The 57,472-nt window shown below is 72.0% G+C and carries 52 protein-coding genes and 1 pseudogene (2 of these 53 only partly in view); 26 read left to right on the forward strand and 27 right to left on the reverse strand.

The annotated features are described in order from the left end of the window. On the reverse strand, window positions 1-236 hold the 5' end (the start) of the coding sequence (locus Aut01nite_RS16750) for an MDR family MFS transporter (RefSeq protein WP_052163084.1). It extends 1,762 nt beyond the left edge of the window; the window shows 236 of its 1,998 coding nt (coding positions 1-236); the start codon lies at window positions 234-236; its stop codon lies off the left edge, out of view. Window positions 237-363: 127 nt separating this feature from the next. Here Aut01nite_RS16750 and Aut01nite_RS16755 point away from each other — a divergent pair, with 127 nt between their 5' ends. Further along, on the forward strand, window positions 364-1,374 hold the full coding sequence (locus tag Aut01nite_RS16755; RefSeq protein WP_043521670.1) for an SDR family NAD(P)-dependent oxidoreductase: 1,011 nt from the start codon (window positions 364-366) through the stop codon (window positions 1,372-1,374). A 96-nt stretch (window positions 1,375-1,470) separates the two neighbouring features. Here Aut01nite_RS16755 and Aut01nite_RS16760 read toward each other — a convergent pair whose 3' ends face one another. Continuing rightward, entirely contained in the window at window positions 1,471-2,016 is a 546-nt protein-coding gene (locus Aut01nite_RS16760; RefSeq protein ID WP_043521669.1) for a TetR/AcrR family transcriptional regulator, read from the reverse strand. 163 nt (window positions 2,017-2,179) lie between these two features. On the opposite strand from Aut01nite_RS16760, the gene Aut01nite_RS16765 reads away from it, so the two are divergent. Further along, the gene (locus tag Aut01nite_RS16765; protein WP_152628444.1) at window positions 2,180-2,911 is read left to right on the forward strand and encodes a hypothetical protein; all 732 of its coding nucleotides are present in this window, start codon (window positions 2,180-2,182) and stop codon (window positions 2,909-2,911) included. A gap of 80 nt (window positions 2,912-2,991) precedes the next feature. Here the strand turns inward: Aut01nite_RS16765 and Aut01nite_RS16770 are convergent, their stop codons facing one another. The 11 genes and pseudogenes from Aut01nite_RS16770 to Aut01nite_RS16815 form a co-directional block, all read right to left on the reverse strand. Then, complete coding sequence (locus Aut01nite_RS16770; RefSeq protein WP_043521665.1) at window positions 2,992-3,288, reverse strand: MoaD/ThiS family protein; 297 nt, start codon at window positions 3,286-3,288, stop codon at window positions 2,992-2,994. Then, window positions 3,285-4,400 (reverse strand): WD40/YVTN/BNR-like repeat-containing protein, encoded by a 1,116-nt coding sequence (locus Aut01nite_RS16775; RefSeq protein WP_043521664.1) that lies wholly within the window; start codon window positions 4,398-4,400, stop codon window positions 3,285-3,287. Before Aut01nite_RS16775 ends, Aut01nite_RS16770 begins: the two co-directional genes overlap by 4 nt. Before the next feature lie 156 nt (window positions 4,401-4,556). Continuing rightward, complete coding sequence (locus Aut01nite_RS16780; RefSeq protein WP_043521662.1) at window positions 4,557-6,092, reverse strand: methyl-accepting chemotaxis protein; 1,536 nt, start codon at window positions 6,090-6,092, stop codon at window positions 4,557-4,559. A 72-nt stretch (window positions 6,093-6,164) separates the two neighbouring features. After that, window positions 6,165-7,121, reverse strand: a complete 957-nt coding sequence (locus Aut01nite_RS16785; protein WP_052163083.1) for a Ppx/GppA family phosphatase — start codon at window positions 7,119-7,121, stop codon at window positions 6,165-6,167. Window positions 7,122-7,150: 29 nt separating this feature from the next. Continuing rightward, window positions 7,151-7,819, reverse strand: coding sequence for a response regulator (locus tag Aut01nite_RS16790; protein ID WP_043521660.1), 669 nt, complete (start codon window positions 7,817-7,819; stop codon window positions 7,151-7,153). Beyond that, on the reverse strand, window positions 7,816-8,151 hold the full coding sequence (locus tag Aut01nite_RS44820; RefSeq protein ID WP_373871501.1) for a sensor histidine kinase: 336 nt from the start codon (window positions 8,149-8,151) through the stop codon (window positions 7,816-7,818). The genes Aut01nite_RS16790 and Aut01nite_RS44820 overlap by 4 nt, the downstream gene beginning before the upstream one ends. Further along, a pseudogene (locus Aut01nite_RS16795) lies at window positions 8,140-8,745 on the reverse strand (histidine kinase); the annotation flags it as partial. The pseudogene Aut01nite_RS16795 and the gene Aut01nite_RS44820, both read right to left, overlap by 12 nt. 143 nt (window positions 8,746-8,888) lie before the next feature. Continuing rightward, window positions 8,889-9,161 carry a helix-turn-helix domain-containing protein gene (locus tag Aut01nite_RS16800; protein ID WP_236642468.1) on the reverse strand — a complete coding sequence of 91 codons (273 nt, stop codon included), beginning with the start codon at window positions 9,159-9,161 and terminating at the stop codon, window positions 8,889-8,891. A gap of 275 nt (window positions 9,162-9,436) precedes the next feature. Beyond that, entirely contained in the window at window positions 9,437-10,744 is a 1,308-nt protein-coding gene (locus Aut01nite_RS16805; RefSeq protein ID WP_043521828.1) for a hemolysin family protein, read from the reverse strand. Between the two features lie 126 nt (window positions 10,745-10,870). Further along, window positions 10,871-13,738 carry a PAS domain S-box protein gene (locus Aut01nite_RS16810; RefSeq protein ID WP_052163081.1) on the reverse strand — a complete coding sequence of 956 codons (2,868 nt, stop codon included), beginning with the start codon at window positions 13,736-13,738 and terminating at the stop codon, window positions 10,871-10,873. A gap of 45 nt (window positions 13,739-13,783) precedes the next feature. Next, window positions 13,784-14,350, reverse strand: coding sequence for a TetR/AcrR family transcriptional regulator (locus Aut01nite_RS16815; protein ID WP_043521656.1), 567 nt, complete (start codon window positions 14,348-14,350; stop codon window positions 13,784-13,786). 125 nt (window positions 14,351-14,475) lie between these two features. Between Aut01nite_RS16815 and Aut01nite_RS43525 the strand changes: the two genes are divergently transcribed. The 6 genes from Aut01nite_RS43525 to Aut01nite_RS16840 all read left to right on the forward strand — a co-directional run bounded on the left by Aut01nite_RS43525 (window position 14,476) and on the right by Aut01nite_RS16840 (window position 20,693). Beyond that, window positions 14,476-14,856, forward strand: coding sequence for a CocE/NonD family hydrolase (locus Aut01nite_RS43525; RefSeq protein ID WP_043521655.1), 381 nt, complete (start codon window positions 14,476-14,478; stop codon window positions 14,854-14,856). 52 nt (window positions 14,857-14,908) lie between these two features. Next, window positions 14,909-15,214, forward strand: coding sequence for a CocE/NonD family hydrolase C-terminal non-catalytic domain-containing protein (locus tag Aut01nite_RS43530; RefSeq protein ID WP_043521654.1), 306 nt, complete (start codon window positions 14,909-14,911; stop codon window positions 15,212-15,214). Between the two features lie 140 nt (window positions 15,215-15,354). After that, window positions 15,355-15,645, forward strand: coding sequence for a hypothetical protein (locus tag Aut01nite_RS16825; RefSeq protein ID WP_043521652.1), 291 nt, complete (start codon window positions 15,355-15,357; stop codon window positions 15,643-15,645). Beyond that, complete coding sequence (locus Aut01nite_RS16830) at window positions 15,633-17,726, forward strand: glycosyltransferase family 2 protein (RefSeq protein WP_083998431.1); 2,094 nt, start codon at window positions 15,633-15,635, stop codon at window positions 17,724-17,726. Before Aut01nite_RS16825 ends, Aut01nite_RS16830 begins: the two co-directional genes overlap by 13 nt. After that, a complete protein-coding gene (locus tag Aut01nite_RS16835) occupies window positions 17,723-19,123 on the forward strand; it encodes a glycosyltransferase (RefSeq protein WP_201775411.1) in 1,401 nt (466 codons plus the stop codon). The genes Aut01nite_RS16830 and Aut01nite_RS16835 overlap by 4 nt, the downstream gene beginning before the upstream one ends. Beyond that, entirely contained in the window at window positions 19,113-20,693 is a 1,581-nt protein-coding gene (locus tag Aut01nite_RS16840; protein ID WP_152628442.1) for a glycosyltransferase family protein, read from the forward strand. The genes Aut01nite_RS16835 and Aut01nite_RS16840 overlap by 11 nt, the downstream gene beginning before the upstream one ends. 21 nt (window positions 20,694-20,714) lie before the next feature. On the opposite strand, the gene Aut01nite_RS16845 is transcribed toward Aut01nite_RS16840, so the two are convergent. Together Aut01nite_RS16845 and Aut01nite_RS16850 are read right to left on the reverse strand one after the other, a co-directional pair. Beyond that, window positions 20,715-21,044, reverse strand: a complete 330-nt coding sequence (locus tag Aut01nite_RS16845; RefSeq protein ID WP_052163078.1) for a hypothetical protein — start codon at window positions 21,042-21,044, stop codon at window positions 20,715-20,717. 19 nt (window positions 21,045-21,063) lie between these two features. Continuing rightward, on the reverse strand, window positions 21,064-22,005 hold the full coding sequence (locus Aut01nite_RS16850) for a hypothetical protein (protein WP_043521649.1): 942 nt from the start codon (window positions 22,003-22,005) through the stop codon (window positions 21,064-21,066). Window positions 22,006-22,067: 62 nt separating this feature from the next. Between Aut01nite_RS16850 and Aut01nite_RS16855 the strand changes: the two genes are divergently transcribed. From Aut01nite_RS16855 to Aut01nite_RS16865, 3 genes are all read left to right on the forward strand, one after another. Beyond that, complete coding sequence (locus Aut01nite_RS16855) at window positions 22,068-22,673, forward strand: TetR family transcriptional regulator (protein WP_043521648.1); 606 nt, start codon at window positions 22,068-22,070, stop codon at window positions 22,671-22,673. Window positions 22,674-22,991: 318 nt separating this feature from the next. After that, entirely contained in the window at window positions 22,992-24,587 is a 1,596-nt protein-coding gene (locus Aut01nite_RS16860; protein WP_043521647.1) for a serine/threonine-protein kinase, read from the forward strand. 118 nt (window positions 24,588-24,705) lie between these two features. Further along, complete coding sequence (locus Aut01nite_RS16865) at window positions 24,706-24,948, forward strand: hypothetical protein (protein WP_204037562.1); 243 nt, start codon at window positions 24,706-24,708, stop codon at window positions 24,946-24,948. 116 nt (window positions 24,949-25,064) lie between these two features. Here the strand turns inward: Aut01nite_RS16865 and Aut01nite_RS16870 are convergent, their stop codons facing one another. Next, complete coding sequence (locus Aut01nite_RS16870; RefSeq protein WP_236642467.1) at window positions 25,065-27,023, reverse strand: PAS domain S-box protein; 1,959 nt, start codon at window positions 27,021-27,023, stop codon at window positions 25,065-25,067. Window positions 27,024-27,067: 44 nt separating this feature from the next. Between Aut01nite_RS16870 and Aut01nite_RS16875 the strand changes: the two genes are divergently transcribed. The 6 genes from Aut01nite_RS16875 (at window position 27,068) to Aut01nite_RS16900 (ending at window position 33,100) form a co-directional block, all read left to right on the forward strand. Next, a complete protein-coding gene (locus Aut01nite_RS16875) occupies window positions 27,068-28,048 on the forward strand; it encodes a 3-oxoacyl-ACP synthase III family protein (protein ID WP_043521643.1) in 981 nt (326 codons plus the stop codon). After that, window positions 28,045-28,782, forward strand: a complete 738-nt coding sequence (locus tag Aut01nite_RS16880; protein ID WP_201775410.1) for a glycosyltransferase family 2 protein — start codon at window positions 28,045-28,047, stop codon at window positions 28,780-28,782. The genes Aut01nite_RS16875 and Aut01nite_RS16880 overlap by 4 nt, the downstream gene beginning before the upstream one ends. A gap of 17 nt (window positions 28,783-28,799) precedes the next feature. Beyond that, window positions 28,800-30,266, forward strand: coding sequence for an AMP-binding protein (locus Aut01nite_RS16885; RefSeq protein ID WP_052163075.1), 1,467 nt, complete (start codon window positions 28,800-28,802; stop codon window positions 30,264-30,266). Then, the gene (locus Aut01nite_RS16890) at window positions 30,263-31,021 is read left to right on the forward strand and encodes a glycosyltransferase family 2 protein (protein ID WP_043521642.1); all 759 of its coding nucleotides are present in this window, start codon (window positions 30,263-30,265) and stop codon (window positions 31,019-31,021) included. Before Aut01nite_RS16885 ends, Aut01nite_RS16890 begins: the two co-directional genes overlap by 4 nt. Before the next feature lie 61 nt (window positions 31,022-31,082). Then, on the forward strand, window positions 31,083-32,207 hold the full coding sequence (locus Aut01nite_RS16895; protein WP_239124604.1) for a cytochrome P450 family protein: 1,125 nt from the start codon (window positions 31,083-31,085) through the stop codon (window positions 32,205-32,207). Continuing rightward, a complete protein-coding gene (locus Aut01nite_RS16900) occupies window positions 32,204-33,100 on the forward strand; it encodes an NAD-dependent epimerase/dehydratase family protein (RefSeq protein WP_043521641.1) in 897 nt (298 codons plus the stop codon). Before Aut01nite_RS16895 ends, Aut01nite_RS16900 begins: the two co-directional genes overlap by 4 nt. Here Aut01nite_RS16900 and Aut01nite_RS16905 read toward each other — a convergent pair. Further along, the gene (locus Aut01nite_RS16905; RefSeq protein ID WP_043521640.1) at window positions 33,083-34,069 is read right to left on the reverse strand and encodes an ArsR/SmtB family transcription factor; all 987 of its coding nucleotides are present in this window, start codon (window positions 34,067-34,069) and stop codon (window positions 33,083-33,085) included. The genes Aut01nite_RS16900 and Aut01nite_RS16905 overlap by 18 nt on opposite strands. Before the next feature lie 81 nt (window positions 34,070-34,150). On the opposite strand from Aut01nite_RS16905, the gene Aut01nite_RS16910 reads away from it, so the two are divergent. Further along, a complete protein-coding gene (locus Aut01nite_RS16910; RefSeq protein ID WP_043521638.1) occupies window positions 34,151-34,504 on the forward strand; it encodes a YciI family protein in 354 nt (117 codons plus the stop codon). A gap of 12 nt (window positions 34,505-34,516) precedes the next feature. Here Aut01nite_RS16910 and Aut01nite_RS16915 read toward each other — a convergent pair whose 3' ends face one another. The 4 genes from Aut01nite_RS16915 to Aut01nite_RS16935 all read right to left on the reverse strand — a co-directional run bounded on the left by Aut01nite_RS16915 (window position 34,517) and on the right by Aut01nite_RS16935 (window position 41,497). Continuing rightward, window positions 34,517-35,851 (reverse strand): hypothetical protein, encoded by a 1,335-nt coding sequence (locus tag Aut01nite_RS16915; protein WP_152628440.1) that lies wholly within the window; start codon window positions 35,849-35,851, stop codon window positions 34,517-34,519. Window positions 35,852-36,036: 185 nt separating this feature from the next. Then, window positions 36,037-37,785 carry an aa3-type cytochrome oxidase subunit I gene (gene ctaD, locus Aut01nite_RS16920; RefSeq protein ID WP_043521636.1) on the reverse strand — a complete coding sequence of 583 codons (1,749 nt, stop codon included), beginning with the start codon at window positions 37,783-37,785 and terminating at the stop codon, window positions 36,037-36,039. Between the two features lie 432 nt (window positions 37,786-38,217). Further along, window positions 38,218-39,975, reverse strand: coding sequence for a DNA polymerase IV (locus Aut01nite_RS16930; protein ID WP_043521634.1), 1,758 nt, complete (start codon window positions 39,973-39,975; stop codon window positions 38,218-38,220). A 97-nt stretch (window positions 39,976-40,072) separates the two neighbouring features. Next, window positions 40,073-41,497 (reverse strand): pectinesterase family protein, encoded by a 1,425-nt coding sequence (locus Aut01nite_RS16935; RefSeq protein WP_043521633.1) that lies wholly within the window; start codon window positions 41,495-41,497, stop codon window positions 40,073-40,075. A 245-nt stretch (window positions 41,498-41,742) separates the two neighbouring features. Between Aut01nite_RS16935 and Aut01nite_RS16940 the strand changes: the two genes are divergently transcribed. The 3 genes from Aut01nite_RS16940 (at window position 41,743) to Aut01nite_RS16950 (ending at window position 46,878) form a co-directional block, all read left to right on the forward strand. Beyond that, on the forward strand, window positions 41,743-43,866 hold the full coding sequence (locus Aut01nite_RS16940) for a sigma-70 family RNA polymerase sigma factor (RefSeq protein ID WP_052163074.1): 2,124 nt from the start codon (window positions 41,743-41,745) through the stop codon (window positions 43,864-43,866). Window positions 43,867-44,057: 191 nt separating this feature from the next. Next, window positions 44,058-45,101 (forward strand): ATP-binding protein, encoded by a 1,044-nt coding sequence (locus Aut01nite_RS16945; RefSeq protein WP_201775417.1) that lies wholly within the window; start codon window positions 44,058-44,060, stop codon window positions 45,099-45,101. Beyond that, window positions 45,067-46,878 (forward strand): vWA domain-containing protein, encoded by a 1,812-nt coding sequence (locus Aut01nite_RS16950; RefSeq protein WP_412768203.1) that lies wholly within the window; start codon window positions 45,067-45,069, stop codon window positions 46,876-46,878. The genes Aut01nite_RS16945 and Aut01nite_RS16950 overlap by 35 nt, the downstream gene beginning before the upstream one ends. On the opposite strand, the gene Aut01nite_RS16955 is transcribed toward Aut01nite_RS16950, so the two are convergent. Next, window positions 46,865-47,356 carry a hypothetical protein gene (locus tag Aut01nite_RS16955; protein WP_043521631.1) on the reverse strand — a complete coding sequence of 164 codons (492 nt, stop codon included), beginning with the start codon at window positions 47,354-47,356 and terminating at the stop codon, window positions 46,865-46,867. The genes Aut01nite_RS16950 and Aut01nite_RS16955 overlap by 14 nt on opposite strands. Window positions 47,357-47,452: 96 nt before the next feature. Between Aut01nite_RS16955 and Aut01nite_RS16960 the strand changes: the two genes are divergently transcribed. Continuing rightward, window positions 47,453-48,694, forward strand: coding sequence for an NYN domain-containing protein (locus Aut01nite_RS16960; protein WP_043521630.1), 1,242 nt, complete (start codon window positions 47,453-47,455; stop codon window positions 48,692-48,694). Window positions 48,695-48,751: 57 nt separating this feature from the next. On the opposite strand, the gene Aut01nite_RS16965 is transcribed toward Aut01nite_RS16960, so the two are convergent. Further along, the gene (locus Aut01nite_RS16965; protein ID WP_043521629.1) at window positions 48,752-49,357 is read right to left on the reverse strand and encodes a TetR/AcrR family transcriptional regulator; all 606 of its coding nucleotides are present in this window, start codon (window positions 49,355-49,357) and stop codon (window positions 48,752-48,754) included. 100 nt (window positions 49,358-49,457) lie between these two features. Here Aut01nite_RS16965 and Aut01nite_RS16970 point away from each other — a divergent pair, with 100 nt between their 5' ends. Beyond that, a complete protein-coding gene (locus Aut01nite_RS16970) occupies window positions 49,458-51,656 on the forward strand; it encodes a glycoside hydrolase family 3 C-terminal domain-containing protein (RefSeq protein WP_043521627.1) in 2,199 nt (732 codons plus the stop codon). A gap of 63 nt (window positions 51,657-51,719) precedes the next feature. On the opposite strand, the gene Aut01nite_RS16975 is transcribed toward Aut01nite_RS16970, so the two are convergent. After that, a complete protein-coding gene (locus tag Aut01nite_RS16975) occupies window positions 51,720-52,094 on the reverse strand; it encodes a response regulator (RefSeq protein WP_043521625.1) in 375 nt (124 codons plus the stop codon). A 186-nt stretch (window positions 52,095-52,280) separates the two neighbouring features. Between Aut01nite_RS16975 and Aut01nite_RS16980 the strand changes: the two genes are divergently transcribed. Then, complete coding sequence (locus Aut01nite_RS16980; protein WP_043521624.1) at window positions 52,281-52,514, forward strand: hypothetical protein; 234 nt, start codon at window positions 52,281-52,283, stop codon at window positions 52,512-52,514. A gap of 274 nt (window positions 52,515-52,788) precedes the next feature. Further along, entirely contained in the window at window positions 52,789-54,594 is a 1,806-nt protein-coding gene (locus Aut01nite_RS16985; protein WP_043521622.1) for an anthranilate synthase family protein, read from the forward strand. 122 nt (window positions 54,595-54,716) lie between these two features. Here Aut01nite_RS16985 and Aut01nite_RS16990 read toward each other — a convergent pair whose 3' ends face one another. Continuing rightward, entirely contained in the window at window positions 54,717-55,730 is a 1,014-nt protein-coding gene (locus Aut01nite_RS16990) for a fatty acid desaturase family protein (protein ID WP_043521620.1), read from the reverse strand. 201 nt (window positions 55,731-55,931) lie between these two features. Here Aut01nite_RS16990 and Aut01nite_RS16995 point away from each other — a divergent pair, with 201 nt between their 5' ends. Then, the gene (locus Aut01nite_RS16995) at window positions 55,932-56,204 is read left to right on the forward strand and encodes a hypothetical protein (RefSeq protein WP_043521619.1); all 273 of its coding nucleotides are present in this window, start codon (window positions 55,932-55,934) and stop codon (window positions 56,202-56,204) included. Between the two features lie 87 nt (window positions 56,205-56,291). Here the strand turns inward: Aut01nite_RS16995 and Aut01nite_RS17000 are convergent, their stop codons facing one another. Together Aut01nite_RS17000 and Aut01nite_RS17005 are read right to left on the reverse strand one after the other, a co-directional pair. Further along, a complete protein-coding gene (locus tag Aut01nite_RS17000; protein ID WP_152628439.1) occupies window positions 56,292-57,032 on the reverse strand; it encodes a hypothetical protein in 741 nt (246 codons plus the stop codon). 95 nt (window positions 57,033-57,127) lie between these two features. Next, a protein-coding gene (locus Aut01nite_RS17005; protein ID WP_043521617.1) for an MGH1-like glycoside hydrolase domain-containing protein crosses the window boundary here: on the reverse strand, window positions 57,128-57,472 show its 3' portion. Its footprint extends 2,289 nt past the window's final position; 345 of the gene's 2,634 nt are visible here — the last part of the coding sequence; the start codon falls outside the window, past its right edge; its stop codon occupies window positions 57,128-57,130.

Here is a 57,472-nt window from a genome sequence, read left to right on the forward strand (position 1 = left end):
TGGAAGACCAGCTTGCGGCCGAAGAGGTCACCGAACTTGCCGGCCAGCACGGTCGCCACCGTCTCGGCGAGCAGATAGGCCGTCACCACCCAGGACATGTGCCCGGCCCCGCCCAGGTCCGCCACGATCGTCGGCAGCGCGGTCGACACGATGGTCTGGTCGAGGGCGGCGAGCAGCATCCCGAGCAGGATCGTGACGAAGACGACGTTGGTCTGCCGCTTGGTCAGCACCTGCATGATCCCGAGTCTGGTTCGCCGGCCGCCGGCGTGTGACGACTATCCGAAAACCCGGGGTGACTCCGGCAGCGGAAGTAAACTAAGTTCACTTCCGCTGCTCATCCCCCGACCCGAAGGGAAATCCCCCATGGCGAACCCGTCGAAGCCGCTGACCGCGAACAGCACGATCGGCGACTGGCTGGACCATCCGGAGGGCGGCCCGGCCCTGGGCGAGCTGCTCGCCGCCGGCGGCGCCGATCCGTCGATGCTGGCCCCGATCCGCACTCTGCCGCTGCGGCAGATGGTCGAGCTCAGCCAGGGCAAGATGCCGCAGGCCGTCGTCGACGAGCTCGTGCTCCGGGTCAACGGCGGGGTCGCCCCGGCCGACTCCGCGGAGAGCGGCTGGACGGAGAAGATCACCGCGGGCCGGTTCAGCGGCAAGACGGTGATCGTCACCGGCGCGGCCTCCGGCATCGGCCGGGCCACCGCCTCCCGCATCGTCCGCGAGGGCGGCCGGGTGATCGGCGTCGACATCACCGCCGAGAAGCTCGAGCAGGCCGAGGCCGACCTGGGCGACTCGTTCGTCGCGGTGGCCGCCGACATCACCAGCGCCGACGACATCGCCCGGATCGTGGCCGCCGCCGGCGACCGGATCGACGGCCTGGCCAACATCGCCGGCGTGGTCGACGACTTCAGCCCGGCCCACGAGACGTCCGACGCGGTCTGGGAGAAGGTCTTCGCGGTCAACGTCGACGGCGTCTTCCGGCTCACCCGGGCGGTCGTCCCGGCCATGCTGTCGGCCGGCCGCGGCGCCATCGTCAACGTCGCCTCCGAGGCCGCGCTGCGCGGCAACGCCGCGGGTGTCGCCTACACCGCCTCCAAGCACGCGGTCGTCGGCATCACCAAGAACACCGCTTTCATGTACGGGCAGAGCGGCATCCGGACCAACGCGGTCGCGCCCGGCGGGGTCGCCACCGGGATGGCGCCGGTCGACCAGAGCGAGTTCGGCCGCTCCAGGACCGGCCCGTTCCTGCAGCTCATTCCGGGGGTGGCGCTGGCCGAGCACCTGGCCGCGTCGATCACCTTCCTGCTCAGCGACGACGGCGTCAACCTGAACGGCGTGGTGCTCCCGTCCGACGGCGGCTGGTCGGTGCAGTAGTCCCCGCGTGTGGGGTCCGGCCGTCATCCACGCCCGGACCCGGCACAACCCGCGCGCGTGGAGTCCGGCCGTCACCCGCGCCCGGGCTCCCCACGCTCACGTGGGGGTGAGGGCCTGCTGGAGCAGCGCGCCGTAACGGGTGATCAGCTCGGGGCGGGAGGCGTGCGCCAGGCCCTCGTCCTCCACCACCCACAACGCGTAGAGCAGGCCGCCGACCACCGTCGCGGCCATCCGGGCCCGGATGTCGGCGTCCGGGCCGGTCAGCCGCCGGCGCACCGGCTCCACGAAGGTCCGCTCGTGGACCGCCTGCAGGCGCCCCTTGATCCGCGGTTCGTTGCTGCCCCGGACCAGGGCCAGGTACACCCCCCGGATGTCGTCGTCGGCCAGCAGCACCTCGATGAACCGCTCGCCGAACTGCTCGAGCGGCACGTCGAACAGCGGCTCGTCGTCGATCGTGAACGACATCGTCTCCAGGAACAGCAGCTCCTTGGTGCCGAAGTGCCGGATCACCAGCGCCGGGTTGATGACCGCCTGAGCGGCGATGTCCCGGACCGAGGTGCGCGCGAAACCCCGCTCCCGGAACAGGCGTGCCGCCGCGACACGGATCTCCTCACGGGTCGCCTCCCCGGAACGCCTGGCCATGCCCACGATCGTAGGCCCCGCCCGATGCCGCCGGATCACGCCCGGCTGGCCCGGAGAGGCCAGAGACCATCCGATCAGCCGACGTTCCGCCGAACGCCGGACCCCATACCGCACGTCGTGCTCAGCTATCCGGGAAACGGCTCACACACCGGAGAGGTTTGAGATGAGGAAAGTGACACGGGGGCTGATCACCGCTTGCGCCGGCCTGGTCGCCGGGGCGACGTTCGGGGCCGGGCCGGCCCTGGCGGGCGGCTCGACGTGGTACCCGCAGGGACACGTGCTCGGCTACTACGGCTCGATGGGCGGCTGTAACTCGTACGCGTCGACGCTGGCCCTGTGGGCCGACGACTTCGACTGCTCCTACCGGCCGCACTGGGTGGCCGCTCAGCCCTACGCGCTGATCGTCCAGCAGCCGGTCACCCTTTCGGTGGCGGTGCCCGTCGTCACGCAGCCGGACTCGGGCGAGGACGAATGGGAGGCGCCCGCCAAGCCGGCACCCGCGGTGAAGGAGCCCGAGCCGGAACCGGCCCCGCCGATGAAGGAGCCGGAGCCCGCGGCCGAACCGGCCACCGTCCAGGTGCGCCCGGCCGTCGAGGAGCCGGTGGTCAAGCCGTACAAGAAGCCGAAGATGACGAAGCTGAAGCCGACAGCGACGAAGCCGCAGAAGCACGTCCGGGCGACCGCCGACGACGACGAGCAGTGCACCACGGTGGTGGCCCACTGCGCCGACGTTCAGACGGTCACGCTGTCCACGCCGGTGGTGCAGCCGATCGTGCGCCCGATCGTGCCGCTGGCCCAGCCGATCGTGCGCCCGATCGTGCCGCTGGCCCAGCCGGTCGTGCCGCTGCGGCCGCTGGCCGTCCCGTTCCACAACGCGTGCGGTCCCTGCTACTGACCGTCGTCTCGATCCGCGGTGGCCGGGTGATCTCCCGGCCACCGCGGATCGGCGCCGTCTCAGCGAGACCGGCGCCCGCCTCAGCCCCCGGCCATCGCGCCGACGACCAGGAACGGCTCCTCGCCCTTGACCACCCGGTCCGGCAGCGGGGCGTCCGGGGACTCGTTGGACAGGTCCTCCTCGCAGGCGAAGAAGCGGACCAGGGCCCGGCGCTCGCCGGTGTTCCGGTCGCGCATGGTGCCGAGCAGCATCGGGAACCGCTGCTCGACCGCGTCCAGCACGTGCCGCTGGGTAACCTCGCCCGGCACGTCGACCCGGACCTCCCCGGTGACCTTCGCGAGAGTGCGCAGATGGGGCGGGAGGACCACCCGGATCACGGCAGCACCTGCGCTTCCACCGAGAGCACCGGCGGCAGGTCGGCGACCAGGGTCTGCCAGGTGTCGCCGCTGTCGGCGGACCCGTACACCTGCCCGGCGCTGGTGCCGAAGTAGACGCCGCACTCCTCGAGGGTGTCCACCGCCATCGCGTCGCGGAGCACGTTGACGTAGCAGTGCTCCTGCGGCAGCCCGGTGGTGAGCGGCTCCCACTCGTCGCCGCCGGTACGGCTGCGGTACACCCGCAGCCTCCCGTCCATCACGTAGTGCAGCTGATCGCTGGTGACCGGCACGACGTAGATCGTCTCCGGCTCGTGGGCGTGCACCGCGATCGGGAATCCGAAGTCGGTCGGCAGGTTCCCGCTGACCTCACGCCAGTTCGCCCCGGCGTCGTCGGTGCGCATGACGTCCCAGTGCTTCTGCATGAACAGCGTGTCCGGCCGGGACGGGTGCATGGCCAGCCGGTGCACGCAGTGACCCACCTCGGCGTCCGGGTCGGGGATGCCCTCGCTCTGCAGGCCGCGGTTGATCGGCTGCCAGGTGACGCCGCCGTCGTCGGTGCGGAACGCCCCGGCCGCCGAGATCGCCACGAAGATGCGGTCCGGGTTCACCGGGTCGAGCAGGATCGTGTGCAGGCACATGCCGCCCGCGCCGGGCTGCCACAGCGGGGCGGAGGTGTGGGTGCGCAGCCCGGTCAGCTCCTCCCACTTCTGCCCGCCGTCGGTGCTCTTGTACAGGGCCGCGTCCTCGGCGCCGGCGTAGACCACGTCGGCCTCGGTCCGGGACGGCTCCAGGTGCCAGATCCGCTTGAACTCCCACGGGCGCGGGGTCCCGTCGTACCACAGGTGCTCGCCGACGTCCCCGGCGTAGGTGAAGTCGTGGTCGACCTGCCGCCAGGTCGCGCCGCCGTCGTCGGACCGCTGGATCAGCTGGCCGAACCAGCCGCTCGACTGGGACACGTAGATCCGGCCGGTGTCGACCGATGAGCCGTTGGCATGGTAGATCTCCCAGCCGGCGAAGTGCGGGCCGTCCACCTTCCAGTCCCGGCGTGCGCCGTCCGCGGTCAGGATGAACAGCCCCTTGCGGGTGCCGACGAGCAATCGGACACCGCTCATGTTCCGCTCCCCTCCATAGGTGTCACGTCCGGCTGGTCGTCAGTGCCGTCTCAGCGCCGCCGAGACGGCACTGACGACCAGCCGGACACATAGACGCATCATGGTGTGCTTAGCGTCACCCTGGGGAGTCTAGGACGGATGTTCGACCGGAAGGGGTCAGCCGGACAGCGCGCGCGCCATCTCCGCCTGTTCGGCGAGCACGTCGTTCATTCGGGCCTGGACCGCGTCCATCTTGCCGATCGTCTCGCTGGTGGTGTGGATGCCGGTCGCCACGGTCTCCGCGCTGGCCTGGATCCCGGCGATCTGCTCGGCGACCTTCTGGGTGGCCTCGGCGGTCTCCCGGGCCAGCTCCTTGACCTCGCCGGCGACCACCGCGAAGCCCTTGCCGGACTCGCCGGCCCGGGCCGCCTCGATGGTGGCGTTCAGCGCCAGCAGGTTCGTCTGCTCGGCGATCGAGGAGATGATCTTGATGACGTCGCCGATCGCGGTGGACGCCTGGCCCAGCGCGGCCACCTCGTCGGTCATCGCCGACGCCCGGGTCACCGCCTGCTCGGCCACCGACGTCGCGTCGTGGCTGGCGCTGCGCAGCCGGTCGACGGTGTGGAGCAGCTCGCGGGCGTTCGCGCTGGCCCGCTCGGTGCCGCGGACCACGTCGAGACGCTGCGACACCAGCTGCTGCACGTTGCGCAGCGCGGCGGCCCGGGACTCGGACAGGTCGATGTACTCGGTGGTGAAGAAGTCCATCGTGCCGACCACCCGGTCCCCGCTCAGGATCGGGAAGCAGACGCCGGAGCGGACCCCGGCCCGCTGCGCCGCGGGCGCCCGCACGCAGTCGGTGATCTCCGCCAGGTCCCGGACGAAGACCAGGTCGCGGGCCCGCCAGGCGCGGCCGGAGAGCCCGACGCCCTCGGCGAACGAGGCGGCCAGGGTGACCCGGCGGAACTCGTCGCCGGCCGAGCCGGACTCGACCGCGAACTTGAGCACGTTCACGTCCGGGTCGATCTCCCAGTACGAGCCGTACGCCCACCCGAACGCGGTGCGCACCGAGTCCAGCGCCGCCCGGATCGTGGTCTGGCTGTCCGAGGCCGCGCCGACCCGGCTGACCACCGTGGTGACGGCCTCCCGGTCGTTGGCCACCTGGCGCAGTTCGGCCGCGGCGACCGCGCTGATCCGGGCCCGGTCGGCGATCCGGATGATGGCCGCGAACTTGTCCTTCCGGGCGTCGTCGGCGAACACCCGGTTCGCCGTGTAGTACTCGAACACGGCGCACACGACGTTGTTCTTGACCACGGGCAGCAGGACCGCCGCGATCATGCCCGACGTGATCGCGTGCTGCTGGCGGCGGCACCCGGTGAGCCGCTCCGGGTCCTCCTCGATGACCGGCGCCCGGCTCCGGACCACCTGCGCCACCAGGCCGCCGTCGGCCGGGTCCGTCCCGAACGCGGACCGCATGGCGGGCACCAGCGTTCCGGTCTCGTGCCGCAGCCGCAGCCGGCCCGACGCGTCCGGCACCCAGACCGCGCCGTATCCGAAGCCGTAGAACCGCGTCGTGCTCTCCACCGTGATTCGCCAGGCGCTGTCCTCGTCGGTGACCGCCTCCAGATCCTGAACGAGTTGCTCCAGAGCCTCCACATCCCGCGGGACGGGACGCACCGCCTCAGGGCTGACCGCCCGGGATCCGAACAGCCGCATACTGGTGTCTCCTTCGCCGAGCGGGAACCGGATACCCTTCCATCGGCGTGTCGCGGCTGATGTTGAGGATCGTCACCGCCACGGCACCCAGGTGGCGTTGACCAGCGGCAGCTGCCGGGACTCCAGCTCGCGCAGCAGGATGCCCTCCCGCAGACCCCACGGGCAGATCCGCAGGCTGGCGATACCGAGCCGGCGCATCACCTCGTGCGCGACGATCGCGCCGGCCAGGATCTGCCGGGCCCGGTGCGGGGACACCCCGGGCAGCCGGGCCCGCTTCGCGCTGGACATCCCGGCCAGCCGCTTGATCCACGGCCGCAGCGCGACCGCCTCCAGCCTGCGCGGGACGAACGGGCCGAGCCGCAGCGGCGCGGCGCCGGTCAGCCGGGCCAGCTGTTGGAAGGTCTTCGACGCGGCCACCGAGGTGCGCGGGTCCTCCCAGGAGGTCCGGGCGGCGACCTCGGCGAACCGGTCCCGCACATGCCGGCGCAGCCGCTTCACCGACCGCGCCGACGGCGGGTCGCCGTCCAGGAACTCGCGGGTCAGCCGGCCCGCGCCGAGCGGCAGCGACATCGCCGACTCGGGCAGCCGGTCCCGGCCGAACGCCACCTCCAGGCAGCCGCCGCCGATGTCCACCATCAGCATCGGGCCGGCCTGCCAGCCCAGCCAGCGCCGCGCCGCCAGGAACGTCAGACGGGCGTCCTCGATGCCGGTGAGCGTGCCCAGGCGTACCCCGGTGGCCTTCTCGACCTGGGTGAGGACCTCCTCGCAATTCGGCGCGTCCCGCACCACCGCCGTGGTGTAGGCGAACATCCGGTCCACCCCGGCCCGGTGCGCCTCCGCCGCGGCCTCGTCCACCGTGGCGATCATCCGCTGCAGGGCGTCGTCGCCGATCGTGCCGTCGGCCGGCAGCCGCTGGGCGAACCGGGGCCGCCGCTCCCAGGTGTGCACCGGCAGCGGCAGACCCGAGTCCGCCTCCGCGACCACCAGATTGACCGTGTTGGACCCGACGTCGAGCACTCCGAGTCGCATGGCGGGCCGTTTACCCCGCATTTCCGCGATCATGGCCGGAACCGATGGCCCATCCCCGGCTCGGTCAGCAGATGGCGCGGCCGGGCCGGGTCCGCCTCCAGCTTGCGGCGCAGACGTGCCATGTACTGCCGTAGATAGTTCGTCTCGGTCTGGTATTGCGGCCCCCACACGTCGTGCAGCAGTTCCCGCTGCGTGATCAACTTCCCGGGATGGCGCAGCAGATGCTCCAGCAGCTGCCACTCGGTCGGGGTGAGCCGGAAGTCGCCGCTGATCGAACGCTCCGCCAGGTTCACCTCGACCGCGCCGACCGTCACCACCGGCGCCTGCTCCCCGGCCGGCTGGACCCGGCGGGTGACCGCCCGGGTCCGGGCCGGCAGCTCGTCCACCCCGAACGGCTTGGTGACGTAGTCGTCGGCCCCGGCGTCCAGGGCGGCGACCTTGTCGGCGCTGCCGGCCCGCCCGGACAGCACGATGATGGGCACCGCCGTCCAGCCGCGCAGGCCCGCGATCACCTCGGCGCCCTCCATGTCCGGCAGGCCCAGGTCCAGCACGACCAGATCGGGATGGTGACCGGCGGCGGCGTGCAGGGCGCCGGCGCCGTCCGGGGCGGTGTCCACCTCGTACCCCCGGGCCCTGAGGTTGATCCGCAGTGCCCGGACGATCTGCGGATCGTCGTCGACGACCAGGACGCGGGTCATCCGGCGGCGCCCGCGGGCAGTGCGACGATCATGGTGAGGCCGCCTCCGGGAGTCTCGTCGGGAGTGAGCGTGCCGCCCATCGCCTCGGTCAGACCGCGCGACAGGGCCAGGCCGAGGCCCACCCCGGTGTGGTTGTCACCGTCGCCGAGCCGCTGGAACGGCAGGAAGACATCCTCCCACCGATCCGCCGGGATCCCCGGACCGTGATCGATCACCCGCAGCTCGACGACCGCGCCGTGACTGCTGCCGGTCACCATCGGCGGGCGGCCCGGCGGACTGTAGCGCAGCGCGTTGGCGATCAGGTTGACCAGCACGCGTTCCAGCTCGCGCAGCGCGGTCGGGTTCCCGGCGCGGAACCAGTTCCCGAGCGCCGCGTCGACCTTCTCCGGCGGGTACACGTTCCCGTGCGCCATCCGCCGCCGCAGCGCCTCCGGCGTCATGTCGACCAGCTCGATCTGCTGCGCCGCCCGCACCATCGCGTCCGGCACGGTCTCCCGCTGCCGCACCCCGGTGATCCGCGCGACGACGTCGTTGACCGACTCCAGATGCTGGATGTTCACCGTGCTCAGCACACTGATCCCGGAATCCAGCAGCACCTGCACGTCCTGCCACCGCTTCGCGTTCGGAGACCCCGGCGCGTTGCTGTGCGCGAACTCGTCGACGACCGCCACCTCGGGCCGCCGCCGCGGCACCGCGTCCAGATCCATCTCGCTGAACGTCACCCCGCGATGGCCCGCCTCCCGCCGCGGCACCACCTCCAGACCGTCGAGCATCGCCGCCGTGTGCTTGCGCCCGTGCGTCTCGACCAGCGCCACCACCACATCGGTGCCGCGCTCGGCACGCCGGCGCGCCTCTTCGAGCATCGCGTACGTCTTACCGACCCCCGGCGCCGCGCCCAGATAGATCCGCAGTTCCCCGCGCGTCACCCTCGCTCGTCCCCCACCCGTCTCCCGCCGGCCCTCACCGGGATTCTTCCGCGCCCACCTCCCCGCCGAGACGCCACGAGAGCGCATTCACACCCCGGCCCCGATTCTTGACGCCCCTCGACACCCGGCCCGCCCGTACCCGATCAGGCGACCGCATCCCCCGCTTCGAAGCCCACCTTCAGCCGCACGTTCAGCGCCGCTGCCAACCGTTCCAGAACCGGCAGGGTCGGAACGGTCCCACCGGCCTCGAACCGGACGACCGCGGACTGCGTCATCCCGGAGGCCGTCGCCAGTTGCGCCTGGCTCCAGCCCCGGCGCTCCCGAAGCTCCCGCACCGACCTGCCGAGCTCAAACGCCAGGCGTGCGGCGTCATACGCCTCCGCCGCGCCCGGCTCGGCCAGCCGCCGCTCCCGCATTGCGGCCCAACCACCAGAATCGCCCACGACTACCCTTCCTCGTCCACGACCTCATGCGCCTCATCGATGCATCGCGCCAGTGCTCTGCCGGGCGGGGCGGCGCGGGAGGCGCGGCGGCGACGGCCTCCGAGAGGCCGCGGGGGCGCGCCACCGCGAAGGTCAGGACCACGGCCGGCAACGACAGCGCGATGATCAGGAGCACCGGCGAAGGTCGAGGCCGGTGACGGCGGAGCGCGGCCGGACACGATGTGATCCGTGCCCGGCCGCGTCCCGGGTCAGACGGTGGCCTCGTCGTCCTCCGACGGCTCCGACGGGAGCGGGCGCAGCCGCAGCTTGGTGATCGCCCGGCCGGTGATCTCCACGACCTCGGCGGTGTGGCCGTCGATGGCGACGGTCTCGCCGGGCACGGTGGGGATGTGGCCGAGGCGGGCCAGGACCAGGCCGGCCACCGTGGTGTAGTCGCCGGCGTCCAGTTCCTCGATGTCCACGCCGATGTCGGGCAGGTCGTGGATCGGGAAGGTGCCGGGCAGCAGCATCGCCCCGTCCTCCTCCCGGATCACCGACTGCACGTCCCGGTCGGTCTCGTCGTAGATCTCCCCCACGACCTCCTCGACCAGGTCCTCCATCGTCACGATCCCGTCGATCGCGCCGCGCTCGTCGACGACCAGCGCGAACTGCTGGCGCTGCACCCGCAACTGCCGCATCGCGTCCGACACCTTCAGCGTCTCCGGCAGGAACAGCGGGGTGAACATGTGATCGCGGACCAGGCCGTCGGCGGCGATCAGGTCCCGCAGGTGCACCACCCCGAGCACGTCGTCCAGGCCCATCGGCCCGGTCACCGGCGCCCGCGAGTGCCCCGCCTTGACCAGCTTGGCCAGGGCCTCGGACGCCGGCAGGTCAGCCGGCAGGATCAGCACGTCGCGGCGCGGGACCAGGATCTCGCGCAGGATCCGGTCGGCGATGTCGAACGCGCCGCTGATGATGGTGCGCTGCTCGGCGGTGATGTCCTGCTGGGCGGCGACCATGTCGCGGATCTCCTCGGTGGACACCTCCTCCCGGCCCGCGTCCGGATCCCCACCGGTCAACCGGACCACCAGGTCGGTGGACTTGCCGAGCAGCCAGATCACCGGCCGGGACAACGTCGCCAGTATGTCCAGCGGGCGGGCCACCAGCATCGCCCAGCCCTCGGCCCGCTGCATCGCGATCCGCTTCGGGGCCAGCTCACCCACGACCAGGGTGAAGAACGTCAGCACGATGGTGACCAGGATGATCGAGACCGGTTCCGCGGCGGTGCCGAGGAAGCTCAGCGGTTCGATCAGCGGCTGTGCCAACGACACGGCCGCGGCAGCCGAGGCGAGGAAACCCGCCAGGGTGATGCCGATCTGAATGGTGGCGAGAAACCGGTTGGGGTCCCGCGCCAGCTTGGCGAGGGTCCTCCCGGTACGCGATTGCCGTTCCAGACGCTGCAACTGGCTCTCCCGCAGCGAGATGAGCGCCATCTCACTGCCTGAGAACGCCGCGTTGAGCAGCACCAGGACCACGACCAGGACGACTTGCCAGCCGTATCCGCCCACGGCGGACATCAACTCCTTCACGAAGAGACGAAGGTCCCAGGCTACCGGGAATCGTCGAGAGGATTCCCCGGCAGGCGGGCAACCATGCGGCGCAAGATCCCGGTTCGTGTCCGTCCGGAGGCCGGCGGGTGGGTTTCACCGGGCCGGAGAGTCGCCGTCGACACATCTCCCGGCGGTCTCCGCCTCGATCACGAAGACCGAACCGCCGCCGGGGTGCGGCTCGTGCCGTACCTCTCCGTGGTTGGCCCGGGCCAGGCTGCGCACGATGTAGAGGCCGAGCCCGGTGCCCCGGACCGCGCCCGCGTCGCGTTCGGCGCGGGTGAGCCGGTCGAACAACTGCGGCCGGAACTCCTCCGGCACGCCGGGCCCGCGGTCCTCGACCCGCAGCCGGACGATCGGCCCGTCCGGCTCGATCCGCAGCCCGGTCGCCCCGCCGGCGTACTTGGACGCGTTGGTGAGCAGGTTGACCAGCACCTGCTGGAGGTGCTGCGGGTTGTACAGCACCGCGGTGTCCGGGCCGCTGACCGGCACGTGCGCGTTCCCGGTGCTCTCCAGCACCTGGGTGAGGGCGGCGCGCAGCGGCACCTCGCCGCGGACCGCGTTGATGTTGCCGGCGTCGATGCTGACCATGGCGAGGACCTCGCGGACCACCTCGTCGAGGCGCTGCGCCTGGCGGCTGATCACCGAGACGGCGTACGACCCCGACGCCTCCTCACCCAGGTCGTCGGCGAGGAGGTCGGCGTAGCCGAGGATGGCCGACAGCGGGTTGCTGATCTCGTGCCCGAGCATGCCGATGATGTCGAGTTTGAGCTGGTTGGCGGTCTCCAGGGCGGTGTTGCGCTCGGCCAGGTCGGCGGCGGCCTGGTCGCGGGCCCGTTCGGCGGTGCGCCGCACCGAGATGTCGGTGGCCACGATGATCAGATGCTGGGGGCGACCCTGGGCGTCGCGGACGAGCGAGACGGTCGCCTCGGCGTCGATCCAGCGCCCGTCGGCGTGCAGCAGCCGCAGCACCTGGGTGTAGGAGGTGGCGTCGCCGGCGAACAGCGTGGCGATCTCGGTGTGCCCCACGATCAGGTCGTCGGGGTGGATCAGCTCGTGGTCGGCCACCCGCCCGACCAGGTCCTCGGAGCGGCGGCCGAGCATGGCGGCGAACGCCTTGTTCACCGCGATCAGCGAGCCGTCCAGCCCGCGGATCACCTGGCCGACGGCGGAGTGCGTGAACTGCGCCCGGAAGCGCTGCTCGTTGACGGCGAGGGCCTGTTCGGCGGCGCGGGCCGCGGTCACATCGGTGTTGATCTCCAGGACCTCGACGTCGCCGCCGGTGACGTGCGCGGGCCGGTAGACGACCTGCCGGCTGAGCACGGTGACCGCCTTTCCGGTCGAGGTGAGGTGCTGCACCTGGCCGTCCCAGTGGCCGTCACGTTCCAGGGCGGTGCGCTGCTCCTCGGCCGAGCCGCCGTCGAAGACCGTGTTGAACAGCCCGTTGGTGCGCTTGCCGCGGGCGGCGTCGGCGGACCAGCCGTACAGCCGCTGGGCGCCGTTGTTCCACCACAGGATGGTGCCGTCGAGGCGGCGCACGATCACCGCGGCGGGGATCAGCTCGAGCAGCGCGGCCTGCTGGTGCAGGCGGGCGTCGGCCGCGCGCTGGGCGGTGATGTCCTCCGCCTGCACGACGACGTACGACGCTGCGCCGTCCCCGTCCCGCACCGCGGCGACCCGCACGCTGACCCAGATGGTGTGCCCTTCCCGGTGGCGGAGCCGGCGCTCGGCCCGCAGCGCGTCCTGGCCGTTCGCGATCATCTCCTGCCACGCCACCTGGGTGACCTCGACGTCCTCCGGGTGGTAGAGGTCATGGAACGACATGGTCAGCAGTTCCGCCGTGCTGTACCCGGTGATCGCCGTCATCGCCGGGTTGGCCTGCAGGTACCGGCCGAACGAGCCGGGGTCGACGCTGGCCAGGGTGAGCCCGAGCGGGGAGTTCTCGAAGGTCAGGCGGAACCGGTTCTCGCTGGCCTCGAGGGCTTCCAGGGCGCTGGTCCGCTCGGCGAGCAGGGTGGTGTTGCGGGCGTAGTCGTCGACGTACATCAGGGTGGAGGCCAGGCTGGCGGCGAGCAGCTCCAGGTGGTGGGCGTCGACGGCGTCGAACGCGTCCGGCACGCCGCTGCCGACCTTGACCACGCCGATCATCCGGTCCCCGCTGTACAGCGGGGCGATGCACATGGACCGCAGCCCGATCCGGCGGCACGCCTCGGCGTTGACCCGGGTGTCGGTCCAGGTGTCGGCGCACCGCACCACGGACCGGCCCTCGATCGCGACGCCGCTGAGCGAGCCGGCCTGGGCCAGGCGCAGCCCGGTGTGCTCGCCGAGGATCCCGGCGCCGGAGAAGTAGGTGAGGTGGTCGCCGGCGATCAGCTCGACGACCGCGCCGGTGGCGACCGGGAAGGTGGCCATCGCCTGGTCGGCGACCACGCTCAGCGCCTTGTCCCGGTCCCGGGCGGCGGCGGTGACGGCTCGCTGGGCCTCGATGGTGGAGAGCAGCACCCGGGTCTGCCGGGCGGTCTGCTCAGCGGCGGCCCGCTGCTCGGCGGTGTCCCGGAGGAAGGCGTAGAACTGCCGCTCGCCGCCGACCCAGGAGGGCCAGATGGTGAGTTCGACCTCGACCTGGTGGCCGTCGCGGTGCAGGGCCGGCAGGGTGACCGGGCGGCCGACCACCTTCGGCTCCCCGGTGGCCAGGTAGCGGCTCATCCCGGCGTTGTGGCGCTCGCGCAGTTCGGCCGGGATCACCATCTCGGCCAGCGGCCGGCCGATGATCTCGTCGGCGGTCCAGCCGAGCAACCGGGCCGCCGACTCGTTCCAGACCAGGACCGTCCCGGCCTCGTCGATGGAGACGAGGCCGGTGGGCCCGGTGGAGATCACCTGCCGGAGGCGCTCCAGCTCCGCGTGTTCGGGCGCATCGATCGACCCCTGCACGTTCTCACCACCGTCCCGCCGCCTGTCCTGCATCACCGGGGCAATCGGCAGGCGGAGCCGGGACTTGAGTCCGCGACCTCACTCGGGGAGGAACACGCCGTCCAGCACCAGGGCGACCGAGCGGTCGGCGGCGGCCCGGGCGGCGCGCACGTCGTCGGTGGCCTCGGCGACGCTCTGGACCATCGTGAACAGCAGGGACAGATCCTCCGGGACCAGGTCGGCGCGGACGTGCCCGTGCTCCTTGGCGTGCCGCAACGGCGCGGCGAAGGCGGCGATCACCCGCCGGCGGTACCGCTCCTGGAGGCCGAGGTCGAAGCGCCTGACCAGCTTGACCAGCCCGCGCAGCTCGATCTGGGAGTGCAGCACCTCGCGCAGCAGGGCCCGGAACCCGCCCGGGTGCCCGGAGTGGGCCGCCACCCGGGCCTCCAGGAGCTCCAGCTGGTAGCCGAGCACGGCGGTGGTGAGAGCCTGCCGGTCCGGGAAGTGCCGGTAGAGAGTGGCCTGACCGACGCCGGCGCGGCGGGCGATCTCCGGCATCAGGGCGACCTGCTCGTCCTCGGAGAGGACCTCGCCGGCGGCCTCGAGGATGGCCGCACGGTTGCGCTGGGCATCTCGGCGACGCGCTGTCGGGGTTCCGTAGAGCACTGCATCCCCCCTTGCTACCGACGAGTCACGTTACTCGCTGGTAACGAGAATGTCACCATCTTCAAATTCTCGGAACCGATTCCTACGCTGCCGCCACGCTCGCCCGCGTCCATCGAGGAGTGTTGATGGCGTTTCGCCGTCTGCTCAGCCTGTTCGCCGCCTTCGCCCTGGTGGCGACCACCCTCACGACCACGTCACCGACCCAGGCCGCGCCCGCCACCACCGGGTTCAGGGCCGTCGACATCACCGGCGACAACGGCGTCGTCCTCAAGGCCAACGTGATCGCCCCGGCGGCGAACGGCCGGCACCCGGCCGTGATCCTGCCGTCCAGCTGGGGACTCAACGACCTGGAGTACCTGGCCCAGGCGAAGACCCTGGCCGGGCGCGGGTACGTCGTCGTCTCGTACACGCCGCGCGGCTGGTGGCTGTCCGGCGGCGAGATCGACACGGCCGGGCCGAAGGACATGGCGGACCTGTCCCGGGTGGTCGACTGGACGTCTACCTGAAGCCGCCGGCGTCTGGGCGGCCGGCCGGCCCTCGTCGGCGCAGCGCCGCGGTGTGCCGAAACTGCACCTGGAGCTCTCCGGCACCGCCGCCACCGGCACCGTGGTCGCGTACCTCTACGACCTCGACGCGATCGGCAACGCCAAACTGATCACGCACGCCCCGGCGTCCCGGCTCCACGGCTCCCCCGGCGCCCGCACCGTCGACCTGAGGCTGCCGGCGACCGCCTACGACCTGCCGGCCGGGCACTCGCTGACGCTGGTGGTGGACACCGTGGACCCGCTCTACTACGACGAGAACAGATCCGGCGAATCCATCACCATCGGCGGCGGATCCTACCTGGACCTGCCGATTCGCTGACCATTCAGAAATGGATCACCGGGATTGCCGGTGATCCATTTCTTTTTGCCGGACCCGGAAACGAAACGGAATCACAAGCGTCACTGCGGTTTGAGGCTCAGGCCCCGGCGCCGCAATGATCGCCCCATAGATTCACGTCTGTGAGAGCGCTCCTGGCCGCGATCATCGCCGCGATGCTGGTGACGATCTCCCCGGCCACCCCGGTGTCAGCGGCCCACCCGATCTCCAGCGCCACCGCGCACCGGGGATCCGCCCTGCTCGGCGGCGTCCCGGTCGCCGACGGCCGGTCCGACCACGGCCCCACCACGTTCACCGCCGACATCGAGGTCGCCGCGGGGGAACACACCGTCGTCGTCGAGTACTGCCAGGCCGGCGGTGGAGCAGTCGCGAGGTTCACAACCGAGAGGGAGTCCCGGTCATGGTGGACGTAGCCCCAGCCCGGCTGAAAGCGCCGCCCGCGGTCAGTGTGGTGGTGCCGACCCGCAACGAGGCGGACAACGTACGGCCCCTGGTCGAGCAGTTACGCGACGTGCTCGGCGGCACCCCCAGCGAGATCGTCTTCGTCGACGACAGCGACGACCACACCCCGCGGACGATCACCGCGATGTCCGAGCAGGACCCGGACGGCGTACGCCTGCTGCATCGGGCCCGGGGTGAACGGACCGGCGGCCTCGGCGGCGCGGTGACCGCCGGCCTGGCGACGGCGCGGGCGCCGTGGGTCGTGGTGATGGACGGCGACCTGCAGCATCCACCGGCGACCGTGCCCGAACTGCTCGCCGCCGGGCAGGTCGACCGGGCCGACGCGGTGGTGGCCAGCCGCTACCGCACCCGGGGGCGGGCGACCGGGCTGAGCGGCGTCTTCCGCCGGGTCGTCTCACGCGCCTCCGGCACGCTCGCCCGGATCTTCTTTCCGGTCCGCCTACGGTCGGTGACCGATCCGATGAGCGGATTCTTCGCGGTACGCCGGGACGCGCTCGACACCACCGCGCTGCGCCCGAACGGCTACAAGATCCTGCTGGAGGTGGTGGTACGCGGCCGCCTGTCCCGGGTCACCGAGGTCCCGTACACCTTCCAGCCGCGGCAGGCCGGGGAGAGCAAGGCATCGTTGCGTGAGGGTGTGCGCTATCTGCGCCATCTCACGCTGCTGCGACTGGCCGCCACCCGGCATCCCGCGACGCCGCCGGGCCGGATCGCCGGTTTCGCCCTGGCCGGGGCGGCCGGCACCGCGGTGAACTCGGCCGCGCTGTGGGCGCTCGGCGAGGTCGCCGGGCTGCCGTACCTGCCGGCCGCGTTCCTGGCCGTCCAAGTCGCGATCGTGTGGAACTTCGCCGTCATCGACAACCTGGTGATGCCGCCCGGCGAACACGCCCGCAGCCGCCGGTTCGGCCGGTTCCTGCTGCTCAACAACAGCCTCACCCCGGTACATCTGGGTCTGCTGTACGGGCTGGTCCAGATCGGCGGCATGCACTACCTGACCGCGAACGTGCCGACCATCGTCGTGGTGTTCGCGGTGCGCTACGCGGTGACCAGCCGGTGGGTCTACGGGACCCCGGCGAGCGGCACGTTCGGCACGATCCGCCGGGCGGTGCGGACCCGGCTGGCGCTGGCCGCGCTGCTCACGGCGCTGGCCTTCCCCGCGGTGGTCGCGGCCGGCTGGAACGGCCTGTGGGACCGGGGTCCCGCGGTGCCGCTGCTGATCCCGGTCGCGGCTGCCGCGGCCCTCGTCGCGGGCCGGATCCGGCCCGCCCGCACCGACCCGGACGTGCACGACCGGCAGGTGGACGGGCTGCTCGCCGCCGGTTTCCTGACCGCCGCCGGCACCCTGCTGCTGCTCATGCCGGACCCGGCCTGGCTGGTTCCGGCCGCGCTCGCCTTCCTGGCCGGGGCGGCGATCCTGCTGGCCGGCACCCGGACGGTGGCCCGGCTGCGGTGGGCGCTGCTGCTGCCCCTGATGACGGTCGCCGGCATCACCCCGGCGGTCCGGAACGTGGTCGACGACGGGCTGCGCACGGCGGTGACGCTGCTGGGCCGCCCCGCCGGTCCGCGCAGCGCCGACGCCGGCCTGGTCACCGCCCATCACGGCGCCGACCTGCTGCTGCCCGCGCACCAACTGCCGGGCCCGGCGCTGGCCGGTGGCGTCGCGTGCCTGGCGATCAGCGCGCTCGTGCTCTTCGGGCCGACGATGCGGGCGCTCGCCCGGACGGCCGTCGCCGCGGTGACGCTCGCCGCGGTGACCGTCGGCGCGGTGCTGCTGGTGCTGCTGGCCGGCCGGCTCCTCGGCCCGGAGGCGTTCCAGGTCGCCCGGCTGCCGGTCTTCATGGACCTGCTGCTCGCCCTGGTCGTGGTGCTGTTCGTGGCCCGCTGGTCGCCCGCGCCGGAACCGGCCGGGCCGGTCCGCCCGCATCTGCCGCGCGGCCGGTTCGCCCTGGTCGCCCTGGTGGCGCTGGCGATCGTGTTCGGTCTCCAGACGCTGCCGCAGGTCGAGTGGCTCGCTGCTGGGAGCGTCCGGTGAACCGGTTCTCCGCCCGTACCGTGCTGTCCCGGGCGCAGCGGACCGGCCTGATGGTCGCGCTGGTCCTGATCGGGATCGGGGCGATCCTGCGGCCGATGACCGTCCTGCAGACGGTCGTCGCGATCGTGACCGTGGCCTACGGCGCCGCGATCGTGTTCCGGGTGCTGCTCGTCTGGGCCGGCGCCCGCGGCGAGCATCTGATCAAGGTGAGTGACGCCGACGCCCGTGCGGTTCCCGATGCGGACCTGCCGGTGTACACGGTGCTGGTTCCGGCGTACCGCGAACCGGGTGTGATCGGTCTTCTGATGTCGCACCTCGGCGCCCTCGACTACCCGAAGGACAGACTCGAGGTGTTCCTGCTGCTGGAGGAGGACGACCGGGAGACGATCGAGGCGGCGTCCGCGGTCGCGAGCGAACCGCACGTGCGGATCCTGGTGGTGCCCGAGTCGCAGCCGAAGACCAAGCCGAAAGCCTGCAACGTCGGCCTCGAACAGGCCACCGGCGAGTTCGTGACGATCTACGACGCCGAGGACGTGCCGGACCCGCTGCAACTGCGCCGGGCCGTGGTGGCGCTCCGCCGGCTCGGGGCGTCGTACGTGTGCCTGCAAGCCGAACTCGGCTACTTCAACGTCGACCAGAACCGGATCACCAAGTGGTTCGCGCTGGAGTACGCCACCTGGTTCCGGTCGCTGCTGCCCGGGCTGGTCGCGCTGCGGATGCCGATTCCGCTCGGCGGCACCAGCAACCATTTCCGGGCCCGGGAGCTGCGCGAACTCGGGGCATGGGATCCGTACAACGTGACCGAGGACGCCGACCTCGGCATCCGGCTGGCCCGGTCCGGGCACCGCGTCGGCGTGTTGCAGTCGGTCACCCTGGAGGAGGCGAACTCCGACTTCATCAACTGGATCAAGCAGCGCAGCCGCTGGTACAAGGGCTACCTGATGACCTGGCTGGTGCACCTGCGCTCGCCCCGGGCCACGATCCGGCAACTCGGCTGGCGCGGCATCCTCTGCCTCAACCTGTTCGTCGGCGGCACCCCGCTCGCGGCGCTGCTCAACGCCGTCCTGTGGGCGACCACGATCCTCTGGTTCCTGGACCGGCCACCGATCATGGAGGAGATCTTCGTGCCGCCCTTCTACTACCTGGGCGTCATCTGCCTGGTCTTCGGCAACGCCACGGTGATCTATCTGAACGTGCTGTCGGCCCGCACCATGGACCGGCCCGACCTGCTCGGCACGGCCCTGCTGTCCCCCGGGTACTGGGCGATGATGAGCCTCGCCGGCGCCAAGGCCGCCTGGCAGCTGATCTTCAACCCGTCCTACTGGGAGAAGACGACACACGGGCTGCACCTCCCGCCTTCGTCGCCGTCGTCGAAGGAGGCCGCTGATGTCGGTTGACGTGCGCGCCCGTACCACCGCGGCAGTCGAGAAGCAGTGGATCGCCTATGCGGTCGTCTATCTGGGCACGGCCCTCTGGTTCTGGCACAGCGGTCTGGTGCCGGGCGACTCGATGAGCCGCGCCGCCAACGCGTACTACACGCTCTTCAGCCGGGATCCGCACCTCGCCGCGATCGGCTTCGTCTGGAACCCGCTGCCGTCGCTGATCCTGCTGCCGTTCCTGCCGCTGCGCGGAATCGTCCCGGCGCTCACCCAGCAGGGCCTGCTGGTGGTGCTGATGTCGGCGGCACTGATGACGGCGACCGTCGCGGTGCTGCACGACGTGCTGCGGCGCATCGAGGTGCCGCGGACCGCCCGGCTCGTGCTGACCGGGGCGTTCGCGCTGCACCCGATGATCGTCGTCTACTCCGGCAACGGCATGAGCGAGGCCTGCTTCCTGCTCTGCCTGATGCTGGCGGTGCGGTCACTGCTGATCTGGATCAGCGAGGGACGCGCCGAGACACTGGTCCCGGCCGGGCTCGCGGTCGGCCTCGCCTACGGCGCGAGATATGAGGCGCTCGCGCCGGTCGCCGCGGTGCCGGTTCTCGTCTTCCTGACGACCTTTCGGCGTACGCCCGGACCACGGTCCCGCAGACTCGCCCTGGCCCGCGTGGACGCCGTGATCACCGCCCTGCCCGGCGTGCTCGCCGTGGCGCTGTGGGCGCTGGCCGGCAAGCTGATCGTCGGCCAGTGGTTCGCCACGTTCTCCTCCCGGTACGGCAACGCGGCCCAGGTGTCCGCCAACGCCGGCGACATCTCCTTGGTGACCGGCGACGACCTGGCCACCCGCGCCGGGTACGGGCTCCAGCAGATGCTCGGACTGTCCCCGATGTTCGCCGTGCTGCTCGCCGCCGCCCTGGTCCTGGCCTGGCACCGCCGGGATCCGCGGGTGCTGGCGGCGGTCACGGTGCTCGGGTCGGTGCTGGCGTTCGACGTGCTGGCGTTCCTGTCCGGCACCTCGTTCGGCTGGCTCCGCTTCCACATCACGGTCATCCCGCTGACCGTCCTGCTGGCCGGCCATGTGATCACCGCGGTCCGTCCACCGGTCGCCGCCGCGGCGCGCACCGGAACGGCCGTCGCCGCACTCGCCCTCACCCTGGTGGCCATTCCCTCCACCCTGATCACACTGAACCGGCCGGATCTGGCCCGCGAGGAGTCGGAATGGCTCACCGCGGACGGCGCGGCCCGTACCCGCGATCTCACCCGGGTCAACCGTCAGGTGGCCGCCGACCTGGACGCCCTGAATCTCCCCGAGGGCGCCGTGCTGACCGACGCCGCCTACGCGTTCCGCATCGTCCTGGCCAGCGACCGTCCGAAGCAGTTCGTCATCACCCCGGACCGGGACTTCCCCGCCGCCCTCGCCGACCCCACCGGTAACGGTGTCCGATATCTACTGCTGTCCGCCCGCGGCGCCGCCGACGCCGTCCGCATCGGCCGGTTCGGCCCGGACCCCGCCACGGTTCCCACCGGCGGCGCCCGTACCTGGAGCGACACCGCCGGCAATCTCCAGTGGACGCTCGTGCCGCTGTGATCGGCGGGATCGTGGGACGCCTCAGTGCAAGGCGTCCCACGACCCCAGCGAGAGGCACGGGACCAGCGTGGCCGCCACACAGACACTCCAGTACCGCAGCCGCGGCACCATCGTCCGGCGGCTCCGGACGAACCAGTTGACGAACAGCCAGATCCCGCCGAACCCGAAGACGAACGGCCCGGCGATCATCGCCCAGCCGAGCGGCTCCTCGTTCACCGACGGCTCCATCAGCCCCTGCCAGAACTCCGTGGGCGACCAGCTCGCCCACCCGTACCAGAGCAGGAAGAGCGGCACGATCGCCGGAACCCCCAGCACCAGGTTGACCACGACGGGCAGGATCAGCTTCCGCACCCCCGCATGATCCAATACGTCAGCAAGCGGCCCCGAACTCGCGGACCAGGTCCCGGTAGACGCCGAACGCCGGTTTGGGCCGGTAGTCCGAGGTCATCAGCCCGAACCGGAACATCGCGTCGTCCACGGCGCTGTCCGCGTCGCGCAGCGCGAAATGCTGGTAGACGCCGATGTTCAGTTCGGCGGCACAGGCGGCCACGGTCCGCACCACGGTTTCCAGGACCTCGGCCTGCCGCGAGAGCGGCCTGCCCGGACCGGTCGGCCAGCCGTGCTCGGTGACGTGCATCGGCACCGTCGGCGGGATGCCGGCCGCGGCCATGCTGCCCTCCCGGAACAACCGCAGCACCCCGGCGGTCGTCTCCCCGAGCTTCCGGGCCGGAATCGGCGCGAAGACGTCCGGGAAGAAGTCCACCCCCGCGTAGTCGACGACGTCACCGATCTCCTTCAGGCTGCTCCAGTGCGCCTGCTCCGGATCGAACCGCAGGGTGGAGTTGCAGCCGACGAGGCTGTCCAAGCCGAGGCGGGCCAGCTCGTGCTTCGCCGCGTGCACGCCCTCGATCAGGGCCCGCCGCACCGCCGGGAACTCCCCGTCGCCGCCGGGACCCGCGTTCTCCGGTTCCTCGGTGATCTGGATCGTGGCGAGACGGTCCCCGTGCTCCCGGATCTGCCGGCGGATGAAGCCGAGCCAGCCGGTCAGGTCCTCCCCCGGCTCCCGGAAGCAGAGGACCAGGTCGAGGCGGCGGGCGCCGGTCGCGTATCGCCAGGGCTCGGGTGGCGCCTGCGGCGTGCCGGGCGCCGCGTCGCTGTAGTGCAGATAGCCGCGGACCAGGAACGGCAGCGTGCCGTGCAGTTCGTCGAGGGCGGCGGTGATGCGCCGGGGATCCTCAGCGGGACCGGGGGTGACGTCGCCGTCCGCGGTGGCGGCGAGGCCACCCGCGTAGACACCGAAGGTGAGAGGCATGCCCCGACCGTACCCATAATTTTGGTGTCACACCAAGTTTGATGTCACGCTAGTATTCCGTCGTGGGTCTTCGCGACGAGAAGAAGCAGGCGACACGCGCCGCCATCGCCGACGCCGCACTGCGCCTGTTCCTGGAGAAGGGCTTCGACCGCGTCACGGTCGCCGAGGTGGCCCGCGCCGCCCACGTGTCGGTGAACACGGCGTTCAACTACTTCCCCACCAAGGAGGACCTGCTCTTCGATCGCCAGGACGAGGTGGTCCAGCGCCTGAGTCACGCCGTCCGCGACCGGCGCCCTGGCGAGTCACCGGCCGCCGCCGCACACCGCGCCTTCCTCGACCGTCTCGACCGCGACGATCCCACCCTCGGCCTGACCCCGGACGCCGTTCGTTTCTGGCGCCTGATCGACGGCAGCCCCGCCCTGCAGGCCCGCACCCGCCTGCTGCACGAGATGACCGAGACCGCGCTGGCCGCGGCCCTCGCGGAGTCGTTCGATCCCACCACCGCCCGGCTGACCGCGGCACTGCTCACCGCCGCCGACCGGGCCCTGCACACCGAGATCCGTCACCGCGTCACCCGGGGCGACCCGCCCACCGCCGTCCGCACCGCGATCACCACCGTCGCCGCCCGTCTCTTCACCGTCCTGGACGACACCACCCGAGGCTGCTGACCGGCGCGCCCGTGCCGCCCTCGCGATCGACGTCGCGGATCGCCGAGCGCCCGCCCGGGACGGGCATGCGGGACACCGCGGACATCGACCGTCGCATTCGATTGATGGCGATCGCCCGCTTCGCCCCATCCTCCGGGATGCGCGCAAACGGCGTCCGGGCCCGCGGCGTGGCAACTGCCCGACAGCGTACGCACTGGTCACAGTGGATAATCAGACGACTCCCGAGAGTCACGTCACAGGTCATCGAGTGGCCCTGCCCGGGTACCGTCGATTGTGCATCTGGCCTGCGTAAACAACCTTTGAACCAGAGGTGACGGCATGGCAGCGGTGGGAGAGGTCGTCGCCGGGCGATACCGTCTGGTCCGCCCGCTCGCCTCCGGCAGCATGAGCCGGATCTGGCTCGCTGCCGACGAGACGGTGAGCCGGGCCGGCACGACGTATGGTCCCGGTGGCCCCGGCCCCCGCGAGGCCCGCCCACACCTGGTCGTCCTCAAACACTGCGCCGTCCCCCGCGGCCTGCCACCCGACCAGCACCAGGCGATCCGCCGGTGGGCGCTGCCGGAGGCGCGGGCCGCCGCCGCGGTCCGCCACCCGCACGTGATCCACACCTTGGACGTGATGCCCTCCTGGGACGGCCCCTGGCTCGTCATGGAGTACCTGCCGTCCCGCACCCTGCACCAGGTGATCAGCGAGTCCGGCCCGCTCACCCCGGCCCGCGCCGCCGCGATCGGCCTGGCCGTGCTGTCCGGTCTGGACGCCGCCGCCGACATGGGCGTGCTGCACCTCGACGTGAAACCCGGCAACGTGCTGATCGCCGCCGACGGCCGGGCCGTGCTCACCGACTTCGGTCCCGTCGTCACCCCGGCCGGCGTGAAAGCGCTCGCCGACAGTGGGATCGTCCTCGGCTCGCCGAAATACATCGCCCCCGAGCGGATCCACGACCGGGCCTCCGACCGGCGCTCCGATCTGTGGTCGCTCGGTGCCACGCTCTACCACGCGGTCGAGGGCCACCCGCCGTTCCAGCGCGCCAGCACCACCGAGCTGCTCAGCGCGCTCGCCGACCCGCATCCGGCGCCACCGCGCCGGGCCGGCCCGCTCACCCCGGTGCTGACCGGGCTGTTGCGCCGCGACCCGGCCGACCGGCTCACCGCCGCCGAGGTGGAGCGGCTGCTGCGCGGCATCGTCGACGCCGGGCGGCGCAGACCCCGGACGGCGCGGCGCCGTCGCATCCCGGTGATCGCCGCGGCGATCGCGGTCGCCGCCACCCTCACGGCGGTCGCGGCCACGGCCGAGGGCCGGACCCGTTCCGGTTCGGGCGCCGCCCCCGCCGTCTCCGCCCCGGCGGCCACACCCGCCTCGCGGCCGCCCACCGCCCCGGCCGGCACACCCACTTCCCGGCCGCCCACCGCCCCGGCCGGCACACCCACCTCCCGGCCGCCCACCGCCCCGGCGGCCGCACCCGGCTCCCGGCCGTCCACCGCCTCGCCACCCGACGGTTACACCTGGTGGTCTGATCCGGGCGGTTACCGGGTCGCGGTCCCGTCCGGCTGGCGGCGCGGCGAACCGGCCGCCGGCGGGCTCACCTTCACCGGCAAGCGGGGCCGGGCGGCGCTCGGGATCACCCCGCTCGCCGAGCCGCCGTCCGACTTGTTCGCCACCCTGACCGCCGCCGAGGAGGCCGCCGACCTGGACTCCTACAAGCGGGTCCGCATCCAGATCCTGCCGGAGCCCTCGTCCGCCGTCTGGGAGTACACGTTCTCCGACACCGACGGCACCGCCATGCACGCCCTGCAACGAGTGACCCGGGCGGGCGGGCGCGCCTATGTCCTGGAGTGGCGCGCCACCCGCGCGGCCTGGACGTCCGAACTGTCCCGATTCACCGTCGTCCTCGCCTCCTTCGGTCCCCGCGCCTGACGGTTCGCCCGTTCCCCGCGAACGCGCGAGGAGCCGACGAATGCGCAGAGGCGGGGAAGGCGCGACGAGGCGACGAACAGCGGAGAGGCGGCAAGACGGCAAGGCGGCAGGGCGACGAATGCGCGAAGAGCCCGCAGATAGCGGGGAGGCCGCAGATAGCGGCGAGGCGGCAAATGGCGGCAAGGCGACGAATGGCGGCAAGGCGACGAATGGCGGCAAGGCGACGAATGGCGGCAAGGCGACGAATGGCGGCAAGGCGACGAATGCGCGAAGACGTGACGAACGCACGGAGAGGGACGCCGGTTCGATCCCGAACGCACGACGTCTCCGCCACGGCAGGTCGACCTCGGGCTGGTTCTGACGGTTGTCTCTGCGTCGCAGAGACAACCGTCAGAACCAGCCGGGGTTGACCGGGACCAACGGCCACACCCGTGCGGGGCGTTGCGGTCCGGTGTATCGCCCGCGTCGCTGAGGGAGTCACGGGACGGGTTCGGGTTCGGCGGGGGCGGGGTGGCCCGTACCGATGACGGGTTTGATGATCTCGGCGAGGCGGTGGAGCAGGTCGTGGGCGGTGAAGGGTTTCTCGATCAGGGCGATGTCGCCGTCCAGGACGTGGGTGGTGCCGAGCAGGCCGTTGCTGTAACCGGACATGTAGAGGACCGGCAGCGTGGGGACGGTCTCGTGGATCAGGTCGGCGAGGCGGCGGCCGGACATCTCCGGCATGATCACGTCGGTCAGCAGGGCGTCGCAGCCGTGCTGCTGGAAGAGGGTGAGTGCCTGCGGGCCGCCGGTGGCGGTGAGCACGGTGTAACCGGCGCCGGCCAGGATGCGGGTGACGACACGGGCGAGGGCGGGCTCGTCCTCGACGACCAGGACGGTACGGCCGCCGCCGGCCGGTGGCGCCGCGGAGCGCGGGCCGGGGACCGTCGCCGCGCCGGGTGCGGTGACCAGCGGCAGGTAGACGCGGAACGTGGTGCCGACGCCCGGTTCGGAGTAGACGTTGAGGCTGCCGCCGGCCTCGGCGACGATGCCGTACACGGTGGACAGTCCCAGGCCGGTGCCCTTGCCGCGCGGTTTCGTGGTGTAGAACGGCTCGAAGATGTGCGCGGCCACCTCGGCGCTCATGCCCTCGCCGGTGTCGCTGACCAGCAGGCGGGCATAGGTTCCGGCGGGCAGCGGCGGTTGCATGTCGATCTCGCCGCCGTCCAGACCGGCCACGTCGGTCTCGAGGACGAGGGTGCCGCCGTCCGGCATCGCGTCCCGCGCGTTGATCGCCAGGTTGAGCAGCACCTGCTGGATCTGGCCGGGGTCGGCGTGCACCACGACGGGTTCGGCGGACGGGACCGTGATCAGGGTGATGTGCTCGCCGATGGTGCGGCCGAGCATGCCGCCGACCTCGGCGAGGCTCGCGTTCAGGTCGACGTCCTGCGGCTGGATGGTGTCGCCGCGGGTGAACGTCAGCAACTGCCGGGTCAGGTGGACCGCCCGGTCGGCGGCGGTGCGCACGTGGGTGAGGTCGCCGGTCAGGGATTCGTTGCCGGCCGCCTCCTCCAGGGCGAAGTCGGTGTAGTTCGCGATGATCGCCAGGATGTTGTTGAAGTCGTGCGCCACCCCACCGGCCAGTTTGCCCAGACTCTCCATCCGCTGCGCCTGATGGGTGCGTTCCTCGACGGCCCGCTGCCGTGCGGCCGCCTCCTTGATCGCGGTGATGTCCCGGGCCACCACGGAGACCCCGGTGGGCCGCCCGGACCGGTCCCGGATCGCCGCGACGCTGAGCGACGTCTCGACCGGGCGGCCGTCCTTGCAGAAACGCCTCGTCTCGTACGAGACCCCGCGCTCTCCCGCCCGGATCCGCCGGATCACCTCCTGCTGCTCGGCGGCTCCCGGGTCGTCGGCCAGCACCGACGCCGACGATCCGATGATCTCCGCGGCGGTGTACCCGAAGAGCCGTTCGGCGCCGCCGTTCCAGGCGGTGATCGTGCCGTCCAGGGTGATCCCGACGATCGCGTCGTCGGTGTGCTCGACCACCGCCTCCAGGGTGGCCCGGTGCACGTCGGCCTCGTCGAGCAGCTTCTGCCGGCCCGGGTCGGAGTAGATGGCGCCGGTCTCGACGAGCGCCCGCCGCCGGCTGATCCAGTAGTACAGGCCGGCCGCTCCGGTGACCACGTTCCACCAGGCCAGCACCCATACCCAGACCAGGGTGACGGAGTGTTCGGCCCGGTCCAGGTTGGCGAACGCGAGCCAGGCGTGCAGGCCGTGCCCGACCGCCGAGGTCAGGAAGATCAGGGCGGTGGCGACCGCCAGCCGGTTGCTGCGCAGCTGGCCCGCGCGGGCGACCGGCACCGCGATGGCCACCGTGATCGCCGCATAAGTGATCATGGTGCCCAGGTTCCCCAGCAGGAAGAGCTGTTCCGGCACGGTCGTCCTATCGGACACTGGACCGTCAGGCTGAGGAACCCGGATGCGTCATTGGGGGGAATGTGCGGGCCGGAATCACCGGGGTGGGCTCCTATCTGCCGGACCGTGAGGTCACCACGGCCGAGCTGCAGAACGGCATCGGCCGTCTGCCGCGCGGGCTGCTGGCCCGGCTGACCGGCATCGAGCGGCGGCGCATCGCCGCCGACCACGAGTACGCCTCGACGCTCGGCCTGCACGCCGCCCGCGCCGCCCTCACCTCGGCCGGCCTCGACCCGCTCGACATCGACCTGCTGCTGTTCGCCTCGGCCAGCCGGGACATGGTGGAACCGGCGACCGCGCACATCCTCCAGGCCGCCCTGGGCAGCCGGGCGCACGCGCTCGACGTCACGAACGCCTGCAACAGCTTCGTCAACGGCATCGACCTGGCTCGGTCGATGATCCTGGCCGGCCGCGCGCGGCGGGCCCTGGTGGTCACCGGGGAGACGCCGAGCCGGGTGATGCGGCCGCGGGTCGCCGACATGGCGGAGGCCCGGCGGGCGTTCGCGGGGTACACGTTCGGTGACGCGGGGGCGGCCGTGGTGGTCGAGCCGGTGACGCGGGGCGGCATCCTGGACGTCGACACCGAGACGCACTCGTCGCACTGGGAGGTCGGCGGGATCCCGGGCGGCGGGTCGCGGCACCCGCGCGGGGACGAGCACACCTATTTCACCGGGGACGGTCATCGGCTGCGCGGGGTCTTCGAGAAGATCGGGGCGAGCATCCTGGACCGGGTGGAGGCGCGGACCGGACTGTCCGTCGACTCCTACGACCGGATCCTGGTCCACCAGGTGACGATGCCGTACCTGGAGCGGTTCATCGAGGTCACCGGCGTCCCGCGGGACCGGCTGGAGATCACCGTGACGTCCCTGGGGAACATGGCGAGCGCCACGCTCGGCGTCCAACTTGACGGGATATTTCCGGATTTGTCGGTTGGGGATCGGGTGCTCTTCCTGGGACTCGGCGGTGGGGTCAGCATCATGACGATGGTGTGGGAGCGCTCGTGACGGCCCTGTGGGTCGTCGTGCCGGCCTACAACGAGGCGGCCCGGATCAGTGCCACCCTCTACGCGCTCGGCGACCAGACCGACACCGATCTCACCCTGCTCGTGGTCGACAACGGCTCGACCGACACCACGGTCGAGGCGGTCCAGGCGTTCGCGGGCTGCGCGCCGTTCCCGGTGCACGTGATCGTCGAGCCGGAGAAGGGGGTGGGCTGCGCGGTCGACACCGGGTTCCGGCACGCCATCGCGGCGGGGGCGACGATAATCGCCCGTACCGACGCGGACTGCATCCCCCGGCCCGGCTGGGTGGCGGCGGCCCGGGCCGCCCTCGGTGACGGCGCGGGCATGGTGTGCGGGCGGATCACCGCCCGGCGTGACGAGCACGGTCCGGTGGGACGGGCGGTGTTCGCGGTGCTGGTGGGCTTGGCGGCGGTGTTCGGGCGGCTGCGGCCGGCGCACCGCGGGAGCGGGAACCTGGCGCCCTACCGGATGCACGCGGGCAACAACATGGCGATCACCGCCGCGTTGTACGAGGCCAGCGGCGGGATGCCCCGGCGGCCGTCACCGACCGATCGGCTGTTTCTCAATCGGGTACGCCGGACCACCTCATCGATCGTCGGCAGCCGGTCGATGGTGGTGGAGAACTCGACCCGGCGGCTGCGCGCGTACGGGGTGCTGCGGACCGCCCGCTGGTACCTGGACCGCGGCAGCGGAACCCTGCCCCCCGACCCCCGCTGAGACCTTCGAGGAGTGCAGTGCTGGACGAGCTGAGCACGGGTCTGACGCCCGGCGACGACAGGCCCGCCCTGATCCGCGGCCGGCGCACGGTCACCCGCGGCGATCTGGCCGCCCTCCGGGACCGGTACGCGATCGCCCTGCACGCTCGTGGCCTGCGCCCCGGCGACACGCTCGGCCTGGCGATCCGCCCCGGGCAGCGGGCGCTGGCCATGGTCCTGGCGGCCTACCGGCTCGGTGTCCGGGTCGCCCTGCTCGATCCGGCCGCCGGGCCCGACGTGCTCACCGCCCGGCTGTCGGTGGCCCGCCCGGCGCTGATCGTCGCCGACGCGGCCGCGCAGGCGGTGGCCGGCTGGGCCGCTCCCCTGGCCCGTCGCGCCGGCCTGGCCCTGCCCGACCTGTCCGCGCTCGGCCCGGCCGTCACGGTGGGCCCGCGCCTGCCCGGCAACGCCCCGGCCCTGCCGCTGCCCGGCGGTCCGGTGCCGCCCGCTTTCGACGGCGACGGCGACGCGGTCGTCATCTTCACGTCCGGCACCACCAGCAGCCCGCGGGCCGTCGTGCACACCCGCGCGGGTCTCGGCGCCGGGCTGCGGGCGGTGGCCGGCCTGGTCCAGCCGCGTCCCGGCGTACCGGTCCTGGGTGGGACCTTCTTCGTCATGGTCCCGTCGCTGGCCGCCGGGGCTCCGGTCGCCGCGCCCGCCCGGCGGCCCGGCACACTCGCCCGCCAGATCAGCGCGCTGCGCCCGCAGGCCACCTATCTGACCCCGCCGCAGATCAGAGCCGCTCTCGACGCGCGGGTCCCGTTCACCGGCCGGGTCTACAGTGGCTCCGCGCCGGTCTCCGCGCACCTGCTGGACCGGGTGCGGGCCGCCGGCGCCGACGAGGCGTGGGGGGTCTACGCGCTCACCGAGGTGTTCCCGGCCGCCGCCGTCGAGTCCCGCGACAAGGCGGCGTTCACCGGCGACGGCGACCTGGCCGGCCAGTTGCTGCCGGGTGTCCGCGCCACCCTCGACGAGCGGGGTCAGCTGCTGCTCGCTGGTTCCGGTGTCTGCGATCGCTATCTCGGCTCGGCGCCGCACGAATGGGTCGCCACCGGCGACATGGCCACCCTCGACGGCCGCCGGGTGGTCCTCGCCGGGCGGTGCAAGGACATGATCCTGCGCAAGGCCGAGAACATCTATCCCGGCCTGTACGAGCCCGCTCTGCACGTGCCCGGCGTAGCGGTCGCCGTACTGGTCGGTGTCCCCGCCGGCGACGGCGACGAACAGGTGGTCGCCCTGATCGAGACGGCGCCCGGCGCCGACCGGGCCACGGTCGAGGCCGCCCTGCGCGAACCGTTGCACCGGATGGGTTCGGCCCGCCCCGACCGCGTGATGTTCGCCCCGGTCCCGCTGTCCGGCCGCTCCCGCAAACCCGACCGGCTCGCGGCGGCGTCGATCGCTGCCACCATCCCCCGCCAGCGCAGACCTTTCGGGGTACGCCCGTGACGGGACTCGCCGTGGTGGTGCCCGCCTACAACGAGGCCGCGTCGATCGGGACGACGCTGCGGGCGCTGGCGGCGCAGACGGATCTCGACTTCCGGCTGATCGTGGTGGACAACGCGTCCACTGACGACACCGCCGCGGTGGTACGCCGGTTCGCCGGCACGGCGCCGTTCCCGGTGGAGGTCGTGACCGAGACCGAACCCGGGGCCGGGACGGCTGCCGACACCGGGTTCCGGCACGCCATCGCGACCGGGGCCACGTTCCTGGCCAGGACGGACGCCGACTGCCTGCCGGCGCCGGACTGGGTGGCGACGCTCCGGGCGTACCTCGGCGACGGGGTCGAGATGGTCTGCGGCCGCAGTGTGCCGCGCCGTGACGAGCGGCCCTCGTGGGCGGAGCGGAACGTCTTCCCGGCGGCCGTCCGGACGGCCGCGCTCTACGGGCGGTACCGGCGGGCGCACCGCGGGCCGGAGTTCCGCAGTCCGTTCGTGCTGGTCCACGGGCACAATGTGGCGGTGACCGGCGATCTGTACCTGCGCTGCGGCGGCACCGCCCGGGAGGCTCTGGAGGACGGTTCGGAGGACGTGACCATGCTGAACCGAGCGCGCCGCGTGACCTCCCGCATCGTGCGCGCCGAGGACGTCGTCGTCGAGGCGAGCCTGCGCCGGCTGCGCGCGTGGGGCGCCCGCCGGACGCTGCTCTGGTACTGGGACCGGCGCTGGCGACCGCCCGCCTCCCCGCAGGTCCACGTCCGCTGACCGGTCCGGCGTGGCGGCACCCGGCGCGGGGTCCGGGCGGGGAGGGTGCGAGAGTTCGCCGGTGATCACGCGGGATGGGGTGGCGAGGATGTCGCAGGGACGGGCGCGGCGCCGGGACCGGCAGGTCTACCTGCGCAGTCATCCGGTGCTGTTCGCTCTGCTCGCCGCCACCCGCCGTCGCCCGGCCGTCCGGATCGGTGGCACCGTGATCGCGCATTCGCGGGACGCGTACCTGGACGGGCTCACCCGGGTTCCGCTGGACCGGACCGCCGAGGGGACCACCGGCGCCGCGGCCGGGCGTCTCGCCGGTGGCGGTCTGCTCTTCGACCAGGACGGCGACGATCATCGGGGAACCCGCCGGCATCTCGCCGAGTCACTGGGAGCCGACGGCGTTCAGCGGTTGCGCCCGGTGTGGCGGGAGGTTCTCGACCGGCGTCTGGCCCCGCTCGCCGGCGGCCGTCCGGTCGACCTGGTCGACGTGGCCGCGGAGCTGTCCGGCGCCACCGCCGCCGCGCTCCTCGGCGTCGGCGCCGATCCCCGCGAGCTCGCCGCCGCGACCCGCGCCGCCGCCGCTGCCGGGGCCCGGGAGCATCTGCCCGGGCCGCCGTTCCCGGGCCGCCGGCGCGCCGCCCGCCGCGCCGCCGACCACCTGAACCGCCTGCTGTCCCCCGCCGATGAACGTGCGAACGGGAACGGGCTGGCGGCGATGGTGGCGGTGGCCGCCGTCAACACGACCGTGGCGGGTCTGCCGCGGGCCGCAGCCTGGTGCGCCGACGCCGGCCTGTGGGGCTGGGCCGGGACCGACCCCGATGCGCTGGCCGGCGAGATGCTCCGCGTGACCGCTCCGACGCCGCTTCTCCCCCGGGTCGCCGCCGCCGCGGGAACCGTCGCCGGGTGTCCGGTACGCGCTGGCGACCGGCTGATTCTGATCACCCGCCACGCCGTCGGCGCCCACCGCCGGGACCCGTCCCCGACGGACCCGGTCGAGCCCCGGACCGCCCAGCTCGTCTTCGGCGCCGGCCCGCACGCCTGCCCCGGCGCCCGCCTGGCCCGCCTCCAGCTGGCCGACGCGCTGGCGGCCCTCGCCCCGTACCGGCCGGTGGTCCGCAGGGCCCGCCCCGACCGCCACAGCGCCCTGCCCGGCTGGCGGACGCTCATCGTGTCCGCCAACCGGGGAGATTCATGACGCGGCGACCGATGCGGGTCGCGGTGAGCGGGGCCAGCGGGTTCTGTGGCGGGGTGGTGGCGCGGGCGGCCGCCGGCGCCGGGATGGAGGTCGTCTGTCTCGGGCGGCGCCCCGGCCCGGTCGGCGAGCACCGGTTCTGGGACGCCACCCGTACCCCGCCCGATCTGAGCGGAACCGACGCCGTGCTGCATCTCGCGGCCGCCGTCGGTGACCCGCCGCCCGGCCGCGCGACGGAGGCCGCCTTCCGGGCGGTGAACGTGGACGGCGCCGCCCGCCTGTTGGAGGCTGCCGGGGACCGGCCGGTCGTGTGGGTGAGCAGCGCGAGCGTCTACGCCCCGGCCGGTCCGGAAATGATCAGGGAGGACCATCCCCTGGGTGGACTGACCGCCTACGGCCGGACGAAAGCGGCCGGGGAACGGCTCGCACTCGCCGCGGAGGCCGTGGTGCTGCGGCCGCGTGCCGTGTACGGGCCGGGTGATCCGCATCTGCTGCCCCGGCTGCGGCGGGTGGTGCGCGGCGGCCGGGCGCTGCTGCCCGGGCCGGACGTGGCGCTCAGCCTGACCGCGGTGGAGAACCTCGCGGACGCCTGCCTGGCGGCAGTGCGGTGGCCGTCCGGTGCGTACAACATCGCGGACACCTCCGCCTATCGGCGGGACGAGGTGGTGGCCGCGGTCTGCGGCGTGCCGGTCGCCCATGTGCCGGTCGCGCTGGCCCGCGCGGCCGCCGCGGTGGTCACGGCGGCAGCGCGGCTGACCGGCCGTCCGCCAGCCCTTTCCCGGTACGCCGTGGAGCAGCTCACCGCCACCGTGGTCCTGGACACCGCCCGGGCCCGCGCCCAGGGCTGGGTCCCGCGCCGGAGCCTCGCGGACTTCCTGTCAGAGTCCGCCCGCTAAAGCCTCCCCCAACGGGGTACGGGTGTGCAGCACCCGCGGCCCGGCCCGGCGGCTGTCCACCAGCCCGGCGTCCCGCAGCACGGTGAGATGGTGCGAGGCGGTCGACGCCGCCAGCCCGGTCAGCCGCGCGCATTCGTTCGTCGACAGCGGCTGCTGCAGTTCCACGACGAGACGGGCACGGGCCGCGCCGAGCAGCGCGGTGAGCGCGCCGAGCGCATCGGAGCCCGGGTGGTGCCAGGTCTCGGAGATCCCGTGCGCCGGATAGAAGACGGTCGGCAGGGTGGGCGGCTCGTCCAGCACCGAGCAGCGGCGGGTGGACATCACCGAGGGGACCAGCAGGAGGCCGTTGCCGCCACAGTCGACAGTCGCCTCGTACTGCGGCATCCGCACCCGCACCGCGTCGTCGTGCCACGTCACGCTCGAGTGCAGGGTGGCGACCATGTCGGCGACGCCGTGGTCGCCGCTGCGCCGCGCCCGCACCGCGATGTCGGCGCGCAGCAGGCGCAGGATCTGCGGCCACACCGGCGCCAGCAGCATGTCCCACACCTGCTGCCAGGCCGCCACGATGGTGGCCCGGGCCCGGGCCGGATCCGCGATCAGCTCCCGGATCTCCTGCTGCCGGGCGCCGCTGGACCGGATCGCCATCTTGCCGAGGTCGTACCGCAACTGGTCGTCGGTGATCCGGCGCAGCCGGTCCAGCTCCTCCTCGGGGGTCATGTCGCCGGACGGGCTGGCGGTGAGGAAGTCCGGCATGTAGCCGTCGACGCCGCTGATCACCGCCATCAGGCGGAAACCCTCCCCGCCGGGCCGATCCGGCAGGGAGCGGAACCATCCCCAGTGCAGGGGCGCGACCTGCGGACGGAGCAGCACACGCACCGCGTGCACCAGCTCGAACCCCGGTGAGATGCCGAACCGGATAGCCGAGATGTCGGTCGATCCCAGCCGAAACTCCACGACCTTTCGATCCACATCGAAATCGTAGTCTGGACGGCACACCGGCGCGGATGGTGAGATCGCACCGCCTCACCACGACAGAACGGGGAACACACCATGGCCCAGTACTTCCTGGCCGTTCCGCACGACACCGCCGAGGAGCCGACGATGGCGTCGATGGATCCGGCCGAGCTGGAGGTGGCGATCGCGCAGGTCGGCCGGTTCAACACCGCGTTGCAGGAGGCCGGCGCCTTCGTGCACGCGGGCGGGCTCCACCCGCCGTCGACCGCGATCACCGTCGACGCCACCGGCTCCGAGCCGAAGCACACCGCCGGGCCGTTCACCGAGGCCCGCGAGTACGTCGGCGGCTTCTGGATCATCGAGGTCGCGGACGAGGCCGAAGCCCTCCGCTGGGCCGAGCAGGCGTCCGCGGCGGCCCAGACCCGCATCGAGGTCCGGGCCCTGCAGTAGGGACTGACGCGGCTACTTACGGGTCGGGCGGCGGCGGGTCAGGACCAGGGAGATCAGGCCGGCCATCACCAGGCCCGCCCCGGCGAAGCCGACGACTGTCGCGTCCGAGCCGGTCAGGGCGAGATCACCGCCGCCCGTACCACCCGAAGGGCCGGCGGGAAGAGCGACCGCGGGCGGATCGGCGGGGGCGGGCGAATCTGCTGTCGCCGTCACCGCCGGAGGTGCGGCGGCCGGCTGCTCAGCGGCCGGAACCGCGGCGGCCGGGACGGCGTCACGACGGCCGACCGGGGACGGGACCGGCCGGCCCTGGCCCGGGCCCGGCTTGCCGGCCGCGACCCGCGCCGGAGCGCACGCCGCCACCGACAGATGACCGAGCGCCACGTCGAGCAGGTGCGCCCTGCCGACCTTGACCTCGAGCCGCAGCGTCGCCGCCTCCGCCCGCACCTGGCGGGCCCGGTACGACTGGCGGACCTCACCGAGCGACACCCGCACCTCGAGCGCCGCCGGACTGTACCGCTCGACGCCGCCGAGCAGGCCGAGCGAGACCGCCGCGCCGGAGTCCTTGAGCACGTGCGCGGGCTTGCCGGCCGCCGACACCCGCAGCACCGCCGGCCGGTAGGTGACGGCCGAGGTGGCCCGGTCCCCGCCGGCGACGGCCTCCAGTGTCGGCTGGGTGATCACCTTGACCGAGATCTCCTGCGGGGTGCCGGCGAAGAGGCTGAGGTCACCGACCGCGACACCGGCCGACGACCGTACGCCGACGCTCCCGTCCGGCAGCCGGACGAGGTCGGCGGCGCTCTGCGCCGAGCCGGTCGGGCCGATCCGGAGCAGGCTGGTTCGCCGGTCGCCGGCCAGCATCGCCGGGCCGGTACCGCTGCCGTCCAGCACGGACAGTCCGCCCAGCATGGTCGCCGCCCTGGTCAGCGGCCCGGTTCCGCCGCATCGGTACCTCTCGTCCCAGGTCGCGTGGGCCGTCGACTTCCCCAGGCTCGCCGTCGCCAGCCCGGCGGCCTGGAACGTCGTCAGGTCCACCTCGGACGGTGTGCCCGGGCCGGGCGCCGCGTGCCGGGCGCCGGCCCCGTCCGCGGGCAGCCCCAGCACCGTGGCGTCGGCGTGCCGGCCGGCGGCGACGCTCCGGTACGGCCGGCCGGCGCTGTCCACGTCACCCTTCGCCGAGCCGAGCCGGACGTCGGCGAGCGCGGGCAGGCCCCGGGCGAGCGGGCCCGGGTCGAGCACCGTGATCTTGGCGAGGTCGGCCTGGGCGCGGGCGGTGAAGTCACCGGCGCAGTCCCGGCCGGCGACCGGGGCCGCGCTGGTGGGCGTCGCGGGGACGGCGAGCGCTGCCACGACTCCGAGGATGAGGCCGTGGCGCGACGATGCGATCGGCATGAGGTCCCTTCCGGGCGGGGGAGATGTCCGACCTCTCATCGCTTTGTGTAGTTGGGGAGCTACGGGAGTCACCGGCAGTTCGCGCGATGAGCATCTATCGACTTTTGCTGTAAATCAGACAGATCGCTCGTTGGCCGCATACCTCAACGATCGGTACGGTCCTCCAGATAGCTGGCACCGCCGCTGGATTCCTCGGTGAGCGGCCGCGCCCCGCCCTCCGGCGGCCCCGCCTCCGACTGCCCACCGGCCGCGAGCTGCGGGAACTTCAGGTCGAAAGCCGGCCGCTCGGAACGGACCCGGGGCATCCGGTCGAAGTTGCGCAGCGGCGGCGGGCTGGACGTCGCCCACTCCAGGGAGTTCCCGTGCCCCCACGGGTCGTCCTCGGTCACCGGCCGCCCCGCCCGGTACGACTTCCACACGTTGTAGAGGAACGGCAGCGTCGCCGCGCCCAGCACGAACGCGCCCACCGTCGAGACCATGTTCAGCACGGTGAACCCGTCCTCGGCCAGATAGTCCGCGTACCGCCGGGGCATGCCCTCGTTGCCGACCCAGTGCTGCACCAGGAACGTCGCGTGGAACCCGATGAACGTCAGCCAGAAATGCACCTTCGCGAGTCGCTCGTCGAGCATCCGCCCGAACATCTTCGGGAACCAGAAATAGATGCCGGAGAACACCGCGAACACGATCGTCCCGAACAGCACGTAGTGGAAATGCGCCACCACGAAATAGCTGTCGGTCACGTGGAAGTCCACCGGCGGCGAGGCCAGCAGCACCCCGGTCAGGCCGCCGAGCAGGAACGTCACCATGAACCCGACCGCGAACAGCATCGGCGACTCGAAGGTGATCTGGCCGCGCCACATCGTCCCGATCCAGACGAAGAACTTCATCCCGGTCGGAATCGCGATCAGATAGCTGAGCAGGCTGAAGAACGGCAGCAGCACCTGGCCGGTGGCGAACATGTGGTGCGCCCACACGCTCATCGACAGCATCGTGATCAGGATCGTGGCGGCGACGAGCGTCTTGTAACCGAACACCGGCTTACGGCTGAAGACCGGCACCACCTCGGTGATGATCCCGAAGAACGGCAGCGCGATGATGTAGACCTCGGGATGACCGAAGAACCAGAACAGGTGCTGCCACAGCATCGGCCCGCCGGTCTCGGTGTTGAACACCTGGGCGCCCAGCACCCGGTCGGCGGCCAGGGCGAACAGCGCCGCCGCCAGGAACGGGAAGACCAGCACCACCAGCACGCTGGTGAGCAGGATGTTCCACGTCATGATCGGCATCCGGAACATGGTCATCCCCGGCGCCCGCAGGCACAGGATCGTGGTGATCATGTTGACCGCGCCGAGGATCGTGCCGACACCGGACAGCGCCAGCCCGACCACCCACATGTTCCCGCCGTAACCCGGCGAGTGCTGCCAGGTGCTCAGCGGCGTGTACGCGGTCCAGCCGAAGTCCGCCGCCCCACCCGGCACCAGGAACCCGCCGAACGCGATCAGGCCACCGAAGAAGTACAGCCAGTACGCGAACGAGTTCAGCCGCGGAAACGCCACATCCGGCGCGCCGATCTGAATCGGCACCACGAAGTTGGCGAACGCGAACACGATGGGCGTCGCGAAGAACAGCAGCATGATCGTGCCGTGCATGGTGAACAGCTGGTTGTACTGCTCCGGAGACAGCAACTGCATGCCCGGCCGGCCCAGCTCGGCCCGCATCACCAGCGCCATCAGGCCACCCAGCACGAACCACGCGAACGCGGTCGCCAGGTACATGATCCCGATCTGTTTCGCGTCCGTGGTGCGCAGCGTCCGGGCCAGCCAGGAACCTCTGACCTGACGCCGCACCGGCCACTGTCGCGGCTGCACGGGACGAGGGGTCACAGCGGTCATCGAAAGTCCTCCCAGGACAGTTCGTACCGTGTGACGGCGTCCCGCGCGCCCCATGCCCGCGGTCGTGCACCATCAGCACAACCACGCCGACCGGCTTGCGCCCCGCCCGGCCAGCGGCTATCGCCACTGCGGCGGTTGCCCGCTTCCGGTTCCCGGCGCTTCTCTCACCCCATGCCTCGGTACGGGCACGCAAGCGTCCCGTGCCTCGCGGCGGCCACGGCAGGCATCCCCTCCCGACCGTCCCCGGGTGCGGCTCATGCATGCCCGTCCCGGTCACCCTCGGCTGGTGGTGGCTGCTGCCTCAGCGACGCTGAGACAGCTCTGACCCTGCTGGCCAATTGCCTGCCGACCGGCTGTCGATCTTGGGAGGTTGTGGTGAATCGGTTCGCCCGAAACTCACTAGACGCGCGATCTGCGGCAGTGGTACCCGGATCACGGCGAAGGCACAGTCGGGCTGGCGGGTGGTCTCCAGTCAGGTGGGTCGGTGGCGTGCAGGTGAGGGTCGCTGACCAGGAAGGTCCGTATCGGGCCTCGGGGAGTGAGCGGCCCCTCGAAGCGGACCGTGACCCGGCCGACGCCGCTGCCCTGCACCCACCCCGCGCCGTACTCGTCATGCAGCACGTCCTGCCCCGGCCGCCACACCGGGACATCGGCCGGTACGCCCGACTCCGGGTTGCCGCCGGGACCGGACGGTGAAGACGGTTGCGCTGCGGAAGGCACCGCAGCATCGGCTGGCCCGGACATCACCACGGGAGGCGAGACGGGAACCGGAACGGCTGAGGACACTGATGGTTCGGACGCCACCAGTGCCGGTGACGCAAGGGCTGGAGATGTGGAAAGGGCCGACGGTGACGCAGTAGCCGGAGATGGCGCGCCGGGTGCTGCCGAAACGGTCGCGGCGGCAGGTGCCGCTGGAACGGTCGACGCCGGGGGTACCGCCGCTGGAACCGTCGACGCGTCGAATGCTGCCGGAACAGTCGGTGACGAAGGTGCTGGTGGGACAGGTTGTGCCGGCGGTATCGGTGGGGTGCCGTCGGAGAAGCCGGCGTCGACCGGCTCGTAGGTCGTGGCGGGGCGGGATGGCGGCGGGAAGGTGAAGTCCGGCGGGTCCTCGCCGAGGGTGGAGAAGAGGTCGTCCTGGGCGAAGTCGTACAGCGTCGACACGCCGACGCCGAGCAGGCGCACGCCGCCGGACGTGTTGAGTTCGGCGAGGAGGCGGCGGGCCAGGCGGGTGATCAGGACGCCGTCGTCGGTGGGCTGGTCACGTGTCACGGCGCGGGTCACCGTGGTGAAGTCGGGGTGGCGGACCTTGATGTTGACGGTGCGGCCGGTCAGGCCGGAGTCGCGCAGGCGGCGGGCGACCCGGGCGGACAGCAGGTCGAGTTCCCGGTGGAGGCGGACCGGGTCGGTCACGTCGACGTCGAAGGTCTCCTCGGCGGACACCGATTTGGCCTCGCGGTCGCTGACGACGGGGCGGTTGTCCTCGGCGCGGGCCAGCCGGTGGAGCCCGTGGCCGTGGGCGGTGCCGAACCAGTCGACCAGGTCGTCGAGGTCGACGGCGGCCAGGTCGCCGACGGTGCGGATGCCGGAGCGGTGCAGGCGCTGCTCGGTGGCGGGGCCGACGCCGCCGAGCCGGCGGACCGGCAGCGGGTGCAGGACCGCGAGCTCCTCACCGGGTGGGACGACCGTGAGGCCGTCGGGTTTGTGCAGGTCGGATCCGATCTTGGCGAGGAGTTTGCTGGAGGCGGCGCCGATCGAACCGGTGACGCCGCCGGTGGCCACGGCGATCTCCGCCTTCAATCGGAGAGCGAGATCGGTGACGGCGGTGACGCTGAGGTCGCGGCCGGTTGGGGCGAGATCGACGTACGCCTCGTCGATGGAGACCTGCTCGACCAGCGGTGACACACCGGCCAGCAGCTCCATGACGACCGCGCTGGTCCGCTGATAGGCCCGGAACCGGGGTGACAGGTACGCCGTGTTCGGCGGGCAGCGGCGGCGGGCCTGGGCCATCGGCATGGCCGAGTGGGCTCCGAAGGCGCGCGCCTCGTAGGACGCGGTGGCCACCACGCCACGCCCGGCGACCCCGCCGACGATCACCGGTTTACCGCGCAGTGACGGCTTGTCGCGCTGCTCGACCGCGGCGAACATCGCGTCGAGGTCGACATGCAGGATGCTCGCTTCCCTCCTCACGATCCGCAGCCTATGCCCCGGGTACGACAAGAACCGGCACGACGGGAACCGGTCCCGCCGGCCCCGGTGGAAGGGGAGGCCGGCGGGACCGGGGTCGTCAGCCGATCGGGTTCCACCCGTCGGCGCCGGCCAGATACTTCTGCGGCGTGTGGTTCGCCGCCTGCGCGTCGGTCAGCTGAGCCCGGTTGCTGTTCACCGTCGCGCCCGCCCCGGTGTTCCGGTACTCGTGGAAGCGGGCGTTCTTCCAGCTGTTCGTGGACATGTCGATCCACGGCTGGGCGGTGGCGATGGTGGCGCTCAGTGAGGACTCCCGGAAGACGACCTGCCCGGCGGCCCGCCACGGCCGGCCCAGCTGGGTGGTGTTGTTCGTCTTGCCGGTGATCGTCGATTTGTAGAAGAGGAATCCGTACGTCTGGCCGGCCGGTGTGCTGGCCGCCGTGATGGGCCCGCCGGTGGTCCGCTTCTCGTGGATCCGGCTGGCGTTGAACACCGCGGTGCCGCCGCCGAAGATGAAGTCGACGGTGCCTTCGATGTAGGAATCCTCGAAGTACGCCCGCGCCCCGTCGTTGATCAGCAGGGTGTCCTGGTCGGCGAGGAGCCGGACGGTGTCGAACTCGGCTCGGGCGCCGTCGACCCGCAGCGCGACCGCCTGGGTGCCGCTGGTCAGCCCGGTCTCGTCGAAGTCGTTGGCGACCGTCAGGTTCTCGGCGACGAAGTCCGCGCCGTACACGTACATCGTCGGGGTGTAGAACGTCCCGTATGTCGCGGCGCCCCGGTTGTTGACGATCACCACGTCGTCAGCCGAATCCCCACCGCCCCGCAGCGTGATGAACGGCTTGTTCGCCGGGATCGTCACGATCTCCCGATAGGTTCCCGCCTTGATCGTGATCGTCTTCCGGCTGGCGTTGCCGGTGCCGACCGCATCCACCGCGGCCTGGACGGTCTTATAGGTTCCGGTGCCATCGGCTGCGACCGTGAAAGAGGTGGAGACGGGATTGAACGCCCACTGCTTGTTCGTGTTGGCCGTGCAGGTCTCCTGGATGACCGACGCCCCGGCCGCGGTGGAGGCCGCCTGGACGGACAGGCAGAGCCCACTGTTCGCGTTGATCACCTGGTAGGTGCCGCTCCCGCTGGCGGTCAGCGTCCAGAGCTGCTTGGTCTCCTTGGCGTTGCAGGTGGTCTGCTGGACCTGCTTGCCGCTGCTGGTCGACCCGTGAGGGACGTCGACGCAGAGCCCACTGTTGACGTTGACCAGCTGGTGGCGGGTGCCGGCGGCGGCCGGCTTGAACTGCTGCCCGGTGGCGCCGCCGGCGCAGCCCCACTGCTGGAGCAGGGTTCCGGTGCTCTTCGACGCCGAGGGCACGTCGAGGCACATGCCGCTCTTCTTGACCGCGAGCTGGTAGGTGTTCCCGGCGACGGGGGCGGTGGCGGCCGAGGACGGCAGCACGCTGTACGCGATCGCGCCACCGGGCACCACCACGGCGAGCGCCGCGACGAGCAGGCGCCGGCTCTTCTGGGACATGGGGATCCTCTCGTTCTGCCACCTCGGGGGGAAGGTCGCGGAGAGTAGATGCACATGCCGTGGGAGCGATAACAAAAACTTTCCGGAGAGCGCGGAGACCGCGCTTTACAGTTCTCCGAAAGCTGTGCCACGATACGGGCCGATCACGAGTAGACGGACATTTTCGCAGCTAGTGGGCACACCCCCCAGGTGAGGCAGGCAACGGGAGATCGACGGGGGGCCACGTCGACGAGGAGAACGGGACCGTGACGGACAGTAAGACCGCGGCCGCACGCGAGGTGCCGGACCTGGTCCGGGACGCCCAGCGCGGGGACGTGCGCGCACGGGACCAGTTGATCTCAGGGCATCTGTCGCTGATCTACAACATCATCGGCCGGGCGCTGAACGGCCACCCGGATGTCGACGACGTGGTGCAGGACACCATGCTTCAGGCCATCAACAAACTGGGCTCGGTACGGGAGCCCGACCGTTTCCGATCATGGCTGGTCGCCATCGCGTACCGCCGGGTCCAGATGCATCTGCGCAGCCGCAAGATGACCCTGACGCGGCACCTCCCGGAACCGGTCGACGTGCCGGACCCGGTCGGCGACTTCGCCGAGCGGGCCACCGCCGAGATGGTCGCCGCCGACCAGCGGCGTGAGCTGGCCGAGGCGGCCCGCTGGCTGGACGACGGCGACCGGGAGCTGCTCGGCCTGTGGTGGCAGGAGGCCCGCGGCGACCTGACCCGGGCCGAACTGGCCGAGGCCCTGGACGTCAGCGCCAAGCACGCCGCGGTCAAGGTGCAGCGGATGAAGGCGCAGCTGGAACTGTCCCGCGGGGTGGTGCGGGCGCTGCGGGCCAGGCCGATGTGCCCGGAACTGGCCGGCACGATCCGGCTCTGGGACGGCGCCGCGGACTCGGTGTGGCGCAAGCGGCTGGCCCGGCACGTCCGGGACTGCCCGCGGTGCCGCCCGCACCAGAGCGGGATCATCGCGCCGGAGCGGCTCCTGCTCGGCATCGCGGCGCTGCCGGTGCCGGTCGCGCTGTGGGCCGGGATCCAGTCGGCGATCCAGGCCGGGGCCGCGCCGGCCGTGGTCGGCGGCACCTCGCTGGTCGCCCACGTGCAGACGCTGATGCAGCACAAGGCCATGGCCGCGGCGGTGACGGCGACGGTCGCGGTGGGCGGCGGGCTCACCTACGCGGTCACCTACGGCCCGGGCGAGCCGGCGGCTCCGGTGGCCGTCGCGCCCCCGACTGCGGCGGCGCCCACCTCCACGACCACCTCGGCGCCGCAACCGCCGGCGACCGCGACGGCGAGCGCGCGCCCCACGGCCACCCCGTCCACGCGCCCGGCCACCGGCCCCGGCGCGGCGGACATCGTGGTGGCGCCGGGCGGCCCGGCCGGTGGGGACGGGACCCTGGCCCGCCCGTACACCTCGGTCTCCGAAGCCCTCGCGGTGGTGAGACCGGGACAGACGATCGCGCTGCGCGGTGGAACCCACCGACCGACCAGTCCGATCTCGATCAGTACGAGCGGGACTGCGGCGCAGCGGATCACACTGAGCTCGTACGGCTCCGAGCGCGCCGTCATCGACGCCTCCGGAATCCCGGCCGACCAGTGGGCGATCACCCAGCGGGCGTCCTGGTGGACCGTCCGCGACCTGACCGTCACCGGCGCCCGCAACGCCGCCTGGACCTGCCTGTCCTGCGCGAACAACGTCTTCGAGCGGCTGTCCGTGCACGACAACGCCGGTGTCGGCCTGATGCTGCGCAACGACGGCACGGCCGGCAACCAGGTGCTGAACAGCGACTTCCACGCCAACCAGGGCTCCGGCCTGTCGGTACAGTTCGGGGCGGGCGAGGGGAACCTGCTGCGCGGCAACCGGGCCTTCGGCAACCGCCGCGACGGCATCGACCTGGGTTCGTTCCGCAGCCGGGTCACGGTGCAGTACAACTGGGCGTACCGCAACGGCGCGAACGGTTTCGCGCTGGGCGGCGGCAGCCCGGCGGTGCGGGCGGCGCACGCGGCCCGGCACAACGCGGCCTGGGGCAACGGCGGGCACGGTTTCGTCGACGAGGGCAACACCGGCGCGATCGAGCTGGGCAACAACACCGCGTTCCGGAACACCGGTCTCGGTTTCGCGGTGACCACCGCCCCGGCCGTGCTGCGGTCCAATGTGTCGGTGGGCAACACGCAGGGCCAGATCGGGGCGGCCCCGGCCACCGAGCCGACCGGCAACAGCTGGCAGCTCGACGGTTTCACCGAGACGGATCTGCGCTCGGTCGACGCGTCGGTGGCCGAGGGCGCCCGCGCCGGTGAGGCCGCCCTGCCCGGCACCGCCTACCTGCAGACCTCCAACGGCATGGGTGCCTCGATGGCGGGTTCCTGACGAAGACGGCGGGTTGGCCGGAGACGGCGGGGTGACGACGAAGACCGCGGGGTGACGACGAAGACGGCGGGGTGACCGGAGACGGCGGGCTCACGACCGAGGCGGCGGGCTGACGACGGCGGCCGGATAAAAGGAGATGCCCGCCGATCGCCGGACAGGCCACACTGTCCGGCGTGCATTCCGCGATCACGGTGACCCCGGCCCAGCTGCCCGACCTGCTGCTTCATGTGGCGGTCGTGCGGCCGGTCTTCCTGTGGGGCGCGCCCGGCATCGGCAAGAGCTCCCTGGTCCGGGACTTCGCGGCGTCCCTCGGGCTGGAGTGCGTGACCCTGGTCGGCACCCAGCTGGCGGCCGAGGACCTGATCGGGGTGCCGGAGTTGCGCGACGGCCGGAGCCGGTTCGCGCCACCGGAGTCGATCGCCCGCGACGAGCCGTACTGCCTGTTCCTGGACGAGCTGAACTCGTCCGGCCCGGACGTGCAGAAGGCGTTCTACTCGCTGATCCTGGACCGCCGGATCGGCGACTACGAGCTGCCCGCCGGGTCCATCGTGATCGGCGCCGGCAACCGGTCCAGCGACAACGCGCTCGCCCGGCCGATGGCGTCCGCACTGGTCAACCGGCTGATCCACGTGCACCTGCGGGCGTCCTGGGCGGACTGGCGGGAGTGGGCGGAGCGCACCGGCATCCACCACTGGGTCATCGGTTACCTCACCGAGCGCCCGGACCATCTGTGGTCGGCGCCGCCGAAGGTGGAGGAGGCGTTCTCCACCCCGCGCAGCTGGCACATGCTCTCCGACGCGCTGCACTCCTACGGTGACGGCATCGGTGAGGAGATGCTCGGCCTGCTCGCCGCGGGCACGCTCGGCCCGGCGCACGCGACCGCCTTCGGCGGCTACGTCAAGATCGTGCGGCATCGGTACGGGCTGGACGCGATCGTGCGCGGCGACGCCGGCTGGCCGTCCGCTCCCGGCGACCGTGACCTGCTCTACTTCCTGGCCGAGGCGTTCCGGGCCCGCCTGATCAAGGATCTGCCGGCCGGCAAGAGCCACGCCTCGGCGGGTCTGCGCCAGTTCGCCCACCGCGCCAAGGCGATGCTCGTCGAGCTGGCCGAGATCTCCCTGGAGTGCGGCCGCCTGGTGATCGCCCCGGACGCCGACGGCAACCCGGCGCTGCCCGCCTGGTTCCTCGTCGAGGTGAGCCGTGACCTGCCGCGCCTGGTCGCGGCCCGGGCCTGAGATGGTGGTCCGCGTCCAGGACACCGACCCGAACTCGCTGGCGTTCCGGGACGCCTGGTCCGATCTGGCCGGGCATCCGCTGTTCGAGCCGCTGACCGGCCACGACTGGACCCGGCCGTACGCGACCGCCGAGATGGATGGACGTCCGATGCCGGGTCTGGCCCGGGTCACCGCCGCCGGCCGGATCGTGGCCGGCTCGGCCCGCCGGCTGGACAAGGAGGAGTGGCGCTGGGTGCTGGCGCACTGCCTGCTGCACCTCGGGTTCGGGCACTTCGAGGAGGCGGCGCCCGATGCGGCGTACCGTGCGGCGGCCTGTGTCGCGGTGTCCCGTTTCCAGCGCGCGGTGAAGCTGGGCCGCGAGCCTGATCCGCTTCCGGAGGTGCTGCCCGGCGCGGACGAGGCCGCCCTCGCCGCCCGCTGGCGCCGTGAGGGCGTGCCGCCGGGTCTCGTCGACATGGCCGATCTGGTGCTGAGGCCGATCACGTTCGAGGCCGGGCGCGAGCCGCGGTGGCCGGACCGGTTCGCCCACGGCCTGTCCGCGGCGGCGGTCGCCGGGGTCGAGGTGGCCGGCGGCGCGCGGCAGACGGTCGGCGGAGCGAAGACGGTACGCCAGCCGTGGGACCTGGCGATGAGCTGGTTCATCGGGTCGTACCCGCTGCTCGGCGGGGTGGCGGCCGGTTTCGCCCTGATCGCCGACGGCCCGCTGGCCCGTGCCTGGGGCGTGTCGATCGCGGCGGTGTCGGCCGAGGCCGGCGAGATCTACGTGAACCCGTGGCGGTCGCTGAGCACGGACGAGTGGCGGTTCGTGCTGGCCCATGAGCTGCTGCACGTCGCGCTGCGGCACGCCGACCGGGGCGGGGCCCGGGACCCGTACCTCTGGAACGTCGCCTGTGATTTCGTGATCAACGGCTGGCTGGTGGAGATGGGGGTGGGTGTGCTGCCGGACGGCGTGCTCCACGACCCGGAGTTCGCCGGCTGCTCGGCCGAGCAGGTGTACGACCGGATCGCCGGGGACCTGCGCCGGATGCGGAAACTGGCCACCCTGCGCGGCCAGGGCGCCGGCGACATGCTCGGCGAGCCGCTGCCGTGGGCCGGCCGCCGTGCCGGTGGCGTGGACCTGGACGAGTACTGCCGGCGGGCGTTGCTGACCGGGTTCGCCTACCACCAGAGCAGCGGCCGGGGCACCCTGCCGGCCGGGCTGGTCGCCGAGATCCGGGTGCTGGAGCAGCCGCCGCTGCCGTGGGACGTGCGGTTGGCGCGGTGGTTCGACGAGCATGTGCCGATGACGGAGCCGGTCCGGTCGTACGCCCGGCCCTCCCGCCGGCAGGCCGCCACTCCGGACATCCCGCGTCCCGGCCGCCACCTTCCGTGGGAGCCCGTGCCGCGCGGGACGTTCGGCGTGGTGGTGGACACGTCCGGCTCGATGGGCCCGGCCGTGATGGGCAAGGCGCTTGGAGCGATCGCGTCGTACGCCACCGCCCGGAACGTGCCCGCCGCGCGGGTGGTGTTCTGCGACGCCGCCGCCTACGACGCCGGGTACCTGCCGGTCGATCAGATCGCCGGCCGGGTCCGGGTCCGCGGCCGCGGTGGGACCGTCCTTCAGCGCGCCGTCGACCTGCTGGAACGCGCGGACGACTTCCCCGCCGACGGTCCGGTCCTGGTGATCACCGACGGTGAATGCGACGTGCTGCGGATCCGCCGCGCACACGCCTTCCTGATCCCGCGGGGCGCGCGTCTGCCGTTCACCCCGCGCGGCCCGGTCTTCAGCCTGCGCTGAGGCCCTCGGGTACCCGCCAGTCCGGGAAGGGCTCCTCCGCGGGGGCGCGCTCCGGCCCGCCCGCCGCGGTGACCCGCAGCAGCAGCGACGTCCCGTCGGCGCAGACGATCCGGACGCCGCGGGGCGCCTTGCCGCGTTCGGCGGTCGGTCCGAGGTTCGGCAGGCCGACGAGCCGCCACGATCGCAGCGCCGCCGGGCGGGCGGCGTCGAGCAGCCACACCGCCAGCACCGCGAGACGATCCGGGCGGCGACCGGCCGGTGGCGGCAGGCTCTCCGGTGTCGGGAGGTCGGACTCGGAGGTCCAGACCCCACCCCAGAGGTACGCGAGAGCACCGTCGACGTACCGCACCCGCACTCCCGCCGGGGACGGCCCGCCCGGCGCGGCGTCCGTGCCGAAGCGTTCCACCGCCTCGATCTCCGGATGCGCCGCGGCGGTGAGCAGCGTCTCCATCACGTTCAGGACCTGGCCGAGCTGCAACGAGGGCTCCGATTCTTCCGCGATACCACCAGCAGTGAAACGGCGAACAGCGTGTGCCTGACACCCGCGCTGTGCGACGCACGGTAGGTTTCGGTCATGGCTCGTGTACGCGCCGCACTGTTCCTGGACTTCGACAACGTGTTCAGTGCCCTCATCAGGCAGGACCCCGATGTCGCGATCCAGTTCGCCGAGGAACCGGGCGCCTGGCTGTCCCGGCTCACCACCTCGCTGACCGTCGACGGCCCCCGGCGGTGGCTGATCCTGCGGTGCTACATGAATCCGGGCGGCTGGGTCCCGCATCCGGATCCGTCGAGCGGCCAGCAGCGGCTGTACTACTCCCGCTTCCGGCCGTCGTTCGTCAACGCCGGCTTCGAGGTGATCGACTGCCCGCGGCTGACCCACACCAAGAACGCCGCCGACATCCGGATGGTCCTCGACGCCGTCGACGCGCTCGCCGACCAGGTGACGTACGACGAGTTCGTCATCGCCTCCGGCGACTCGGACATGACCCCGCTTCTGGTACGCCTCCGCAGAGCCGACCGCCGGACCACGATCGTCTCCCCCGCCGACGCCGCGCTCGCGTTCACCTCGGTCGCCGATCGGCTGATCGTCAGCCAGGAGCTCCTCGAGCTGGTTCAGGGCGAGCCGGTGGAGAGCGAGGAGGATCAGGTCGTCGTCCCGTCCGGCGAGCCGGCCGCCGAGGCGTCCTACGACCAGTTCCGGGACCTGGTCACCTGGCGTTTCACGGCCGCACCGGGCCCGCTCAACCTGGCATCGCTGGCCCACGACCTGCGCCGGCAGCTCGGCAACGGCGTCGACGAGTCGAACTGGTTCGGGTTCGGGGGTTTCGTGCGGGCGCTGGAGAGCCTGCGTCTGCCGTACGTGAAGTTCTCGAATCATTTCGTCTGGGACGACAGCCGGCACGGCCCACCGGAGGCGCCCGGCACGACCGGCCCCGCCCCGGAGCCGGTGATGCGCCTGAGCGCCCCGCTCGGCCTGCCGCGCCTGCCGCGCGAGATGTGGCCGCCGGTGTACCGCGCCCTCGCCGACTACGCCGCCTCGCACCACTTCAACCTCACCGAGGCGACCCGGTGGGCCCGCGACAAGCTGGCCGAGGAGGGCGTCGACGTGAGCCGCTCCGCGATCGCCTTCGTCACCCGCGGCACCGCCTTCGGCGGCGCCCCGCTCTACCGCCAGCCCGCCCCGGACGCCGACGAGATCGCCGCCGCCTTCGCCGACAACGTCCTGAACCGTGCGGACGCCGCCGCCATCGCCCTCACCGACGACGAGTGTGCCCAGGTCCGCGCCTGGCTCGGCGCCGTGGACCCGAAAGCCTGACCCGGCGTCCCGTCGCCGGGCTCCCGGGAGTGCCGCTTCCGGCCGAGCCGCGGAGGATCAGGACGGGAAGAGGCGGGTGGCGGCGGCTTCCCAGGAGCGCACCAGGTCGTACGTCTGCGGGTCGCGCAGCCATTGGATCTGCAGGCCGTCCATCATGGCCATCACCTGGGCGGCCAGTTCGCGCGGGTTGGCGACGGTGTCGGCGGCCAGCGAGCTGAGCTCGTCGAGGGTGCGCGACTGCCGGGCCTTGAAGTAGTCGTGGGCGGGGTGGCCGGGGGCGAGGGACTCGGCTTCCAGGACGGCGAAGAGGCGGACGATCTCGGGCTGTTCGGCGTTGCGGCGGACCAGCGCGGCGCACACCTCCGGCAGGCTGGGGCCGTCGGTCCAGAGCTGGTGCACGGGCCGGCCCAGCATCTCGGCGAGGGATCTGGCGTCCTGCTCGTCGCGGTATTCCAGGACGGCGACGAGCAGGCTGTCCTTGGAGCCGACGTGGTGCAGCATGCCGGGCACGGTGAGGCCGCATCCGTCGGCGACGTCCTGCATCGACAGGCCCCAGAAGCCGCGTTCGGCGATGAGTTTCGTGGTCATCTCGAGGATCTGCCGGCGGCGTTCGGCGGCCGGTAGCCGAGCGCGGTCGCGACGGAACGGCGGGGAGGTCTGCACAGCTCTTTCCTACCAGCAGCCTCTTGCCGGACCGCGTCTGACCTGGCTATGTTACGGAGCAGTTAATACCTAGTAGGTACTCAGTAAGGGCGGGCACCCCATGGCACTCAGCGCCTCGGAACAAGCGGCGATCACCAGCGGCAAGGACTTCTGGCACACCGAGGGCGTCGAGTCCGCGGGCATCCCGTCGGTCACCGTGACCGACGGGCCGCACGGGGTGCGCATGCAGGCGGGCGAGGGCGACCTGCTGACCGGCGTGCCCGCGACGTGCTTCCCGCCGGCCGTGGCCAGTGCCTCGACCTGGGATCCGGACCTGCTGCGCCGGATGGGCGAGGCGCTCGGCGACGAATGCCGCGCCCAGGAGGTGGCGGTGCTGCTCGGGCCGGGCGTCAACCTCAAACGGAGCCCGCTCGGCGGCCGCAACTTCGAATACTTCTCCGAGGACCCGCTCCTGACCGGCCTGCTGGCCACCGCGTGGGTGCGCGGCCTGCAGAGCAAGGGCGTCGGCGCGTCGCTGAAGCACTTCGCGGTCAACAGCCAGGAGACCGACCGGATGCGGATCAGCGCCGACGTCGACGAGCGCACGCTGCGGGAGATGTACCTGCGGGCCTTCCACAAGGTGGTCACGAAGGCGCAGCCGTGGACCGTGATGTGCGCCTACAACAAGATCAACGGGGTGTACGCCAGCGAGCACCACTGGCTGCTCACCGAGGTGCTCCGTGGCGAATGGGGCTTCGAGGGCCTGGTCGTCTCCGACTGGGGCGCGGTCGTGGACCGGGTCGAGGCCCTCGCCGCGGGCCTCGACCTGACCATGCCGGGGCCGGACGCGGCAGGCGACCAGGCCCTCGTGGACGCCGTGGAGAAGGGACGGCTCGCGGCCGAGACGCTGCGGACGAGCGCGGAACGCGTACAGCGGATGATCCGGAAAGCCGGGGAACGGCCGGCCGGAGACTATGACGCGGACGCGCACCACGCGCTCGCCCGGGAGATCGCCGCAAGGGCGATCGTCCTGCTCAAGAACGACGACGACCTGCTGCCCCTGCCGACCGAGGGCATCACCGTCGGCGTGTTCGGGGAGTTCGCCCGCACCCCGCGTCACCAGGGCGGCGGCAGCTCGCAGATCACCCCGACGAGACTCGACGACGCGCTCACCGAGATCACCGCGCTCTCCTCCGGCCCGGTCCGGTTCGCGCCGGGCTACACCGTCGACGGGGAGACCGACGAGGCGCTGCTGGCCGAGGCGGTGGAGATCGCCCGTTCGTCGGACGCGGCGATCGTGTTCGTGGGCAGTGTGCACGAGACCGAGGGCGCCGACCGTGACTCGATCGATCTGCCGGCGGCACAGCTCGCGCTGATCGAGCGGGTCGCCGCGGTCAACCCGATGACCACGGTGGTGCTCTCCAACGGCGCGGTGATCGCGACCAGGCCGTGGGACGAGAAGGTGCCGGCGCTCATCGAGGGCTGGCTGCTGGGGCAGGCCGGCGGCAGCGCGATCGCCGACGTGCTGTTCGGCCGGGTCAACCCGTCCGGGCGGCTCGCCGAGACGATCCCGGTGAAGCTCGCCGACCATCCCTCCTACCTGGACTTCCCCGGCGAGCACGGCCACGTCCGGTACGGCGAGGGCCTGCACGTCGGCTACCGCGGCTTCGACGCGCGCGGCCAGGAGGTGGCGTACCCGTTCGGTTTCGGCCTGTCCTACACCACGTTCCGGTACGGCACGGCCCGCGCGTCGGCGGCCGAGGGCGGCGTCGAGGTGCGCGTCCCGGTCACCAACACCGGCGCCCGGGACGGCCGTGAGGTGGTGCAGGTGTACGTGAGCCTGCCCGGTTCACGGGTGCGCCGCGCGCCGCGGGAGCTGAAGGCGTTCGCGAGCGTGCCGGTGGCGGCCGGGGAGACGGTCGAGGCGCGATTGACGATCGAGCGCGAGGATCTCGCCTACTGGGACACCCGGCTCGGTCAGTGGATCGTCGAGGGCGGCGAGTACGTCCTCCAGGTCGGCTCCTCGTCCCGGGACATCCGGGCCACGGTGACCGTACACGTGGCCGGCGACCCGGCCCGGGTGCCGCTGACCGCCGAGTCGAGTGTCGGCGAGTGGTTCGCCGACCCGCGCGGCGCCGAGGTGCTCGGTGCGGCGTTCGCGGCCGCGGCGGGTGAGGCGGAGGGCATCATGTCGGCGATGACCGCCAACCCGGAGATGCTGATGATGCTGGGCAGCCTGCCGCTGAGCCGGATGGCGACCTTCCCCGGCAGCCCGCTGAACGCCGGCGACCTGGACAAACTGGTCGAAGCCGCCAACTAGCGTGTCGAGTCGAGCCGCTGCTACTCGGCACGCTGAGAAAGCCCGGCACGCTGAAGACGCGGGTCAGGCGCTGGCGCGGGTCAGCAGCGCCTGAATGCGGGAGACCAGCTCGCGGGGGCTGAACGGCTTCGTCACGTAGTCGTCGGCCCCCGCGCTGAACCCGCCCTCGACGTCCTGCTCCTGCACCCGCGCGGTCAGCATGATGATCAGCATCCCGGCGGTGGCGGGATCGGACCGCAGCGCCCGGCACACGTCGATGCCCGAGAGCCCCGGCATCGACACGTCCAGCACCGCCAGCGTGGGCAGGCGTGACCGTGCCGTCTCGACGGCGGTCTGACCGTCGCCGACCGCCAGCACCTCCAGCCCGGCCTGCTCCAGCTTGAAGGCCACCAGGTCGCGGATGTCGGCGTCGTCGTCGGCCACCAGGACGGTCGTCACGCGGCTTCCCCCGATCCGTTGCACTAGGTGTTCGGACCATATCCCGGCGAGGGCGGCACGCGGGTGGCTCTCGCCGAAAGTGGTCCGCAACCCGTCCGCAACCCGGCTGAGCCCCGGTTGCAGCAAGCAGGCGGTGTTCTGGAGACCAGACACCCATTGCGCAACGAAAAGGGCCGGGAGGATCCGATGAACGCACTGATCGACGACGTACGCAGCGAAGCCCTCTTCGCCTCGGACGTGCAACGCTCCGAGCACCCGACGGCGGAGCTGATCCGGACCGCGGTCACCTCGATGGTGGACCGCCTGGGGGCGACGGGCTGCGCCGAGCGGGTCGCCCAGGAGTTCGGCGAGCACCCGGACTGCGCGATCGGCCGGATGATCTGGGCCCGCAGCGCGGTCCGTTCGGCGTTCGCCGCCTGAACGAAGCGGCCCGGCGCAACGAAGCGACCCGGCGCAACGGAACGGAACGGCGGAACGGGACGGCGTGAAGGCGCGGTACCCGTACCGGCCGATAGGGGTTGGCCCGGAAACGGGATCACCGTAGGCTTCCTGGCATGCGCGCACAGTTGACCAAGTGGTGGCCCGCCTGAAAGGCGGCTGTTTCCGCGCGTGACCACCCGCGGCCGCCTCCCCCGAGGCGGCCGTCGTTCGTTTCCGGCCGGTCTCGGCGGCGGCCCTCGTGAAAGAGGAGCCCATGCCCTTCGCCCTGCTGCACCGCGACGGAGCCGACCACGTCGAGGTGCTGACCGGAGACGTCGTCACCGTTCCCACCCTCGCCGACATCCCGTTGCGGCCCGGCACGCCCGTGCTCGCCGTGATCCCCTACCGGCAGATCACCGAACGTGGTTTCGAGTGCGTCGACGACGACGCCCCGCTCGAATGCCTGCTGGTCCGTTCCATCTCTCATGAACCCCTGGACGCCTTCCCGCCGCACGCGCTGACCCTGCGTGACGGCGGTTTCGACCTCTCCGACGACGAGTACGGCCGGATCGTGGAGGACGTGCTCCGCGACGAGATCGGTCACGGGGCGGGCGCCAACTTCGTGATCCACCGGGTCTACGAGGCGTCGGTGGAGGGTGACCCGCTGGCGGCGGCGCGGGCCGCGTTCGGCCGGTTGCTCGCCGGGGAGCAGGGCACCTACTGGACGTTCCTGGTCGACACCGGCAACCGGATCCTGGTCGGGGCGACGCCGGAGCGGCACGTCAGCGTCCAGGACGGGATCACCATGATGAACCCGATCAGCGGCACGTTCCGGCACGACTCCGGGGAGCTGACCGACTTCCTGCGCGACCCGAAGGAGATCGAGGAGCTGTACATGGTCCTCGACGAGGAACTGAAGATGATGGCCACGGTGGCCGAGCAGGGCGGGCAGGTCGCCGGTCCGTACCTGAAGGAGATGGCGCACCTCACCCACACGGAGTACCTGCTGGCCGGCCGGGGGTCGCTGGACGTCCGCGAGGTGCTGCGGGAGACCATGTTCGCGCCGACGGTGACCGGCAGCCCGATCGAGAACGCGTGCCGGGTGATCGCCCGCCACGAGCGCCGCGGCCGCCGCTACTACGCCGGGGTCCTGGCCCTGCTCGACCACGACGACGACGGCCGCCAGACCCTGGACGCGCCGATCCTGATCCGCACCGCGGAGATCACGCCGGACGGCATGCTGCGGGTTCCGGTCGGCGCGACGCTGGTGCGGCATTCCACGGCGGCGGGCGAGGTGGCCGAGACCCACACGAAGGCCGCCGGCGTGCTGTCCGCGCTGGGCGCGGTTCCGGCCCGCCCCTCGGTGGTACGCGAAACCGCCGTCACCCCCGAGGTCCAGGCGATGCTGGCCGCCCGCAACGACGACCTGGCCCGGTTCTGGATCGACTCCCGGGAACCGGACTCGATGATCGTCCCCGCCCTGGACGGCCGCAGTGTGCTGATCGTCGACGCCGAGGACACGTTCACCGCGATGCTGGCCCACCAGCTCAAGGCTCTCGGCCTCACGGTCACCAGCCGCCCGTGGGACAGCGTCTCCTTCCCGGAGGCCGACCTGGTCGTGCTGGGTCCCGGCCCCGGCGACCCGGCCGACCTGTCGGATCCGAAGATGGCCGCCCTGCACCGGCTGACCGGCTCGCTGCTGGACGCCCGGCGTCCGCTCTTCGCGGTCTGCCTCGGCCAGCAGGTCCTGTCGTCGCTGCTCGGCCTGGAGCTGGCCCGGCGGGACGCGCCCTATCAGGGCCTGGCCCGCGACATCGACCTGTTCGGCTCGGTCCGCCGGGTCGGTTTCTACTCCAGCTTCTCGGCGGTCTCCGCGGTCTCCACGGTGATCACCGATCACGGCCCGGTCGAGCTGGCCGTCGACCCGGCCGACGACACCGTGCACGCGCTGCGCGGCGACTTCTTCGCGGGGGTCCAGTTCCATCCCGAGTCGGTGCTGAGCCGGGACGGCGTCGACATTCTGCGGGAGCTTCTTCCGCCGTTGTTGTCCGGCGTGATTAGTCCCGCGATTACCGGGTAGCGAGACAGTGTCGGTGGTCCAGGGAGATCGAGAGCCTCTCCTTGGACCACCGACCCACTTCCGGTGTGTGTGACGTCAGGGCGCGGCTGACGGCCGAACCCCGCACCCGCGAGAGCTCCGCGCTAGGCGGCGTGACCGACGTCGTCGAGATGGCGCAGGGCCTGGGCGTACGACTCGACGAGTCCCGTCTCCAGATAGGAGATGCCCTTCTCCTGGCAGTACGCCTGGACGATCGGCTGGGCCCGTCGCAGGCTGGGCCGGGGCATCGACGGGAACAGGTGGTGCTCGATCTGGTAGTTGAGCCCGCCGAGCAGGATGTCGGTGGCCCAGTGCCCGCGCACGTTGCGGGAGGTGAGCACCTGCCGGAGCAGGAAGTCCGCCGCCTCGTCCCGGCTCAGCTCGGGCATGCCCTTGTGGTTGGGCGCGAACGCGCAGCCCAGATAGATCCCGAAGAGCCCCTGGTGCACGAGGATGAAGACGACCGCCTTGAGCGGCGACAACACCACGAAGACCAGGACGACGTACGCCGTCAGATGCACCGCGATCCCGAACAGCTCCTGGTATCCGCGCCGGCTGCGCTGGGCGAGCAGGAACCGCACGCTGGAATACCGCAGGTTGAGGGCCTCCAGCAGCAGCACCGGGAAGAACAGCCAGGCCTGGATGCGGTGGAAGAACCGGGCGACCGGGCCGGCCCGGCGCACCTGCCCGGCGGTGAAGGCGAGCGGACCGGCGACGCCGACGTCCGGGTCCTTCTCCTCGTCGTTGGGGTGCGCGTGGTGCCGGTTGTGCTTGTCGACCCACCACTCGTAACTGAACGCGACACCGAAGTTGGCGAGCAGCGTGCCGAGTGTCCGGTTGGCCGGGCCGGAGGCGAGGATCTGCCGGTGCCCGGCGTCGTGGCCGAGGAAGCCGAGCTGCGTGGAGAGGACCGCGAACACGACCGCCACCAGGAGCGCCCACCAGGAGTCGCCGATCAGGACCAGGGCCGCGATGCCCGCCACGCAGGCGGCGCCGAGCAGGCCGGCGTGAACGGCGTAATAGGCGGGGCGGCGGTCGAGCAGACCGGCTTTCTTGATCAACCGGGACAGCTCCGCATAGGTGCTGCCACGGGGCGTGGTGAGCTCGGCTGATTCCATGAATCACTCCCGTCACAGGGCGGTATCGATGATCGTCCGGGGGCGGTCGAGTGGTTCCGGGATCTCACCGTACAGGTCATTCCTGTGAAGTGGCAGAACTACTACTTGGAGGTGAAACAGGGGCGCGACGGCTCCTGAGGGGTTTACCGTCGGCCGAGGTACGGGTATCGGGCTGGCACCGATCACCTCCGGAGGGAACCCTTGTCCGAGCCGCACGTCACACTCGACCCGCGATCGCTCAACCCGGTGGAGGAGAAGCTGCGCGGCCCGCTGGAGGACCAGCTCAGCTCCGCCCTCCAGGCCGCCACCGTCAAGATCAGGCAGCGGTACGCCGGAGAGAGCGTCGACCAGGTCACCAGCATGCTCCTGGAGCAGGCCAAGGAAGGCCTGCACCCCGACATCGCCGCCGGATTCCATCCTGACCACATGCAGCTTCGGCACGTGGCCGAGGAGATCGTCTCCCACGCCCGCTGAGCCGTGCGAAACCACGCCCGCTGAGCCGTGAGAACCATCGTGCCCGGCCCCTCACGGAGCCGGGCACGAGTCGTGTCACCGCCGGGTTCAGGACTTGGCGATCTCCGACGCCGGCGGCACCTGCACGTCGACCGGGGTGCCGTAGTCGGAGTAGGTGATGTCGTACTTCGAGGCCCCACCGGCCGCGCCGAGCGAGGACATGTCGAGCTTGTAGTTGGTCAGGCGGCCCTCGCCGTCGAGCTTGGCCTCGAACGGCACCGACTTGCCGGCGACCTGGGCGGCCGCCTGGCCGCCGAGCCCGAGGGACTCCGCGGACTTCGACATGTCGATGGTGCCCTTGATGACGTCGCCCTCCCACTTGGCGTCGACCGCCGACTGCAGGCTCTTCGTCATCTGCGAGGCGTCGAAGCCGCCGAGCGAACCGGGGCCGCCGCCCTCGATCTTCCGCCAGGTCTTGCCGTCGAAGCCGGGCAGCGTGCTCGCGCCGTCCATCTTCATCTTCATGTAGGTCACGCCGTCGATGATGCGCATGGTCGTGTTCACCGTCTGACCCTGCGTGGTGACGTCCATGACGAACTCGTGGACCTTCTTCTTGCCGTCGCTGACACCGGTCATGGTGCCGAGCCCGCCCAGGTCCATCTTGGTCTTGTAGGACGTCTCCTGCATCTTCGTCGTGGCCTCGGTCAGCGCGACGGAGGCGTCCTTCTTGTCGCCGCCGAGCAGCCCACCACCGCCACCACCGTTGTCACTGGAACCGCATCCGGCCAGCGCGAGCGTCGCCGCCAGCATCAAGGACGCGCCGCCTCGCAGCATGGTTCGCCTGTTCACGTTGCCCTCCCCGTTCCGGGCCCGGCCTGGGGGCGCCGGGCACAAAGGAGGCACTTTAGCGACAGGCGTCGATCACACTCCGTCCGGGGCTCCGGTCACGACTGGTGCGGGCCGTGTAGGTTGAAGATCAGGTCCAGCACGAGGGCGCTCCAGCCGGTCTGATGCCACGCGCCGAGCCCGGCCCCGTTGTCCCCGTGGAAGTATTCCGGGAACGCGACCAGGTCCTTCCAGTCCGGGTGCTTCTGGAACAGGTCGGTCGCGCCGTAGATGGGCCGCCTCCCCTCCGCGTCCGGCACGAACATGCTGATCAGACGGCGGGACAGGTCGTCAGCGATCTCCCCCAGACCGATCTTGCGCTGTGACCCGGTCGGATATTCGGCTTTCAGGTCCTCGCCGTAGAACTCGGCGAACTCCCGCAACGCCTGGACCAGCAGGTAGTT

Origin of the sequence: Actinoplanes utahensis (assembly GCF_016862455.1) — a bacterium.
In the GTDB taxonomy this organism is placed as follows: Bacteria; Actinomycetota; Actinomycetes; order Mycobacteriales; family Micromonosporaceae; genus Actinoplanes; species Actinoplanes utahensis.

Coding starts and splice junctions, on each gene's coding strand:
- Aut01nite_RS16755 (WP_043521670.1), top strand. CDS start 364: ATGGCGAACCCGTCGAAGCCGCTGACCGCGAACAGCACGATCGGCGAC.
- Aut01nite_RS16760 (WP_043521669.1), bottom strand. CDS start 2,016: ATGGCCAGGCGTTCCGGGGAGGCGACCCGTGAGGAGATCCGTGTCGCG.
- Aut01nite_RS16765 (WP_152628444.1), top strand. CDS start 2,180: ATGAGGAAAGTGACACGGGGGCTGATCACCGCTTGCGCCGGCCTGGTC.
- Aut01nite_RS16775 (WP_043521664.1), bottom strand. CDS start 4,400: ATGAGCGGTGTCCGATTGCTCGTCGGCACCCGCAAGGGGCTGTTCATC.
- Aut01nite_RS16780 (WP_043521662.1), bottom strand. CDS start 6,092: ATGCGGCTGTTCGGATCCCGGGCGGTCAGCCCTGAGGCGGTGCGTCCC.
- Aut01nite_RS16785 (WP_052163083.1), bottom strand. CDS start 7,121: ATGCGACTCGGAGTGCTCGACGTCGGGTCCAACACGGTCAATCTGGTG.
- Aut01nite_RS16790 (WP_043521660.1), bottom strand. CDS start 7,819: ATGACCCGCGTCCTGGTCGTCGACGACGATCCGCAGATCGTCCGGGCA.
- Aut01nite_RS16800 (WP_236642468.1), bottom strand. CDS start 9,161: ATGCGGGAGCGGCGGCTGGCCGAGCCGGGCGCGGCGGAGGCGTATGAC.
- Aut01nite_RS16805 (WP_043521828.1), bottom strand. CDS start 10,744: ATGTCCGCCGTGGGCGGATACGGCTGGCAAGTCGTCCTGGTCGTGGTC.
- Aut01nite_RS16810 (WP_052163081.1), bottom strand. CDS start 13,738: ATGCAGGACAGGCGGCGGGACGGTGGTGAGAACGTGCAGGGGTCGATC.
- Aut01nite_RS43525 (WP_043521655.1), top strand. CDS start 14,476: ATGGCGTTTCGCCGTCTGCTCAGCCTGTTCGCCGCCTTCGCCCTGGTG.
- Aut01nite_RS16830 (WP_083998431.1), top strand. CDS start 15,633: ATGGTGGACGTAGCCCCAGCCCGGCTGAAAGCGCCGCCCGCGGTCAGT.
- Aut01nite_RS16840 (WP_152628442.1), top strand. CDS start 19,113: ATGTCGGTTGACGTGCGCGCCCGTACCACCGCGGCAGTCGAGAAGCAG.
- Aut01nite_RS16850 (WP_043521649.1), bottom strand. CDS start 22,005: ATGCCTCTCACCTTCGGTGTCTACGCGGGTGGCCTCGCCGCCACCGCG.
- Aut01nite_RS16860 (WP_043521647.1), top strand. CDS start 22,992: ATGGCAGCGGTGGGAGAGGTCGTCGCCGGGCGATACCGTCTGGTCCGC.
- Aut01nite_RS16865 (WP_204037562.1), top strand. CDS start 24,706: ATGCGCGAAGAGCCCGCAGATAGCGGGGAGGCCGCAGATAGCGGCGAG.
- Aut01nite_RS16900 (WP_043521641.1), top strand. CDS start 32,204: ATGACGCGGCGACCGATGCGGGTCGCGGTGAGCGGGGCCAGCGGGTTC.
- Aut01nite_RS16910 (WP_043521638.1), top strand. CDS start 34,151: ATGGCCCAGTACTTCCTGGCCGTTCCGCACGACACCGCCGAGGAGCCG.
- ctaD (WP_043521636.1), bottom strand. CDS start 37,785: ATGACCGCTGTGACCCCTCGTCCCGTGCAGCCGCGACAGTGGCCGGTG.
- Aut01nite_RS16935 (WP_043521633.1), bottom strand. CDS start 41,497: ATGTCCCAGAAGAGCCGGCGCCTGCTCGTCGCGGCGCTCGCCGTGGTG.
- Aut01nite_RS16960 (WP_043521630.1), top strand. CDS start 47,453: ATGGCTCGTGTACGCGCCGCACTGTTCCTGGACTTCGACAACGTGTTC.
- Aut01nite_RS16970 (WP_043521627.1), top strand. CDS start 49,458: ATGGCACTCAGCGCCTCGGAACAAGCGGCGATCACCAGCGGCAAGGAC.
- Aut01nite_RS16980 (WP_043521624.1), top strand. CDS start 52,281: ATGAACGCACTGATCGACGACGTACGCAGCGAAGCCCTCTTCGCCTCG.
- Aut01nite_RS16985 (WP_043521622.1), top strand. CDS start 52,789: ATGCCCTTCGCCCTGCTGCACCGCGACGGAGCCGACCACGTCGAGGTG.
- Aut01nite_RS16990 (WP_043521620.1), bottom strand. CDS start 55,730: ATGGAATCAGCCGAGCTCACCACGCCCCGTGGCAGCACCTATGCGGAG.